This window comes from Roseomonas genomospecies 6, assembly GCF_008365375.1.
In the GTDB taxonomy this organism is placed as follows: Bacteria; Pseudomonadota; Alphaproteobacteria; order Azospirillales; family Azospirillaceae; genus Azospirillum.
This window is the reverse complement of sequence record NZ_QOKW01000013.1, coordinates 1-55904: the sequence shown is the minus strand read 5'-3', so window position 1 is coordinate 55904 and position 55904 is coordinate 1. Positions and strand designations below refer to the sequence as shown.

Annotated in this window: 50 protein-coding genes, 5 tRNA genes and 1 pseudogene (1 of these 56 running past the window's edge); 30 read left to right on the top strand and 26 right to left on the bottom strand. The window is 69.5% G+C overall.

All coding sequences use genetic code 11. The annotated features are described in order from the left end of the window. The 4 genes from lysA to rodA form a co-directional block, all read left to right on the top strand. A protein-coding gene (gene lysA / locus DS843_RS17090) for a diaminopimelate decarboxylase (protein ID WP_149470071.1) crosses the window boundary here: on the top strand, positions 1 to 549 show its 3' portion. 717 nt of this gene lie to the left of the window's left edge; 549 of the gene's 1266 nt are visible here — the last part of the coding sequence; its start codon lies beyond the left edge, outside the window; it ends in the stop codon at positions 547 to 549. 90 nt (positions 550 to 639) lie between these two features. Then, positions 640 to 1059 carry a bacteriohemerythrin gene (locus DS843_RS17085; protein ID WP_149470070.1) on the top strand — a complete coding sequence of 140 codons (420 nt, stop codon included), beginning with the start codon at positions 640 to 642 and terminating at the stop codon, positions 1057 to 1059. Between the two features lie 90 nt (positions 1060 to 1149). Beyond that, on the top strand, positions 1150 to 3744 hold the full coding sequence (locus DS843_RS17080; protein ID WP_149470069.1) for a TIGR02302 family protein: 2595 nt from the start codon (positions 1150 to 1152) through the stop codon (positions 3742 to 3744). Positions 3745 to 3907: 163 nt separating this feature from the next. Next, positions 3908 to 5080, top strand: coding sequence for a rod shape-determining protein RodA (rodA, locus tag DS843_RS17075; RefSeq protein ID WP_149470068.1), 1173 nt, complete (start codon positions 3908 to 3910; stop codon positions 5078 to 5080). 53 nt (positions 5081 to 5133) lie between these two features. Here the strand turns inward: rodA and DS843_RS17070 are convergent, their stop codons facing one another. From DS843_RS17070 to DS843_RS17045, 6 genes are all read right to left on the bottom strand, one after another. Beyond that, positions 5134 to 6438, bottom strand: coding sequence for a hemolysin family protein (locus DS843_RS17070; RefSeq protein ID WP_149470067.1), 1305 nt, complete (start codon positions 6436 to 6438; stop codon positions 5134 to 5136). A gap of 25 nt (positions 6439 to 6463) precedes the next feature. Continuing rightward, positions 6464 to 7156 (bottom strand): exopolysaccharide biosynthesis protein, encoded by a 693-nt coding sequence (locus DS843_RS17065; RefSeq protein WP_149470066.1) that lies wholly within the window; start codon positions 7154 to 7156, stop codon positions 6464 to 6466. A 133-nt stretch (positions 7157 to 7289) separates the two neighbouring features. Continuing rightward, positions 7290 to 8492 (bottom strand): sensor histidine kinase, encoded by a 1203-nt coding sequence (locus DS843_RS17060; RefSeq protein WP_149470065.1) that lies wholly within the window; start codon positions 8490 to 8492, stop codon positions 7290 to 7292. 13 nt (positions 8493 to 8505) lie between these two features. Further along, complete coding sequence (locus tag DS843_RS17055) at positions 8506 to 9618, bottom strand: cobalamin B12-binding domain-containing protein (protein WP_149470064.1); 1113 nt, start codon at positions 9616 to 9618, stop codon at positions 8506 to 8508. 114 nt (positions 9619 to 9732) lie between these two features. Continuing rightward, positions 9733 to 10167, bottom strand: a complete 435-nt coding sequence (locus DS843_RS17050; RefSeq protein WP_149470063.1) for a response regulator — start codon at positions 10165 to 10167, stop codon at positions 9733 to 9735. A 138-nt stretch (positions 10168 to 10305) separates the two neighbouring features. Next, positions 10306 to 10557 carry a hypothetical protein gene (locus DS843_RS17045; protein WP_149470062.1) on the bottom strand — a complete coding sequence of 84 codons (252 nt, stop codon included), beginning with the start codon at positions 10555 to 10557 and terminating at the stop codon, positions 10306 to 10308. 262 nt (positions 10558 to 10819) lie between these two features. On the opposite strand from DS843_RS17045, the gene DS843_RS17040 reads away from it, so the two are divergent. Next, entirely contained in the window at positions 10820 to 11425 is a 606-nt protein-coding gene (locus DS843_RS17040; protein ID WP_149470061.1) for a hydrolase, read from the top strand. Between the two features lie 12 nt (positions 11426 to 11437). Here DS843_RS17040 and dxs read toward each other — a convergent pair whose 3' ends face one another. After that, positions 11438 to 13384 (bottom strand): 1-deoxy-D-xylulose-5-phosphate synthase, encoded by a 1947-nt coding sequence (gene dxs / locus DS843_RS17035; RefSeq protein WP_149470060.1) that lies wholly within the window; start codon positions 13382 to 13384, stop codon positions 11438 to 11440. A gap of 260 nt (positions 13385 to 13644) precedes the next feature. On the opposite strand from dxs, the gene hpnH reads away from it, so the two are divergent. Then, positions 13645 to 14802 carry an adenosyl-hopene transferase HpnH gene (gene hpnH / locus DS843_RS17030; RefSeq protein WP_149470059.1) on the top strand — a complete coding sequence of 386 codons (1158 nt, stop codon included), beginning with the start codon at positions 13645 to 13647 and terminating at the stop codon, positions 14800 to 14802. Here the strand turns inward: hpnH and DS843_RS17025 are convergent. Genes DS843_RS17025 through shc form a run of 3 tightly spaced genes read right to left on the bottom strand, consistent with a single transcriptional unit; the run spans position 14713 to position 17780 of the window. Continuing rightward, the gene (locus DS843_RS17025) at positions 14713 to 15447 is read right to left on the bottom strand and encodes a phosphorylase family protein (protein ID WP_149470058.1); all 735 of its coding nucleotides are present in this window, start codon (positions 15445 to 15447) and stop codon (positions 14713 to 14715) included. The two genes, hpnH and DS843_RS17025, sit on opposite strands and share 90 nt — an antisense overlap. Before the next feature lie 9 nt (positions 15448 to 15456). Next, positions 15457 to 15840, bottom strand: coding sequence for a DUF2141 domain-containing protein (locus DS843_RS17020; protein WP_286192146.1), 384 nt, complete (start codon positions 15838 to 15840; stop codon positions 15457 to 15459). Between the two features lie 8 nt (positions 15841 to 15848). Next, positions 15849 to 17780: a squalene--hopene cyclase gene (shc, locus tag DS843_RS17015; RefSeq protein WP_208852263.1), complete on the bottom strand. Its 1932-nt coding sequence runs from the start codon at positions 17778 to 17780 to the stop codon at positions 15849 to 15851. A 186-nt stretch (positions 17781 to 17966) separates the two neighbouring features. On the opposite strand from shc, the gene DS843_RS17010 reads away from it, so the two are divergent. After that, positions 17967 to 20654, top strand: a complete 2688-nt coding sequence (locus DS843_RS17010; protein ID WP_149470056.1) for an MMPL family transporter — start codon at positions 17967 to 17969, stop codon at positions 20652 to 20654. On the opposite strand, the gene DS843_RS17005 is transcribed toward DS843_RS17010, so the two are convergent. Next, entirely contained in the window at positions 20566 to 21492 is a 927-nt protein-coding gene (locus DS843_RS17005) for an SMP-30/gluconolactonase/LRE family protein (protein ID WP_149470055.1), read from the bottom strand. The genes DS843_RS17010 and DS843_RS17005 overlap by 89 nt on opposite strands. 215 nt (positions 21493 to 21707) lie before the next feature. After that, on the bottom strand, positions 21708 to 22835 hold the full coding sequence (locus DS843_RS17000) for a sulfotransferase family protein (protein ID WP_149470054.1): 1128 nt from the start codon (positions 22833 to 22835) through the stop codon (positions 21708 to 21710). A gap of 156 nt (positions 22836 to 22991) precedes the next feature. Here DS843_RS17000 and DS843_RS16995 point away from each other — a divergent pair, with 156 nt between their 5' ends. Continuing rightward, positions 22992 to 23642 carry an ABC transporter substrate-binding protein gene (locus DS843_RS16995; RefSeq protein WP_286192145.1) on the top strand — a complete coding sequence of 217 codons (651 nt, stop codon included), beginning with the start codon at positions 22992 to 22994 and terminating at the stop codon, positions 23640 to 23642. A gap of 5 nt (positions 23643 to 23647) precedes the next feature. After that, entirely contained in the window at positions 23648 to 24613 is a 966-nt protein-coding gene (locus tag DS843_RS16990) for an NAD-dependent epimerase/dehydratase family protein (protein WP_149470053.1), read from the top strand. Positions 24614 to 24688: 75 nt separating this feature from the next. Here DS843_RS16990 and cueR read toward each other — a convergent pair whose 3' ends face one another. The 3 genes from cueR to DS843_RS16975 form a co-directional block, all read right to left on the bottom strand. Then, complete coding sequence (gene cueR, locus DS843_RS16985; RefSeq protein ID WP_475849217.1) at positions 24689 to 25117, bottom strand: Cu(I)-responsive transcriptional regulator; 429 nt, start codon at positions 25115 to 25117, stop codon at positions 24689 to 24691. Beyond that, entirely contained in the window at positions 25114 to 27510 is a 2397-nt protein-coding gene (locus DS843_RS16980; protein ID WP_149470052.1) for a heavy metal translocating P-type ATPase, read from the bottom strand. The genes cueR and DS843_RS16980 overlap by 4 nt, the downstream gene beginning before the upstream one ends. Before the next feature lie 79 nt (positions 27511 to 27589). Further along, positions 27590 to 27796 carry a heavy-metal-associated domain-containing protein gene (locus DS843_RS16975; protein ID WP_149470051.1) on the bottom strand — a complete coding sequence of 69 codons (207 nt, stop codon included), beginning with the start codon at positions 27794 to 27796 and terminating at the stop codon, positions 27590 to 27592. A gap of 138 nt (positions 27797 to 27934) precedes the next feature. Here DS843_RS16975 and DS843_RS16970 point away from each other — a divergent pair, with 138 nt between their 5' ends. From DS843_RS16970 to DS843_RS16960, 3 genes are read left to right on the top strand one after another with little or no spacing between them, the layout of a single operon-like run. Beyond that, on the top strand, positions 27935 to 28774 hold the full coding sequence (locus tag DS843_RS16970; RefSeq protein WP_149470050.1) for a TIGR02587 family membrane protein: 840 nt from the start codon (positions 27935 to 27937) through the stop codon (positions 28772 to 28774). A 12-nt stretch (positions 28775 to 28786) separates the two neighbouring features. Then, entirely contained in the window at positions 28787 to 29212 is a 426-nt protein-coding gene (locus DS843_RS16965; protein ID WP_149470049.1) for a hypothetical protein, read from the top strand. Positions 29213 to 29270: 58 nt separating this feature from the next. Further along, positions 29271 to 29831, top strand: a complete 561-nt coding sequence (locus tag DS843_RS16960) for a hypothetical protein (protein WP_149470048.1) — start codon at positions 29271 to 29273, stop codon at positions 29829 to 29831. A 39-nt stretch (positions 29832 to 29870) separates the two neighbouring features. Here the strand turns inward: DS843_RS16960 and DS843_RS16955 are convergent, their stop codons facing one another. Further along, a complete protein-coding gene (locus DS843_RS16955) occupies positions 29871 to 30569 on the bottom strand; it encodes a pirin family protein (protein WP_149470047.1) in 699 nt (232 codons plus the stop codon). Between the two features lie 169 nt (positions 30570 to 30738). Between DS843_RS16955 and DS843_RS16950 the strand changes: the two genes are divergently transcribed. Next, positions 30739 to 31371 carry a trimeric intracellular cation channel family protein gene (locus tag DS843_RS16950; RefSeq protein ID WP_286192144.1) on the top strand — a complete coding sequence of 211 codons (633 nt, stop codon included), beginning with the start codon at positions 30739 to 30741 and terminating at the stop codon, positions 31369 to 31371. A 44-nt stretch (positions 31372 to 31415) separates the two neighbouring features. Further along, positions 31416 to 31694: a GNAT family N-acetyltransferase gene (locus DS843_RS16945; RefSeq protein ID WP_149470046.1), complete on the top strand. Its 279-nt coding sequence runs from the start codon at positions 31416 to 31418 to the stop codon at positions 31692 to 31694. Positions 31695 to 31700: 6 nt separating this feature from the next. Here the strand turns inward: DS843_RS16945 and DS843_RS16940 are convergent, their stop codons facing one another. From DS843_RS16940 to DS843_RS16930, 3 genes are all read right to left on the bottom strand, one after another. Next, positions 31701 to 32405 (bottom strand): ABC transporter ATP-binding protein, encoded by a 705-nt coding sequence (locus DS843_RS16940; protein WP_149470045.1) that lies wholly within the window; start codon positions 32403 to 32405, stop codon positions 31701 to 31703. Between the two features lie 75 nt (positions 32406 to 32480). Next, positions 32481 to 33224, bottom strand: a complete 744-nt coding sequence (locus tag DS843_RS16935) for a sulfite exporter TauE/SafE family protein (protein WP_149470044.1) — start codon at positions 33222 to 33224, stop codon at positions 32481 to 32483. A 185-nt stretch (positions 33225 to 33409) separates the two neighbouring features. Next, positions 33410 to 35026 (bottom strand): acyl-CoA synthetase, encoded by a 1617-nt coding sequence (locus DS843_RS16930; RefSeq protein WP_149470043.1) that lies wholly within the window; start codon positions 35024 to 35026, stop codon positions 33410 to 33412. A gap of 148 nt (positions 35027 to 35174) precedes the next feature. Between DS843_RS16930 and DS843_RS16925 the strand changes: the two genes are divergently transcribed. From DS843_RS16925 to DS843_RS16915, 3 genes are all read left to right on the top strand, one after another. Next, on the top strand, positions 35175 to 35723 hold the full coding sequence (locus tag DS843_RS16925) for an RT0821/Lpp0805 family surface protein (protein ID WP_286192143.1): 549 nt from the start codon (positions 35175 to 35177) through the stop codon (positions 35721 to 35723). A gap of 57 nt (positions 35724 to 35780) precedes the next feature. Then, complete coding sequence (locus tag DS843_RS16920) at positions 35781 to 37943, top strand: O-linked N-acetylglucosamine transferase, SPINDLY family protein (protein WP_149470041.1); 2163 nt, start codon at positions 35781 to 35783, stop codon at positions 37941 to 37943. A gap of 112 nt (positions 37944 to 38055) precedes the next feature. Beyond that, the gene (locus DS843_RS16915) at positions 38056 to 38301 is read left to right on the top strand and encodes a hypothetical protein (protein ID WP_149470040.1); all 246 of its coding nucleotides are present in this window, start codon (positions 38056 to 38058) and stop codon (positions 38299 to 38301) included. Position 38302: 1 nt separating this feature from the next. On the opposite strand, the gene DS843_RS16910 is transcribed toward DS843_RS16915, so the two are convergent. Continuing rightward, positions 38303 to 39979 carry a tetratricopeptide repeat protein gene (locus DS843_RS16910; RefSeq protein WP_149470039.1) on the bottom strand — a complete coding sequence of 559 codons (1677 nt, stop codon included), beginning with the start codon at positions 39977 to 39979 and terminating at the stop codon, positions 38303 to 38305. An 83-nt stretch (positions 39980 to 40062) separates the two neighbouring features. Between DS843_RS16910 and DS843_RS16905 the strand changes: the two genes are divergently transcribed. Beyond that, entirely contained in the window at positions 40063 to 40827 is a 765-nt protein-coding gene (locus DS843_RS16905; protein ID WP_149470038.1) for a glycosyltransferase family 2 protein, read from the top strand. Here the strand turns inward: DS843_RS16905 and DS843_RS16900 are convergent. Next, the gene (locus DS843_RS16900; protein WP_149470037.1) at positions 40818 to 41054 is read right to left on the bottom strand and encodes a hypothetical protein; all 237 of its coding nucleotides are present in this window, start codon (positions 41052 to 41054) and stop codon (positions 40818 to 40820) included. The genes DS843_RS16905 and DS843_RS16900 overlap by 10 nt on opposite strands. Before the next feature lie 273 nt (positions 41055 to 41327). Continuing rightward, the gene (locus DS843_RS16895; RefSeq protein ID WP_149470036.1) at positions 41328 to 44114 is read right to left on the bottom strand and encodes a carbohydrate-binding domain-containing protein; all 2787 of its coding nucleotides are present in this window, start codon (positions 44112 to 44114) and stop codon (positions 41328 to 41330) included. Positions 44115 to 44350: 236 nt separating this feature from the next. On the opposite strand from DS843_RS16895, the gene DS843_RS16890 reads away from it, so the two are divergent. After that, a complete protein-coding gene (locus tag DS843_RS16890; RefSeq protein ID WP_149470035.1) occupies positions 44351 to 44824 on the top strand; it encodes an RT0821/Lpp0805 family surface protein in 474 nt (157 codons plus the stop codon). Positions 44825 to 44895: 71 nt separating this feature from the next. On the opposite strand, the gene DS843_RS16885 is transcribed toward DS843_RS16890, so the two are convergent. Next, positions 44896 to 46224 (bottom strand): class I SAM-dependent methyltransferase, encoded by a 1329-nt coding sequence (locus tag DS843_RS16885; RefSeq protein ID WP_149470034.1) that lies wholly within the window; start codon positions 46222 to 46224, stop codon positions 44896 to 44898. 189 nt (positions 46225 to 46413) lie between these two features. Here DS843_RS16885 and DS843_RS16880 point away from each other — a divergent pair. The 7 genes from DS843_RS16880 to DS843_RS16850 all read left to right on the top strand — a co-directional run bounded on the left by DS843_RS16880 (position 46414) and on the right by DS843_RS16850 (position 51172). Continuing rightward, a tRNA-Thr gene (locus DS843_RS16880) sits at positions 46414 to 46488 on the top strand. 1 nt (position 46489) lies between these two features. Continuing rightward, a tRNA-Ala gene (locus DS843_RS16875) sits at positions 46490 to 46565 on the top strand. A gap of 100 nt (positions 46566 to 46665) precedes the next feature. Further along, positions 46666 to 46742, top strand: a tRNA-Asp gene (locus DS843_RS16870). A gap of 30 nt (positions 46743 to 46772) precedes the next feature. Continuing rightward, positions 46773 to 46847, top strand: a tRNA-Val gene (locus DS843_RS16865). Between the two features lies 1 nt (position 46848). After that, positions 46849 to 46922: transfer RNA gene (locus tag DS843_RS16860), tRNA-Gln, on the top strand. A gap of 76 nt (positions 46923 to 46998) precedes the next feature. Continuing rightward, a complete protein-coding gene (locus tag DS843_RS16855) occupies positions 46999 to 48576 on the top strand; it encodes a site-specific integrase (RefSeq protein ID WP_353618360.1) in 1578 nt (525 codons plus the stop codon). 310 nt (positions 48577 to 48886) lie between these two features. Continuing rightward, complete coding sequence (locus DS843_RS16850; protein WP_167525351.1) at positions 48887 to 51172, top strand: replication endonuclease; 2286 nt, start codon at positions 48887 to 48889, stop codon at positions 51170 to 51172. Positions 51173 to 51217: 45 nt separating this feature from the next. Here DS843_RS16850 and DS843_RS16845 read toward each other — a convergent pair whose 3' ends face one another. Both DS843_RS16845 and DS843_RS16840 read right to left on the bottom strand, forming a co-directional pair. Continuing rightward, positions 51218 to 52267, bottom strand: coding sequence for a sensor histidine kinase (locus DS843_RS16845; protein ID WP_149470031.1), 1050 nt, complete (start codon positions 52265 to 52267; stop codon positions 51218 to 51220). Positions 52268 to 52378: 111 nt separating this feature from the next. Then, entirely contained in the window at positions 52379 to 52663 is a 285-nt protein-coding gene (locus tag DS843_RS16840; RefSeq protein WP_149470030.1) for a mobilization protein C, read from the bottom strand. Between the two features lie 171 nt (positions 52664 to 52834). Here DS843_RS16840 and DS843_RS16835 point away from each other — a divergent pair, with 171 nt between their 5' ends. The 4 genes from DS843_RS16835 to DS843_RS16820 are packed head-to-tail and all read left to right on the top strand — an operon-like array spanning position 52835 to position 55514. Then, positions 52835 to 53482 (top strand): hypothetical protein, encoded by a 648-nt coding sequence (locus tag DS843_RS16835; protein ID WP_149470029.1) that lies wholly within the window; start codon positions 52835 to 52837, stop codon positions 53480 to 53482. Positions 53483 to 53485: 3 nt separating this feature from the next. After that, positions 53486 to 54889 (top strand): MobA/MobL family protein, encoded by a 1404-nt coding sequence (locus tag DS843_RS16830; protein ID WP_149470028.1) that lies wholly within the window; start codon positions 53486 to 53488, stop codon positions 54887 to 54889. Then, on the top strand, positions 54886 to 55089 hold the full coding sequence (locus tag DS843_RS16825) for a hypothetical protein (RefSeq protein ID WP_149470027.1): 204 nt from the start codon (positions 54886 to 54888) through the stop codon (positions 55087 to 55089). Before DS843_RS16830 ends, DS843_RS16825 begins: the two co-directional genes overlap by 4 nt. Beyond that, positions 55086 to 55514, top strand: a complete 429-nt coding sequence (locus DS843_RS16820; RefSeq protein WP_149470026.1) for a hypothetical protein — start codon at positions 55086 to 55088, stop codon at positions 55512 to 55514. The genes DS843_RS16825 and DS843_RS16820 overlap by 4 nt, the downstream gene beginning before the upstream one ends. Before the next feature lie 260 nt (positions 55515 to 55774). Here the strand turns inward: DS843_RS16820 and DS843_RS31795 are convergent. After that, positions 55775 to 55904 (bottom strand): annotated as a pseudogene (locus tag DS843_RS31795) (FAD-dependent oxidoreductase); the annotation flags it as partial.

Here is a 55904-nt window from a genome sequence, read left to right as displayed (position 1 = left end):
CTGGGCATCGTCTACAAGCACGAGGCGCCGCCGGACATCGCCGACTACGCCGCCATGGTGAAGTCGATCACCGGCAATCTCGGCTGCCGCATCTCGCTGGAGCCGGGCCGGTCGCTGGTCGGCAACGCGGGCATCCTGGTGTCGCGGGTGATCTATGTGAAGCAGGGGCTGCACCGCCGCTTCGTCATCATCGACGCGGCGATGAACGACCTGATCCGCCCCACCCTCTACGAGGCCTATCACGGCATCGTCCCGGTGACGGAGCCCGCCCGGGGCGCCGCCACGGAGCCCTACGACGTCGTCGGGCCGGTCTGCGAGAGCGGCGACACCTTCGCGCTCCAGCGCGCGCTGCCGGCCATGGCGCCGGACGAGCTGGTGGCGATCCTGTCGGCGGGGGCCTACGGCGCGGTCATGTCCTCCACCTACAACACCCGCCCCCTGATTCCGGAGGTGCTGGTGAACGGCGACCGCTTCTCGGTCATCCGTCCCCGCGTGTCGGTCGAGGAGCTTCTGGCGCTGGACCGCGTGCCGGACTGGCTGAAGGACTGACCGGCGACCGTCACCGGGCTGCAATAAGCGCTGCCCTTCATCATCCATTAGGCGTATGATTCCCCGTTCGCACAACGGACGGGGAACATCATGGAATGGGACGCGACCTACGCCATCGGCCAGAGCGCCGTGGATGGCGACCACCAACGCCTGTTTCAGTTGTTCAACCAATTCAGCGCGGCCATCGCCGCCGGTGAGCGGCGGGAGTCGGCGAACCGCTTCCTGCGCGAGCTGGCCGACTATTCCGCCCATCACTTCCGCCGGGAGGAAGGGCTGATGCGCGCCGTCGGCTACCCGGACTACGCCAAGCACAAGGCGATGCATGACAGCTTCGCTGACTTCGTGCGCCGTCAGTCCGAGGCCGACAACCACGATTTGGAGGAGGTCCAGTTCCTCCAGAGCTATGTCGAGATGTGGCTGTGCGGCCATATTCTGGTCATGGACAAGTGGTTTGGTGAATGGCTCGACGGCCGAACCGGGAAATCCGGCGCGGCGGAACCTATATCCTGACGACACCCGGCTTCCGCCTTTCGCCCCCACCAGGCCGGGATCAGGGTTTCGTGATCAGGCTTTCGGCAACCGGCTGGACGGGAGTGCGGGATGAGCGACAGCAACGACGGGTTCCGGTTCCCCCTGCGCAAGGAAGCCGACCCCGCCCCCACCCCGCGTGAACCCCGTTTCCGCATGGGGCAGGCCCACGCCGCCCTGCTGTGGGAACGGCTGTGGCCGGCGCTCTGGGCGCCCGTCGCCATCGCCGGGGCCTTCCTCGCCCTGGCCCTGCTGAACGTCTTCCTGCTTCTGCCGGGCTGGCTGCACGCCCTGGTCCTGCTGCTGTTCGTCGCCGCCATCGGCTGGACGGGGTGGCGCGGGCTGCGCGCCTTCCGCCTGCCGGACGAGGGCGCCGCCCGCCGCCGGCTGGAGCGGGACAGCGGCCTGCCTCACCGCCCCCTTCACACACTGCGCGACCGGCCCGCCGGCAACGACCCCGTCGCCACGGAACTGTGGCGCCTGCACCAGGAGCGGGTGCGGGCGGCCATGCGGCGGCTGCGCGTGGCCTGGCCGCAGTCCGACGGCCTCGCCGCCCACGACCGCTACGCCCTGCGCGCGCTGGTGGTTCTGGTGCTGATCGCCGCGGGCGGGGCCAGTTGGGGCGACTGGAAGCCGCGCCTGTCCGCCGCCGTCAGCCCGCATTTCGGCGGGACGGCGGCGGCCTCCGTCGCGGCCCTCGACCTGTGGGTGACGCCACCGGAATACACCGGCCTGCCGCCGGTCTTCCTGAAGTCCGCCAACCCGGCCCACACGCCGAACCTCGCCGATCCCGTGCCGGTCCCCAAGGGCAGCCTCGTGCTGGCCCGCGTCACCGGCGGCAGCGGCACGCCGTCGCTGGAGGCCGGCGGCAAGCCCGCCGCCTTCGAGGCGGTGGACTCCTCCACCTTCCAGATCCAGCAGCCCATCGACTCCGGCACCCGCGTCGCCGTGACCCAGGGGTCCAACGTGCTGGGAAGCTGGAACGTCCGCGTCATCCCGGACAACCCGCCCGCCATCGCCTACGCCAGCCCCCCGGCGAAGGGGGAGCGCGGCGCGCTGCGGCTGGACTACACGGCCCAGGACGATTACGGGCTGGCCGAGGCCAAGGCCGTCGTCCGTCTGGCCCTGCCGGAGGATGAGGCCCCGGCGCTGGACCGCAGCCCCATCGAACTGCCGCTGGCCCTGCCCGGCGTCCGCCCGCGCGAGGCGCGCAACGCCGCCTTCCACGACCTGACCGGCCATCCCTGGGCCGGGCTGAACGTCACCGTACGCCTGACCGCGCTCGACGGCGCCGGCCAGACCGGCAGCACCGAGGATGTGGCGATGGTCCTGCCGGAGCGGGTCTTCAACCATCCCGTCGCCCGCGCCATCGTGGAGGAGCGCAAGAAGCTGACGCTGCGGCCCAAGCAGCTCCGCATAGAGGTGGCGCGCGCGCTGGCCGACATCTCCTCCCGGCCCAGCCAGTTCGGCGGCGATCTGGTGGCCTTCCTGGCGCTCCGCACCGCCGTGAACCGCCTACTGCTGGACGAGGAGGCGGCCGCCGTCCCCGCCGTTCAGCAATTGCTGTGGGAAACCGCGCTCCGCATCGAGGACGGTGGGCTGTCCCTGGCCGAACGCGACCTGCGCGACGCCGAGCGCCGTCTGGCCGAGGCGCTGGAGCGTGGGGCGGACGACCAGGAACTCAAGAAGCTGATGGACGAGCTTCAGGCGGCGCTCGACAAGTTCCTCGACGCCATGGAGCAGCAGATGCGCGAAGCGCTGGAGCGCGGCGAGCAAATCCCCATGGTGCCGCCGGAAATGGCCGACCGGATGATGGACCGCCAGGATCTCCAGGAGATGATGGACCGGATGCGGCAAATGGCCGAGACCGGTGCCCGCGACGCCGCCCGGCAGATGCTGTCCCAGTTGCAGCAGATGATGGAGAACATGCGCAACGGCGCCATGGCCCAGATGCAGCAGCAGGGCCAGAACGAGGCGGCGCAGATGATGCGCGAGCTTCAGGAGCTGGCGCAGCGGCAGCAGAACCTTCTGGACCAGACCTTCCGCCAGTCGCAGGAGCAGATGGGCCAGCAGGACGGCCAGCAACAGGGCCAGGGTCCGCGCAACCGCCAGGGCCGCCAGCAGCAGGGGCAGCAGGGCCAGTCCGGAAGCCCGCTGATGCAGAAGCAGGCCGAGCAGCAGGAGGCGCTGCGCCGCCAGCTCGGCGAGCTGATGCGCCGCATGGGCGAGCAGCAGGGCGGCGAAATCCCCCGCCCGCTGGGCCGCGCCGAACGGGCCATGCGCGACGCCGGACAGGCGCTCCAGCAGGGGCAGCCGGGCTCCGCCGTGCCCCCGCAGACCCAGGCGATGGACGAGCTTCAGCAGGGCATGCAGGCCATGGCCGAGCAGATGATGCAACAGATGATGGGCCAGCAGGGACCGGCCATGATGGGCCAGCAACCCGGGCAGGCCCAGCAGCAGCGTCAGGGCCAGGGCCGCAACCGCGACCCGCTGGGCCGCCGCCCCTCCGGCTTCGGCAACTACGACAGCGACGACGTGAAGATCCCGGAGGAAGCCGAACTCCAGCGCGCCCGCGAAATCCTGGACGAGCTGCGCCGCCGCTCCGGCCAGTATGGCCGTCCGCAAATGGAGCGCGAGTACATCGACCGGCTGCTGAAGCAGTTCTGAGGCTGGCTTGCCCCCCGTGCCTTTTGCGGGGCGGGGGGCCGGGCGGCTTTACCGCGGGGCGGCGCTGGTGCAGTATCCGCCACGCAAAGGCGCCCGGCCCCCGGCCCCGCGGCAAAGCCGCCCTTCCGGCACGGACGCCCCCGGACACAACGAACGTTTCCACATGGTCGCGGTCCTTTCGAACCACGGGTCCGGCGGGCTGGCCCCGCAACGCCCGGAACTGACGCTCGGCAGCAAGTTCCGCATGATCAATTGGGGGCTGGTGCTCCTGGTCTGCATCATCACGGCGATCGGGGTGGCCCTGCTCTACTCCGCCGCCGGCGGCAACTGGCGGCCTTGGGCGCAGCCGCAGCTCGTGCGCGCCGTCCCCGGCCTGTTCCTGATGCTGGTGATTGCGCTGGTCGACGTGCGGCATCTGATGAAGTCGGCCTACGTCATCTTCCTGATCGTGCTCTGTCTGCTGGTGGCGGTGGAGCTGATGGGCCGCATCGGCATGGGGGCCCAGCGCTGGATCGACCTGGGCTTCTTCCAGCTTCAGCCATCGGAACTGATGAAACCGGCGCTGACCCTGGCGCTGGCCCGCTATTTCCACGGCATCTCGCTGGATCAGATCGGTCGCCCGCTGCTGCTGATTCCACCCCTGCTGCTGGTCTTCATCCCGGTGGCGCTGGTGCTGATGCAGCCGAACCTGGGCACCTCGCTGCTGCTGATCATGGGCAGCGGCGCCGTCTTCTTCGCGGCGGGGGTGCGGATCTGGAAATTCCTTGTGGTCATCGGCGGCGGACTGGCGGCCATTCCCGTCGCTTGGGAATTCCTCCACGATTACCAGAAGCAGCGCGTCTACACCTTCCTCGACCCGGAGACCGATCCGCTGGGAGCCGGCTACAACATCCTCCAGTCGAAGATCGCGCTGGGGTCGGGCGGGATGTTCGGCAAGGGCTTCATGTCGGGATCGCAGAGCCAGCTCATGTTCCTTCCGGAAAAGCACACCGACTTCATCTTCGTGGTGCTGGCGGAGGAGTTCGGGATGGTGGGCGCGCTGATCCTGCTGGCGCTGTACCTGATGCTGTTCATCTACGGCGTGGTGATCGCGCTGAGCTGCCGCAGCCAGTTCGCCCGGCTGGTGGCCGTCGGCATGACCGCGCAGTTCTTCCTCTACGTGATGGTCAACGTGTCGATGGTGACCGGCCTGATCCCGGTGGTGGGCATTCCGCTGCCGCTGGTGTCCTACGGCGGGTCGGCGATGATGACGCTGATGATCGGTGTGGGCCTGCTGCTCAGCATGTCCGTCCACCGCGAGATCCGCATCCCCAAGAGCGGCATCACCGAGATGTGAGGCGTGGTTGGAAGACGACCGCGCCGCCGTCTTCCAACCGCAAGGCCCGGTCGTCAGCCCTCGGACACCTCACTGTTCTCCTGGATCAGCACCTTGTCGATGCGGCGCCCGTCCATGTCGACGACCTCGAACCGGATGCCGTTCCAGTGGAAATGCTCCGCGGCGACGGGCACATGTCCCAGCTTGTCCAGAACGAAGCCGGCGATGGTGTGGTAATCGCCCTCACCCTTCAGCCCCTTCACGCCGATCAGAGCCTCCACCTCCTCCACCGGCGTCATGCCGTCCACGAGCCATGACCCGTCCTCCCGCTGGACGGCGGAACCGTCGCCCCCCTGCCCCGGCTCGGGCATCTCGCCGGCGATGGCCTCCATGATGTCGGTGACGGTGGCGATGCCCTCCACGCTGCCGTATTCGTCCACGACGACGGCCATGTGGACGCTGGCCTGCTTGAACAGCTCCAGCAGCCGCAGCACCGGCGTGCCGTCATGGACGACCAGCGGCTTCACCATGGCGTCGCGCAGGTCGAAGGCGCGGCCCTGGAGCGCCTGATCGAGCAGAGCCTTGCTGGACACGATGCCCTGGACCTCGTCCACGTCCCCGCGGCAGACCAGGAAGCGGGAATAGCCGCTGGCCTGGATCTCCCGCGCGATCGCCTCCTGCGGGTCGTCCAGGTCGATCCAGACGAGGTCGGGGCGCGGCGTCATGATCGACCGGGCGGTGCGGTCGGACAGGCGGAACACGCCCTCGATCATCTGGCGCTCGGCGGGCTCGAAGACGCCGGACTGGGTGCCCTCCTTGATGAGGCTCTTGACCTCCTCCTCGGTGACGGTCTGCTCGCGCATGGTGGGCAGGCGCAGCAGCTTCATCACCCCCTCGGTCGAGACGCCGAGCAGCCAGACCAGCGGCATGGCGATGCGCGACAGGACGCTCATCGGGCCGGCCACGCCGGCGGCGATGCGTTCCGCGTTCACCAGCGCCATGCGCTTGGGCACCAGCTCGCCGATGATCAGCGACAGGTAGGTGATCGCCGCGACCACCAGCGCGAAGGCCACCTGCTGCCCATAGGGGGCGATCCAGGACACGTCCTCGTTCAGGACGGTGCCCAGCCGGTCGGCCAGCGTGGCGCCGCCGTAGGCACCGGCGATGATGCCGATCAGCGTGATGCCGACCTGCACGGTGGAGAGGAAGTTGCCGGGGTCCTCCGACAGTTGCAGCGCGGCGCGGGCGCCCTTGCTGCGCGTTTCCTCGGCCATCTGCTGAAGCCGCGCGCGCCGCGACGACACCAGCGCCATTTCCGACATCGCGAAAAAGGCGTTCAGCAGGATCAGCAGAATGATGACCAGCACTTCCCAGATCATGGCGTCGAGCCCGCGGGCGCTCCCTTTATGGAAACAGTTTGTGGAACAACAACATGCCGGCCTGCCCGAATCCGAACAGGACGGCGGAGACGATGACGGCGGCGGCCAGCCCGGCGACGAGGCCGGACACGACGAAGACGCCGTCCTTCTCGATCAGCCCCAGCGCGATCAGCGCGATGGCCAGCGCCGGGGGCTGGTTGCCGAAGACGATGGGCAGGGCCAGAATGCCCGCCAGGATCATCACGGCGACGCCCAGAAGCCGCTCCGCCGCCGGGGTGGTCAGCGCGGGCAGGCGGGGGCGCAGATGCCGCTCCAGCCGGTCGATGTGGGGCTTGGCCTTCGCGATCACGCGCAGGAAGGCGTCGCGCTCGAGGGTCAGCGCGGCCAGCCGGCGCGGCAGCCAGGGACGGTCGCGCCCGGCGGCGATCTGGGCGCCGATCAGCAGCATCGGCAGCCCGGTCGCCGTGGACAGGCCCGGCACCGGCAGAATGTTCGGGATGGACAGGATCAGAAGCAGGGCGCCGAAGGCGCGGTCGCCCAGGATGTCCACGAGATTGCCCAGCGCGATCCGCGCGCCGTGGTCGTGGCGGAGGAAATCATCCAGAACCGCCGAAGCGGGGTTCACCGACGCGAAGCCGGTGGACGCGGCATCGCCGCGGTCGACGTCCGCCAGAGCCATACGGTCCGGGGACGTGTCGGGAGGTCGGCCGTCGTTCACGGCGCTCCCCACGGAGGCCGCCCGCAACGGCGGAAGGGTAAACCCATGGACCTTTCGCGTCGCAACATCGTCGGCGGTCCTTTTACAGCATCGCGGGCCGGTGCGCCAGCCCGACCGCGGAAATCCTGGCATCTCAAGAGGATGATGCCACCAACGGCAGCTCCACGGTGAAGGTGGAGCCGCATCCCGGCACCGAATCGGCGGTGATCCGCCCGCCATGCCCCTCCGCGATGGACCGGCAGATGTAGAGGCCGAGGCCGACCGTCCCCTCCCCCTCGGTGCCCAGCCGGCCCGTGCGGGCGAAGGGCTGGAACAGATGCTCCAGCTCCGCCGGAGGAATCCCCCGCCCCCCGTCGGACACGCGGATGCGCGCCCAGCCGCCGCTCCCACCGCCGCTGAGAGCGACGCGGACCCGCCCGCCGCGGTCGGAGTATTTGATGGCGTTCGACAGCAGGTTGTTGAGAAGCTGATCCATCTTCGCCGGGTCGATGTCGGCCATGGGCAATGTGCTTTCGGGCACGGACAGTTCGATGGTGATGGCCTTGCCCTCGGCCAACACGCGATTCATGGAGACGTTCCGCCGGACCAGCGCCACCAGATCGGACGGACGCCGCGCCAGCCGCAACCGCCCCGCCTGAAGCGCCGCCAGGGACAGCGCGTCCTCCACCATGTGGCGCATGGTCAGGCTGGATTCCCGGATACGCTCCAGACAGGCGCGCTCCGTCTCCTCCAGCCGCCCGTCCAGCCGCCGGTCCAGCATCTCCGCGAAGCCGGTGACGACCTGGAGCGGTGTGCGCAGATCATGAGCCAGCATGCCCATCAGCCGGTTCTTCTGCTCGTTGCTGGCGGCCAGTTCGGCGTTGGCCTTGGCGAGCGCGCGCTGGGCGTTGGCAAGCTCGTTGTTGAGGAGGGTCATCTCGTCGAACAGAGCGTCCGCCGTGGGGGCTGGCGGCGCTGAATCCGCCGACCGCAGCGGGGCAAGCCGCGCCGCGAGCCGCGGGTTCAGCGCCGCCAGCCGCTCCATCAGAGCCGGCAGGCCGCCGGGGGTTCGTGCCACGGCCAGAACCAGCCCCTCCGCATCGTCCAGGCCGCTGACGTAGAACATGCCCACGGGATCAAGGCGACTTGGCAGCGGGTGGTCGAGCGTCCGGCCGGACCGCCGCAGACCGGTGAAAAGATCGAGCGCCCCCGCCACCGCGTCCGGACCGAACAGAACCGGAAAGGGGCTGCCCGGCTTCCCCGCCAGGCCGGGCAGGCCGGCGCCCAGCCGGTGCAAGGCGCGCAGCCTCCCATCATGGTCGCAGGTCAGGACCAGCCCGTCCGCATCCTCTTCCATCGCCCCGTCCCCCTCAGGCCACACCGGCGGCACGGTCCGGCGCCGCCGGTCCGACCAGCCGCTCCGCGATGGCGACCGCCTCCTCGGCGCCAGGGGCGAAGGCGTCGGCACCGACCGTCTTCCACAAATCAGGAACGAGGTTGAAGGGGTAGCCGCCGACCAGCACGGGCAGCGGACGGTCCCCCAACTCGGCGCGCACGGCGGCGATGAGCGCGGCGACCCGCCCGACATGGGCGGTGATGGTGGCCGACACCGCCAGAACGCGCGCATCCCGCTCCCGCACCGCCTGGATGATGCCGTCCACCGGCGTGTCGGCGCCGAGATAGTGGCTGTCCCAGCCGGCCATCTCGAAGAAATCGGCCACCATGCGGATGCCGATCTCGTGCCGCTCCCCGCCGACGCAGGTGGCGACCATGGACAGGCCGCGCCTCTCGGCGGCGAAGATCGCGGGGTAGAGCTGGCCCATGATCGCCTGGGTGGCGGCGGTGGCGAAATGCTCGTGCGCCACGGTGATCGCCCGCGTCTGCCAGAGCCGCCCGATCTCGCGCAAGGCCGGCTGGAAGACGTGCAGATAGAGGTCGGACACCTGCGTCCCGGCGGCGGCGCTCTCCATCACCAGAGCCGCCGCGCGGCGCCGGTCCCCGGCCAGAAGCGCGTCGATGTAGGACCGTGCCAGCGCGCCGTGCGGCGCGTCCGTCCGGACGAAGGGAGGCACATCCCGCGGCAGGCCGGGCAGAGCGGCCAGCGCCTCCCCCACGCAGGCGCGCACGCGCTCCGCCGTGGCGGGATCGGTCCGCGAGGCCACCACGTCGCGCAGGATCTCCAGGCTTTCGCCCAGCTCTTCGTCGGGGATGCCGATGCCGGCGAAGAGGATCTTGACCCAGGCCACATACTCGCGGAACAGGGCGGGGCTGCCCGTCGCCACCGCCTCCGCCAGATAGAGCAGGTGGAAGCCGACATCCTCGACGCAACGGGACCGCCCCGCCTCTCCGTAGCGGGCGTACAGCGCCGGCCAGCGTTCGAACTGGATCGCCACGATGGCGCCCGCCAACTCCTCGCGGCGGTCCGCGATGGGGTTCGAGGCGATCCGTATCGGGCCCGGTCCGGGCCGGACGGCCACCGGCATGGCGCGGCATCTCCAATCACATGGTGCGTTCGGAAGGAAGGTGCGCTCTCGCGACCGAACCTGCAACGCCCGACCGCGCCGGATGGATCAATTTCGGTGGACGCGGCTGTCCCGTCAGCGGCCTTTCTGAAGAATGAAGGTCAGCCGCTTCACCAGATCGACCTTCGACACAGGCTTCACCAGATAGCCGGAAATGCCGTAGGCGATTGCCCGCTTGACCGTGTCGGCCTCGCGATGGGCGGTCAGCACGATCACGGGTAGGTCGGCCAGCGGGTTGCCGGTGGCCGTCCGCAGGGCGTGCAGGAGGTCCAACCCGCTCATCCGCGGCATTTCCAAATCGCAGATGGCGAGGTCCACATCCTCCGCATGATCGCGCAGGATGCCCAGGGCGGCCATGCCGTCCGCCGCCTCCCACACATGGCGGACCTTCAGGTCATGGAGCAGGCGGCTCATCAGCCGGCGCGTGAAGTCGTCGTCCTCGATCAGCAGAACGCGCAGATCGTTGATGCTGCGGCCAAGTAGCCCGTCCTTCACATTTTCGGTCAGCATCGGCGCGGCCCACCCATATCCGTGTCGTTGCATCGATCGCACATCAATGCACGTTACATCGGCGGGAACGGTCGGAAAACCCCCGAAATGATGCCTGAATTGTAACTTTCACAACCTTCTATGGGGAGCCCGCGGCGTCTATTCCGCGGCGTCGGTCCGCCCGACGGCGGCGATGCGCTGCGGAATCAGGGCGTTGACCGTTTGCCTCTGCTCGTCCAGCCGGGCATGAATGACGCGGTTCTCCGTCTTCACCTCGGTCTCAAGACGGGCGAGGCCGGCGTTGACCTGGGCAATGTCGCCTTTCAGCTCGGCACGGACTCCCTCGATCTTCGCGTCGAGGTTCCGGCCCAACTGTTCGATGGCCGCGAGGATGAGATCGGATTTGTCCATGACCTGCCCTGTCCTTATCCTGCCATCGCACGGTTCCGGTCAGGAGGAAGGAAGCCTACCACGAATGCGCGCGGGAGTCGAACCGCAACCCACATCCATCCGTAGGCACCCCGCGTCGGCGATGGTTTCGCGCGGGGGTCCGTTGTCGGGAGCGCGCGCGATCTGCTAAACCGGATTTGGTCGAACGGCCTGTCGAATGGCCTGGGGTCGAACCTGGAAACGGCCCAGCACCCGGCCTGCGATTTTGGAAAAGCGACCACCGATGCAACTCGACCTTCTGAACAAGCCGGACGGGCGTACGGCCATCCTGATGCCGTCCGGCTTCGTCCTCGACCTGCTGACGCCGGACGCCACGGGCATGCCGATCGAGGACATCGCCCAGTGCCTGTCGTCGCAGCCGCGTTGGGGCGGTGCGGCCCGTCCCTGGTATTCCGTGGCCGAGCATTCGGTGATGGTCTCGCATCTGGTGCCGCCGTCCCTGGCTTATTCGGCCCTGATGCACGACTGCGAAGAGTTCCTCGGCGATTGGCCGTCGCCGGTCAAGGTGATGCTGGACCGCGATTACGTCAAACAACGGCTGCATCCGGTCAAGGACGCGCTGCGCCGCTGGTTCGGCTTCGATGACGAGGTGCCGGCCATCAAGCAGGCCGACCTCGTCTGCATGGCGACGGAGTTGCGCGATCTCCTGCCCCCGGCCTGGATGGATTGGGGGCATCTGCCGGAACCGAACCCGGACCGGATCGTGCCGGTCGGCCCCGACCGGGCCTACACGCTCTTCCTGGCCCGGTACGAGGAACTCAAGCACCTCGCCAAGCCCGTCAAACCGGCCAAGGCCCCCCGTGGCAAGCGCAACGCGGCGGCGCGCTGATCAGCCCGCCCATCACCCCGATGTCGCGATCCGCCCTTTGCGGCTGCCGAGCGCGCCCAGCGCCGTGGCGACGATGTGGCGGGCGGCCAGACCGGCCTCCTCGTACTGCTTGGCCGGGCTGTCGTGGTCGAGGAAGCGGTCGGGCAGGACCATCGGGCGGATCTTCAGCCCGCCCCCAAGAAGATTGCCATCCAGCAGCCCGGCCATCGCGAGATACTGAAGCACGAAGCTGCCGAAGCCGCCGACCGAGCCCTCCTCGATGGTGATCAGCACCTCGTGCTCCAGCGCCAGCCGGCGCACCAGCTCCTCGTCCAGCGGCTTGGCGAAGCGGGCGTCGGCCACCGTCGTCGACAGGCCCCGTGCCCCCAGCTCCGCCGCCGCCTTGCGCGCCTCGCCCAGACGCGTGCCGTAGCTGAGGATCGCCACCTTGGTGCCTTCCTGGACGATGCGCCCCTTGCCGATGGGCAGCACCGCGCCGCGCTCCGGCAATTCCAGCCCCACCCCCTCGCCGCGCGGGTAGCGCAGCGCCGAGGCGCGGTCGTCGATGGCGGCGCTGGTCGCCACCATGTGCATCAGCTCCAGCTCGTCCGCCGCGGCCATCAGCACGATGTCGGGCAGGCAGCCCAGATAGGCCACGTCGAAGGCCCCGGCGTGGGTCGCCCCGTCCGCCCCGACCAGACCGGCGCGGTCGAGCGCGAAGCGCACCGGCAGGCGCTGCAGCACCACGTCGTGGACGAGCTGGTCGTAGGCGCGCTGCAGGAAGGTCGAGTAGATCGCGCAGAAGGGCTTGAAGCCCTCCGTCGCCAGCCCGGCGGCGAAGGTCACGGCGTGCTGCTCGGCGATGCCGACGTCGAAGCAGCGGGACGGGAAGCGCTGGGCGAACAGGTCGAGCCCGGTGCCCGAGGGCATGGCGGCGGTGATGCCGAGGATGGCCGGGTCGCGCTCGGCCTCGGCGATCAGGGCGTTGGCGAAAACGCGGGTGTAGGTCGGGGCGTTGGACTTGGGCTTGGCCTGGGTGCCGGTGACCACGTCGAACTTGGCGACCGCGTGCAGCTTGTCGGCGGACGCCTCGGCGGGGCCGTAGCCCTTGCCTTTCTTGGTGACGACATGGATCAGCACCGGCTTGTCGTCGTCGGCGTCGCGCACGTTCTGGAGGACGGGCAGCAGATGGTCCAGATTGTGCCCGTCGATCGGGCCGATGTAGTAGAAGCCCAGCTCCTCGAACAGCGTGCCGCCGGTGACCATGCCGCGGGCGTACTCCTCCGCCCGGCGCGCCGCCGTGCGCAGCGGGCGCGGCATGTGCCCGGCCAGATCCTCCGCGAAATGCCGCAGGGTGAGGAAGGGCTTGGAGGAGATCAGCCGCGACAGATAGGCGGACAGGGCGCCCACGGGCGGCGCGATGGACATGTTGTTGTCGTTCAGCACCACGATCATGCGGCTGCCGCCGGAGCCGATGTTGTTCATCGCCTCATAGGCCATGCCGGCGCTCATGGCGCCGTCGCCGACCACCGCGACGACATGGTTGCGGCGGCCCAGCCGGTCGCGCGCCACCGCCATGCCCAGTCCCGCCGACATGGCGGTGGAGCTGTGCGCCGCGCCGAAGGGGTCGTACGCGCTCTCCGTACGTCTCGTGAACCCGCTCAATCCGCCACCGGTACGGAGCGTACGGATGCGGTCGCGGCGACCGGTCAGGATCTTGTGCGGATAGCACTGGTGCCCGACGTCCCAGATCAGCCGGTCCGTGGGCGTGTCGAAGACGTAGTGCAGGGCGACGGTCAGTTCGACCACCCCCAGCCCGGCGCCCAGATGCCCGCCGGTCACCGACACCGCGCTGATGGTCTCGGTGCGCAGCTCGTCCGCCAGTTGGCGCAATTGGCCCGGCTTCAGCCGACGCAGATCGACGGGGGTGCGCACCCGGTCGAGGAGAGGTGTCTTGCTGGCCGGGGGCTTGTTCTTCATGACCGGTGCCTCTCCCCTTCATGGGCCGTCATTCCCCACGGCGATCCTGGGCGCCGTTGTATTGGGCGCCGTTGTATTGGGCGCCGTGGTTTTGCGGCTTTTGAAGGATGAAAGGCGGAGCCGGTCCATACCAGAGTCGGGCAAGTATCATACGGTAACCTACCTGCCAAACATCTCCCGACGCTCCAAACTGGGGCGTGACGCAATTTCAGGGATAAGCGCATGGCGGCGATCCACTATGGGGAGGTAAAGGCGTAACCATGGCCGTTCCTCCGATCCAGGCGGCGCTGGTCGGCGCCTACGTGCTGCGCCAGCGCCTCGGCGGCAACCGGCGCTTCCCGCTGGTGCTGATGCTGGAGCCGTTGTTCCGCTGCAACCTCGCCTGCGCGGGCTGCGGCAAGATCGACTATCCCGACCCCATCCTGCGCCGCCGCCTGTCGGTCGAGGAGTCCTTGGGTGCTGTGGACGAATGCGGCGCCCCGGTGGTTTCCATCGCCGGGGGTGAGCCGCTGCTGCACCCGGAGATTCACACGATCGCCGCCGGGATCGTGGCGCGGCGCAAGTTCGTCTACCTCTGCACCAACGCCCTGCTGATGGAGAAGCGGCTGGACCGCTTCACCCCCAGCCCCTTCTTCACATGGTCGGTCCATCTGGACGGCGGGCGGGAGGAGCATGACAGGGCGGTCTGCCAGCCGGGCGTCTACGACCGTGCCGTCGCCGCGATCCGGGCGGCCAAGGCGCGCGGATTCCGAGTCAACATCAATTGCACCCTGTTCGACGGCGCGGAGCCGGAGACGGTCGCCGCCTTCTTCGACGAGGCCATGGCCGCCGGGATCGACGCCATCACCGTATCCCCCGGCTACGCCTACGAGCGCGCGCCGGACCAGGAGCATTTCCTGAACCGCCGCAAGACGAAGGATCTGTTCCGCGACGTCTTCCGGCGGGGCCGCGGCCGGAAATGGCGCTTCTCGCAGTCGTCCCTGTTCCTGGATTTCCTGGCCGGCAACCGGACCTACCGCTGCGCGCCCTGGGGCAACCCGACGCGCAACGTCTTCGGCTGGCAGCGCCCCTGCTACCTGCTGGGGGAGGGCTACGCCCCGACCTTCAAGGCGCTGATGGAGGAGACGGACTGGGACGCCTACGGAACCGGCAACTACGAGAAATGCGCCGACTGCATGGTCCACAGCGGTTATGAGCCGACCGCGGTGGAGGACACGCTGCGCAACCCGCTGTCCGCCCTGGCGGTCAGCCTGCGCGGGCCACGCACGGAGGGGCCGATGGCGCCGGAGATCCCGCTGGACCGCCAGCGCCCGGCGGAGGAGGTCTTCTCACGCCACGTCGCGGACACGCTGCGCCGGATCGAGGCCGAGCGGACCACCGCCAATCGGACCGCCGCCAATCGGACCGCCGCCGAGTAGCTCCCCCGGAAAGGCATCGGCGGCCTTGCGGAGCGCGGCCAGCGCGCAGCCGAGGTCCCAGGCCAGCCGGCCCAGCGCCACGACTTGGCGGGGGTCGGCGGCAAGCCGTGCCAGCACCGCGCCGGGGGACATGCGCCCGTCCCCGTCCAGCCCGGCCAGCGCCGCCGCCGGCAGCGCCCGCCATTCCGGATCGGCGACGGCGCGCAGCACGGCGAAGGGCCGCCCCCAGGCGCGGCAGACCCGCGCCACCGCGAGACTCTCCAGATCGACCGCCACGGCACCCGTGCATGCGCGCAGACGCGCCTTGTCGTCCCGGCTTGCCGCGGGCACGAGCGCGCCGGCCACCACGGCGGGGCGGGCCTGCGGAAGGGCGTGGCGCAGGTGGCGGTGCCAGCGGCGGCATGCCCCGTAGACGGTTCCCTCTTCGTCGATGACGGCGGTCGCCACGATCAGCGATCCAGGCTTCAGATCGGGCGCGAGACCGCCCGCGACCCCGAAGCTGACGATCCCGCCGGCCCCGCCCTCCAGAAGGCGCCGCGCCGCCTCCGCGGCGGCGGCGTGCCCCGTGGCGCAGGCGACGGGCCGTCCGGTGCGGCGGGCCAGACGCGCTTCCAGCGCCATGCCGGTGAGGATCGCCGCGGCCATCGCGTCTCCCTACCGTGATATCCAGTAACGCAGCGTCAACACGGTCTCCAAACCGGTCCTCCCCACCGTCACGGCGGCGTCGCGGAATCCGGGCGGCCCCATGAGCACCGGGGCGTCGTTGCCGAAGCCGAACCCCTCCTCCGGGATGCCCAGCGCGTTGCGGTCCAACTGGCCGTTGCCGTTCTCGTCATGGTAGGCGCGCAGCGCGTAGGTGCCCGGCGGCACGTCCGGGACGGCGATGCGCACCGCCCCTTGCGCCGCCGGGACCGTGACACGAAACGCGCATTGCCCCGCCGGGTAGGCGGACTCCTCGCAGACGGCGAGGGCGACCCGGCCCTCGCCGTTGCGAACCCCCTGGACGGTCACGACCAGCGCCGCGGCGAGAACCGCCACGCCGGCCCTCATGCCCGCAGCGCCCGGTAGCGGGCCAGCGCCCACAGCGGAAAGCTCGCCGCGTAGCCATGGTACTTGAGGTAGAAGACGCGCGGGAAGCCCACAGCGGTGAAGGGCTCCTCGGTCCACAGCCCCTCGGCATCGCGGGCGGCCAGCAGATACTCGACGCCGCGGGCGACCGCCGGGTGGTTGCCCTTGCCCGCCGCCATCAGCCCGAGCAGCGCCCAGGCGGTCTGCGAGGGGGTGGAGACCGGCCCCTCCCCCCGCGGATTTTCCGCCCAATAGGTGGCGCCGTCCTCGCCCCAACCGCCGTCCGGACGCTGGTGCGCCAGAAGCCATTGCGCGGCGCGCTGGACGCTCGACGCGGCGTGCGGCACCCCGGCGGCGTTCAGCGCCTCCAGCGCCGACCAGGTGCCGTAGACGTAGTTGGTGCCCCAGCGCCCGAACCAGGAGCCGTCGCTCTCCTGCTCCCGCTCCAGGAAGGTCAGGCCGCGGCGGGTCGGCACGGTGTCGCGCCCCTCTCCCAGCCGGGCCAGCATCATGACGCAGCGCGCCGTCACGTCGGACGTCGGCGGGTCGAGCAGGGCGCCATGGTCGGCGAAGGGAATGTGGTTCAGGAAGTCGTGCTGATTCTCCGCGTCGAAGGCGCCCCAGCCGCCGTTGCGGCTCTGCATGCCGACGATCCAGTCCCGCGCGCGGCGGATCGGCTCGCCGTAGCGGTCGGTGTCCAGCCTTTGCAGGGCCATCACCACCATGGCGGTGTCGTCGGTGTCCGGATAATGGGCGTTGTTGTACTGGAAGGCCCAGCCGCCCGGCGCCAGACCGGGACGCTGCCACGCCCAGTCGCCGTCCACATCGAGAATCTGGCGCGCGACCAGCCAGTCCGCGCCCCGCCGCGCCGCCGCGCGGGCCAGCGGGCTGCCGGTTTCCAGCAACGCGTTGCAGATGATCGCCGTGTCCCAGACCGGCGACAGGCAGGGCTGGCAATAGACCCGCCCCGGCTGCCGCACCATCAGCCCGCGCAACGCGCGGCGCGCGGTGGCCGCGTCGGGATGGTCCGGCGGGTGGCCCAGACAGTGGAACATCAGGACCGCGTTGACCATCGCCGGGAAGATGGCGCCCAGACCGTCCTCCCCGTTCAGCCGCTCGGTCACGAAGCGCACGGCGCGGTCGATGGCCGATTGCCGCCCGTTGGCGGGCAGGCGCGGCTCCACCGCGTGCAGGGCGGCGTCCAGCGCCCGGAACAGTGTGGCCCAGCCGCCGCGGCTGTTGTTGCTGTGCCAGTTGCGCACCCGCTCCGGCGGCTCGGTGAACAGCTCGGCGATGCCGATGCCGCGCGGGTTGCGGGCCTGGAGCCGGTGCGCCATGACGACCAGAAGCGGCACCACCACCGTCCGCGACCAGTAGGAGATGCGGGAGATGTGGAAGGGCGACCAGGGCGGAAGATTCATGATCTCCACCGGCATGGCCGGCACCGCCCGCCAGGGGATCTGGCCGAACTGCGCCAGCAGGATGCGGGTGAAGACGTTGCAGCGGGCCGCCCCGCCGCGCGCCAGGATCGCCTCGCGGGCGCGGCGCATGTGCGGCGCGTCCGGACTGTCGCCCGCCGCCTTGAGCGCGAAGTAGGCCTTCACGCTGCAACTGATGTCCATGGCGCCGCCGAAGAACAGCGGCCATCCACCGTCCCTGCCCTGCCGCCCGCGGATGAAGGCCGCCAGCCCGGCTTCAAGTTCCGGGTCGATCTCGTCCAGGATGTGGTGCAGCAGCAGATATTCGGACGGGATGGTGGCGTCGGCCTCCAGTTCGAAAACCCAGTGGCCGTCGGCCTGCTGGCGGCGGATCAGGGCGTCCGTGGCATCGGTCACGGCGTCGTCCACCGTCCTTGCCGAAGGCCCCGTCTTCCGGACCCGCAAGGTCGTGCTTGCGTTGTGGTCGTGCATCGGCGCTCCCGCTTTGCCCTTCCTCCTCCGGGACGGAGGTATCGGGGTCCATCCTCCGGAACGGAGGTATCAGGGTATCGTGGTGCCGTGCTTCGCCCACTGGTTGGAAGTAACATACAGTAGAGTACGTTGGGTGCCACAGGTTGTCCTGGCAGACTGCGCCTGCTGAAAAGGGAGACGTACGGCGTGAAGCATGGGGAAGGCGTCCTGGACCGGATGGCGGACGTCGGTCGCGCCATGATCGGGGGCCTGGGCGCCCTGTCCTGCCGTTGGCCGGGGATGACGCTCGCCATCGGCGTTCTGCTGTCCGTGCTGGCCGGCTGGTATTCCGCCGAGAATCTGACGATGAGCACCAGCACGGCGGACATGATTTCGCCGCAGACCGCCTTCCGCCAGCACACGGAGGAGTACCGGCAGGCTTTTCCTTTCGCCGACGACCAGATCGTCGTGGTGGTCGACAGCCCCTCCCCCGACCAGTCGGACGCCGCCGCCGTACGTCTGGCGGAGCGTATGTCCGCCCGTACCGACGTGCTGACGTCGGTGGAGGTGCCGTCCGCCGACCCGTACTTTCACCGGTACGGCCTGCTGTTTCTCGACACGGAAAAATTGCAGGACCTCGCCACCCGGCTGGCCGGGGCGCAGGCGGCGCTTGGCGCGCTGAACGCCGCGCCGAACCTTCAGGGATTGGCCGATCTGCTGGATCTGATTCTGACCCACGCGGACGAGGGGGCGCCGGCCTCTCCCGTCGAGCTGTTCGACCGGCTGGCGGTCAGCACCGCGACGGTTGCCGATGGCCGTCCGGTGCCGCTGTCCTGGACCGGCATGGTCCAGACCACGGAGGAGGAGGACCGGGCGGCGAATCGCCGCTTCGTGCTCGCCCGGCCCGTGCTGGACAACACGTCCTTCGGGCGGGGACGGCCCGCCGTGACCGCCGTGCGGGAGGCCATCGCCGCCGTCCAGGCGGAGCCGGTAGGGCGGGGGGTGGAGATGCGCGTTACCGGCGCCGTGCCGCTGCGCCAGACGGAGCTGGACACGGTCGCCAACAGCGCCGGCCTCGCCACCATCCTGTCCTTCGTGCTGGTGTCGGCGGTGCTGATCGCCGGGATGCGGTCGGGGCGGCTGATCGCCTGCATCATGCTGGTCCTGCTGCTCGGCCTGACGCTGAGCGCCGGAGCGGCGGCGCTGACGGTGGGGCGGCTGAACCTGATCTCCGTCACCTGCGCGGTGATGTTCTTCGGGTTGGGCGACGATTACGGCGGGCATCTCGGTCTGCGCTATCAAGAGGAGCTGCGCCGCGGCCTGCCGCCGCTGGCCGCCGCCATCGAAGCGGTGAAGGCGGTGGGGCCGGCTCTGGTGCTCAGCACCCTGTGCGCCATCATCGGCTTCCTGTCCTTCGTGCCGACCGCCTATCTGGGGCTGGCCGAGTTCGGCATCATCTCCGCCGTCGGCATGGTGGTGGCCCTGCTCATCAGCCTGACGCTCCTCCCCGCCCTGATCGTCCTGCTGCGCCCCGGTCCCGGCGTCGCCCCGCCGGAGCGGGAGGACCGCGGTTTCGCCGGCTGGGTCACCCGCCGACACCGCTCCATCCTGGCCCTGGCCGGGGCCAGCGCCATCCTGTCCGTGGCGGCGCTGCCCCTGGTGCGGTTGGACGTCAACCCGCTGAACCTCCAGGACGAGCGGACGGAGGCCGTCGCCACCTACCGCGATCTGGCCGCCACCCCGCGCACCTCCCCCTATTCCGTCAACATCCTGACGCCCGGTCTGGAGGAGGCGCAGGCTTTGGCCGATCGGCTGCGCCCCCTTCCCGAGTCGGGCGGCGTGCGCACCTTCGCCAGCTTCATCCCGAAGGACCAGGAGGCCAAGCTTCCGATCCTGGCGGACATGGAGCTGTTGCTCGGCCCCAGCCTGACCGCGCCCGCGACACCGGCGGCGCTGGACCGGGATGGGCGGGAGCGGGCCTTCGCCATGCTGAAGACGGTGCTGGGAGGCTATCTCTCGGAGAAGGGAGACGGCCCGCCCGACCTCCGCGCCGCGGTGGAGCGCTTCGCCGGGGCGCTGGCCCGCATCCAGCCGGCGCAGCTCGCCACGCTCGACGGGGCGCTGACCGGGGGTGTCCCGCCGCTGCTCGACCGGCTGCGGGAGGGCATGGCGGTGGAGCAGCCGGTGACCGCCGCCGACGTGCCGGACGGCCTGAAGGCCCGCTGGATCGCCGCGGACGGGCGCGCCCGCGTCGAGGTCCTGCCGACGCACGACATTTCCGACAGCCGCGCGATGGCCGATTTCGCCGACGCCGTGCTGGCCGTGGCCCTCAACGCCACCGGCGCGCCGGTGACCGTGACGGAGGCCGCGCGCGTCGTCGGCTCCTCCTTCCTGGAAGCGACGGCGCTGACGCTCGTGCTGATGGTGCTGTTGCTGGTCGCCGTGCAGCGGTCGGTGACTGGGATGGTGCTGATCCTGGCGCCGCTGATCCTGGCCGCCCTGTGGACCATGGCGACCGCCGGGCTTCTGAACATCCCCTTCAACTTCGCCAACGTGATCGTCATTCCGCTGCTGTTCGCGCTTGGCGTGTCGAGCAGCATCCACATGGTCGCGCGCGGGCAGGATCTGGTGCGGCAGGGGGCGTCGGACAGCGCCTTCGGCATCGAGCTTCTGGTGACCAGCACGCCGCGCGCCGTCCTGGTCAGCACGCTGACCACCAGCACCGCCTTCGCCACGCTGGCGCTTTCCAGCCATCGCGGCCTGTCCAGCATGGGGGTGCTGCTGGCCGTCTCCATCACCTACACGGTCATCTCGTCGCTGGTGGTTCTGCCCGCACTGATGATCCTGTGGCACCGGCTGAGGCTTCGCCGCAGACCAGCAGTCCCGGCGCGGTGACCGATCCGGCGACCAGCCGCCCGTCCCAGGACAGGGCGACCGTCGCGGCGGGAAAGCGCCGTCCGTCCTCGTCCACCAGGATCTCGATGCCGCCGGGGCCGAGCGCCGCGACGCGGCTGGGTGCCACCGCCCCGCCGGGCCAGCCGTAACGGTGCAGCGCCAGCCGGAAGGGCGCGGGATGCAGCGCCATCAGCAGGCGCCCGTCCGGCGCCATCGTCAGGTTGTCCGGTCCGCCGGGTACGGGGATTCGCCGCGGCGGCGCCTGCGGGTCGGACAGGCGGTGGACGAGCAGCGCCTCCTCCCGCGTGGCGGCAACGGTCAGCCGGTCCTGCGCCGGGTCGGGCAGCAGGCCGTTGGCGAAGCCGATCCCGCCGATCAGCACGCGCGCGCCGTTCTCCTCCACCAGCCCGACGAAGCCGTTCCGCCCGCCGAAGACGTTGTCACCGATCACGGCACCCCAGCCGCAACCGCCGTGGCTGCTGGTGAAGAGGAAACGGTTTCCGTCCAGGAACGCCACATCATTGGCCCGGCAGAGCAAGGGGCTGGCGGTGGTGCCTTGGTGCGTCAGGGCGGTGCCATCCAGGCGGTAGCGCTCCACGGTGGCCGACCCGTCCTCATGGCGGCTGATGGCGAGCAGGGACCGCGACCCGTCCGGCTCCACCCGCAGGTCGATGCCCGCCGGGCGCAGGCCGGTGACGAGCGGGATGGCCGCGACCGTCGGGGCGTCGAGGGAGTCCACGAGGGAGTCCAGGTCCAGCAGATACAGCCCGCCCGTGGTTCCGGCCCGGCGGTCGTAGGCGGACAGCACCGCCCGGCCGCGTTCGGCGTCCAGCGCCATGTCTTCGATGCCGGTGACGGGGGCGCCGGCGGCGGTGACGGAGACGGTGCGGCAGGTGGATTGGGCGGGGTGGGTGAGGAGGGTGAGGAGGAGAAAGGCGGTTGCCCCCTCCCTAACCCTCCCCCGCTTTCGCGGGAGAGGGGACTGCCGCCGCTCCGCGAAAAATCCCCTCCCTCGCCGCAGGCGGGGGAGGGTTAGGGAGGGGGCAAAGGCCCTCACGCCACACCGGCCCCCCAGCGCGCGACGAAGGGCGCCCATTCGCGGTCCACCCGCTCCCGCCCCTCCTCCGACAAACGATGGCGGTTCTTCGCGTAATCGCTCACCGCCCCCAGATACGCCTCGAACTTCGGGCGCGCGGCCTCGTACCCCGGCAGGCCCAGCGTATGGTAGAGCCGCTCCACCTCCTCCAGAGGCGCCTGCTCGAACCGTTCGAAGGGCACTTCGGCGAAGCGGTGCGGCGGCAGGTCCGCCGTGTCGTCGATCAGCGCCTGCATGATGCGCGGGTAATGGTCCAGCACCACCCGCTCCACGTCGATGTGCTCGTGGGGCTGGAGCGCCAGACGGGCCAGCAGCGTCCGGTAGAACCCCACCGTGGACACGAACACCGCCCGCGGGTCGCGGTGGATGTGGATGAAGCGCGCGTCGGGCCAGATCTCCCGCATCATGGCGACCCGCGCGCTGTAGACCGGATTCTTCAGAAGGATGCAGCGTCCGCCCTGGGCGATGGACACCTTTTCCAGAAAATAGAGGAACCGCCGCTTCCAGCCCTCCCGCTCGGCCTCCGTGCAGCCGTCGAAGTAGAGGCCGCGCCGCAGGTTCTCGTCGAACCGCTCCGGGAAATAGAGCCCATGATAGAAGGAGATCGGCGACATGTTCGCCAGCGCGATCTCGTCCTCCTGCGGGCTGTCGGCCTTCACCGGCACATTGTCGATGTAGCGCCGCTCCGGCAGGGCGCGGGCCAGCAGGGGCCGCAGGACGGAGCCCAGCCCCAGCATGTCCCAGGGAAGCCCGACCGCGAAGGGGTCGATGATGCCGAATTGCGGGTCGCGGCTCAGCACGTTGTAGAGATGGGTGGTGCCGCTGCGCCAATGGCCCAGGATGAAGAGCGGCGGCGGCAGGCCGGCGCGCTTGCGTCGCCGCGCCGCAACCCACCCGGCCTCCGCCAGCGAGAAGGGCGCCCGCCCGATGGCCGAGGCCAGCGCCACCAGCGCCGTGGGCCAGCCGCGCCCCCGCGGCCCGCCGTTGCGCGCCAGAACGGTCAGCAGGGTCACGGCGTCGCAGCCGTAGAGCGGATGGTCCGGAACCGGCGCCCATCCGCGTTGCCCCTTCGCCTGTCCACCCATCCGGACACCTCCCTTCGACGCCGCCGCGCAGGAGGATAGACCGGGCCGGGCGCTGTTACATCCCACACGGACGGTTGAATCCGCTTGCCCCGAACGGGCAGATTTTACAGGCAGATTTTCTAAGCCGCTTGCCGGAACAGGACAGGACGCACCGCGATGACTGGTTCCTCCTCTCGCCGAAGCTGGATGCGCGCCGCGCTCGCGCTGGCCGTGCTCATGGCGGGCCTGCTGCCGGTCCCCGCCGTGGCGCAGGAAGCCGGCAACACGCCGGGCGCGCGCGCCACGGTGGCCCGGCTGAACGACGCGATCCTGTCCCTGATGCGGAGTGCGGCGGGGCACGAACCGGCCCAGGCGCGGCTGCAACGCTTCCTGCCGGTGATGCTGGACACCTTCGATCTGGAAGCGGCGCTCCGCGTCGCCGCGGCCCCCCATTTCGACCGGGCGTCGGAACCGGAGAAGCGGCAAGCGCTGGACGCCTTCGCCCGGCGCAGCGCCGCGCAGTATGTGGACCGCTTCGACAGCTACAACGGCCAGCGGATCGAGATCGTCGGCGAACGGCCCGCCCCGCGCGGGATGCTGCTGGTCGACACCGACCTGCAACGCGCCGGCAAGGCCCCGGTGCGGCTCAGCTACCTGCTGCGTCAGGAGGGGGACCGCTGGCGCATTCTGGACGTGCTGGCGAAGGGCACGGTCAGCCAGCTCGCCACCCAGCGGTCGGAGTTCCAGAACACGCTGCGCGGCGGCGGGCTGACCGCCCTGACGCGCGACCTGAACAGCAACGCCGACCGCATCCTGGGCGGGGCGTGAAAGGCATGGGGATCGCCCTCGTCACCGGGGGCAGCGGCTTCATCGGCGGGCATCTGGTGGCGGCGCTGGCGGCGCGGGGCGAGCGGGTGCGCATCTTCGACCGGCAGGACCCGCCCGGCACGCTTCCGCCGGGCGTGGAGTTCCGGCGCGGGTCGATCCTCGACGAAGCGGCGGTGGCCGGGGCGCTGGAGGGGGTGGAACGGGTCTATCACCTCGCCGCCGTGGCCACCCTGTGGGACCGCGACCCGACCGTCTTCGACCGGGTGAACCGGCAGGGCACGCGGGTGCTGCTGGACGCGGCGGCGCGGGCGCCGGGGTTGCGGCGCGTCGTCCATTGCTCGACGGAAGCCGTGATGATCGGCCACCCGCCGCCCCGACGGCTCGACGAGCGCGCCGATCCAGGGCTGGAGGAGTTGGCCGGCCCCTATTGCCGGTCCAAGTATCTGGCGGAGAAGGACGCGCTGGCCGCCGCCGCGCAGGGCTTGCCGGTGGTGGTGGTGAACCCCACCGCTCCCATCGGCCCCGGCGACCGGCTGCCCACACCGCCGAACGCCATGCTCCGCCTGTTCCAGCGCGGCGGACCGCGGCTGATCCTCGATTGCGTGCTGAACCTCGTGGATGTGCGCGACGTGGCCCAGGGGATGATCCTGGCCGCCGAGCGGGGGCGGATCGGGGAGCGCTACATCCTGGGGGGCACGGACATCGGGCTGGGCGATCTGACGCAGCGGATCGACCGGCTGTGCGGACGCCCGCCGATCCGCCGCCATCCCGTGCCACCCGCCCTGGCGTTGGCTGCGGCGCGGGTGGAGGAATGGCTGTCCGACCATGTGACCCGCCGCCCGCCCACCGCGTCGGTCACCGGCGTCCGGCTGGCGTTGGGGGGTGGCGGCTTCGACAGCGGCAAGGCGATGCGGGAGCTGGGCTACACGGTCAGGCCGCTGGAGGCGAGTTTGCGGGCAGCGTTGGGGTAGGTGTCGGTTGCGGTTGTCCCCACCCTTCCCATGCTTCGCATGGGCCCCTTCCCTCCCCTGCGAAGCGGGGGAGGGTTAGGGAGGGGGCTCGTGGCAGCACCCACCCTCCTCCAAATCCCGCAGGATCGGGCAGTCCGGCCGCTCGTCGCCGTGGCAGGCGTGCGCCAGATGCTTCAGCGTGTCGCTCATGGCGCGCAGTTCGGCGATCTTGGCCTCCAGTTCCGCCACATGGTCGAGCGCCACGCGCTTCACCTCGGCGCTGGAGCGGCTGCGGTCCTGCCAAAGACCGACCAGGATCTGGATGCGCTCGATGCTGAAGCCCAGCGTCCGCGCCCGCTTGACGAAGCGCAGGACGTTCACGTCGCTGGACGAATAGACGCGGTAGCCCGAAGCCGTCCGCCCGGCCTCCGGGATCAGGCCGATGGACTCGTAATAGCGGATCAGCTTGGCGTTGACGCCGGACGCCTTCGCCGCATCCCCGATGGTCATGCCGCCCGCGCTCATGGCTTCCACCCCCGCAGCGACAGGGCGTTCAGGACGACGCTGACCGAACTCAGCGCCATCGCCGCCCCTGCCAGCACCGGGCTGAGCAGGCCCGACGCCGCCAGCGGGATGCCCACCAGATTGTAGATGAAGGCCCAGAACAGCCCCTGCCGGATCTTGGAGTAGGTGCGCCGCGACACGTCGATGGAGCCGGCGACCAGGGCCGGATCGCCGCGCATCAGCGTGACCCCCGCGGTGTGCATCGCCACGTCGGTCCCGGTCGCCATGGCGATTCCGACGTCGGCGGCGGCCAGGGCGGGCGCGTCGTTGATGCCGTCGCCGACCATGCCGACCACCTTGCCCTCCGCCTTCAGGGTCGCCACCACGCCGGCCTTGCCGTCCGGCAGCACCTCCGCGAACACGCGGTCGATGCCCAGCTCGGCGGCGACCGCGCGGGCGGCCCCGGCACCGTCGCCGGTGACCATCACCGTCTCCACCCCCTGCGCCTTCAGGGAGCGGACGGCGGCGCGGGCGGTTTCCTTCACGGTGTCGCCGAAGGCGACGAGGCCCAGCACACGCCGCACCGGCGCCGTTTCTGCCAGCCAGGACACGGTCCGCCCAGTGGATTCCAGCGCCGCCGCCCGCGCCTCCAGCGCCGCGTCGGTCAGGCCGCTCTCCGCCATCAGCCGTCTGCTGCCCAGCAGCAGGGCGCGGCCCTCCACACTCGCCGCCACGCCGCGCCCGGCCAGCGCCTTGAAGCCCTCCGGCGCGGTGGTCGGAACCCCGCGTTCCGCCGCGCGGTCGCGGACGGCACGGGCCAGCGGGTGTTCGCTGCCGCTCTGGAGCGCCGCGGCCAGCCGCAGCAATTCCGCTTCATCGAAGCCATCCATTGGCACCAGATCGGTGACGCGGGGCTTGCCCTCGGTCAGCGTGCCGGTCTTGTCGAAGGCGACGGCGGTGATGGCGTGGGCGCGCTCCAGCGCCTCCGCGTCCTTGATGAGGATGCCGTGGCGCGCCGCCGCCCCGGTGCCGACCATGATCGCGGTCGGCGTGGCGAGGCCCAGCGCGCAGGGGCAGGCGATGACCAGGACCGACACCGCCGTGATGATCGCCGTCTCCACGTTCCCCGTCCCGATCCACCAGCCGGCCAGAGTCACCGCGGCGATGACCAGCACCACCGGCACGAAGACCGCGGCCACCTTGTCCACCAGCCGCTGGATCGGCGCCTTGGACGCCTGGGCGCCCTCCACCATGCGGACGATCTTGGCGAGCATCGTTTCCGCGCCCACCGCCGTCGTCTCGACCAGCAGAAGCCCGTCCAGGTTGATGGAGCCGCCGGTGACGCGGGCGCCCGACGCCTTCTCCACCGGCAGGCTCTCGCCGGTCAGCATGGATTCATCCACGCCGCCCGTCCCCTCCGCCACGCGCCCGTCCACCGGAACGCGCTCGCCGGGGCGGACCGCCACGAGGTCGCCGACGCGCACCTGGGCGATGGGAAGTTCCACCTCCACGCCGTCGCGGCGGACGCGGGCGGTGTCGGGACGCAGAGTCATCAGCGCGCGGATCGCCGCCGCCGTCCGGCCCTTGGCGCGGGCCTCCAGCCACTTGCCCAGCAACACGAAGGTGATGAGCACCGCCGACGCCTCGAAATAGAGGTGCGGCGTATGGCCGGGATGCGCCGTCAGCATCATGTAGACGCTGAGACCCCAGGCCGCCGAGGTGCCGAGCGCCACCAGCAGGTCCATGTTCCCGGACCCGGCCCGCGCCGCCATCCAGCCGGCCCGGTAGAAACGCCAGCCCAGCCAGAACTGCACCGGCGTCGCCAGAAGGAACTGCGCCCAGGCCGGCAGCATCAGGTTCAGCCCCAGCAGATCCCCCGCCATGCCGGCGACCAGCGGCGCCGACAGCGCGGCCCCGATCAGAACATGGTGAAGGTCCCGCCGGTCGCGGCCCTGCGCCGGCTCCTCGTCCGAAGGGGTGGCCGCATCCGTCACGGGAGCGGCGGTGAAGCCGGTCATCTCCACGGCCTCGGCCAGCCGGGCGGCGTCCACCGTCCCGGCATAGGCGGTGACGTGCGCCCGCTCCGTCGCGAGGTTCACGGCGGCGGACTCCACCCCCGGAACGCGCAGCAGCGCCTTTTCGACGCGCGCGACGCAGGAGGCGCAGGTCATCCCGCCGACCGTCAGGTCGAACTCCTGCTTCTGCGGTTCGAAGCCGGCGTTCTCGATGGCCTCCGCCACGGCCCGCGGATCGGGATCGCCCGCGAAGGCGACCCGCGCCCGTTCGGTGGCGAGGTTGACCGAAACGCCGGTGACGCCCGGCAGGCGGGACAGAGCCTTCTCCACGCGCCCCACGCAGGACGCGCAGGTCATGCCGGAAATGCCGATGTCGAGATCGGTGGTGGTGGCGGACATGATCGTCCTTTCTTCGTCTTCAAACGGCACCCTCAGATAGGGCTTCCAATGATTGGAAGGTCAAGGGCGCCGATTCCAGTTACGCGACCGGAAGCCCTTCGGCCTCGAAGCCGGCCTTTTCCAAAGCCGCCCGCAAGGCGTCGGCCCCGGCGGCACCGCCGACGCGGACGTCCTTCGACGCCAGATCGATCTGCACATCCTCGACCCCGGCGACGGCACCGAGCGCGCGGCGGACCGACGCGGCGCAGCCGCCGCAGGTCATGCCGGGAACCTTGAACGCAACCATGACGAACTCCTGTCCAAAGGGGTGGTCTCGCATCAGCCTCCGCCTTCCAACGATTGGAAGGTCAAGCGGAAAATCGTCCTTTGGATGACTGCCGTGGTACCGCCGGAACCAACCGCTCCGCTCGCGCATTCATGCGCCATGGACATCACCCGCCAACGCACCCTTCTGCACGACGAGACGCATTTCGCCCGCGCGCTGGCCCGCGCGGCGGCGGGGGCGGTCATCTTCGCCCTGCCCCTGCTGATGACCATGGAGATGTGGGAACTCGGCTTCTACATGGACCGGTTCCGGCTGGCCCTGTTCATGCTGGTGACCCTGCCGGTCCTGTTCGGCCTGTCCTATTTCGCGGGATTCGAGGAGACCTTCTGCTGGCAGGACGACCTGATCGACGCGCTGTCGGCCTTCGCCGTCGGCTTCCTGATGTCGGCGGCGCTGCTGACCGTCTTCGCCATCGTGCGTCTGGACCAGCCGCTGCCGGAGATCGTCGGCAAGATCGCGCTCCAGTCCGTGCCGGCCAGCATCGGCGCCATGCTGGCGCGCAAGCAGCTCGGCCAGCAGGACGACGCCGACAAGGAACGGCGCATCCGCACCAGCTACCCCGGGGAGCTGTTCCTGATGGGGGTGGGGGCGCTGTTCGTCGGCTTCAACGTCGCCCCGACGGAGGAGATGATCCTGATCTCCTACAAGATGTCGCCCTGGCACGCGGTGGCGCTGGCGGTGCTGTCGCTGGGGTTGCTGCACGTCTTCGTCTACACGGTCGGGTTCGCCGGGCAGGAGAGCGCCGGGGACGACGGGTTCCTGGCCGTCTTTCTGCGTTTTTCCGTGGCCGGCTACGGCATCGCCCTGCTGATCAGCCTTTATCTTCTGTGGACCTTCGAGCGGACCGCCGGCCTGTCGATGATGGAGTTGGTGACCGCCACGGTGGTGCTGGGCTTCCCCAGCGCGCTGGGCGCCGCCACCGCCCGACTGATCGTGTGACGGGAGAGTCCGATGGCCGAGACCCAGGAGAATTACACCGCATCCAGGGACGAGGACGGCAGCGCGTCGGTGTCGCGGCTGGCCTGGATCTCGTCGGGATTGGGGCTGCTGCTGTTCCTGGGGTCGGTGGGTGTGCTGGGTTATGAAGGGATCACCCGCGGCGACGGCGCCCCGGCGATCACCGCTGTGGTGGAGGAGGTGATTCCCGCCGGCCCGCGCTGGCTCGCCCACATCCGCGTCGGCAACGACGGCGGGACGACCGGAGCGAAGGTGCAGGTGGAGGGGGCGCTGATGGCCGGGGCGGAGACGCTGGAAACCTCGGTGGCGGAGTTCGACTATGTGCCCGCCGGTTCGCACCAGAAGGGCGGCCTGTTCTTCGACCGCGATCCGCGGGCGCATGAACTGCGCCTGCGCGTGCTCGGCTACATCGAGCCCTGAACAAAGCGGTTCCCGGGCTGTTGTCCTGACATCGGGAACAGAGGACACCGACCACGCGATGACCCGCCTGACCATCGACGAGGCGCAGCAGCGCATCCGCCTTTTCCTGACCGGCGACATGGTGGAGGCCCTGCGCGCCGTGGATTACGAATCCCCGCCGCTCGCCGACGGCCCGTCCGGCCTGACGCTGGAGGCCGCAAGGCGGGCCGCGGTGCGCTTCAGCCATGTGGAGGGGGCGTCCGACTGCCTCTACCGCGTGGACGCCTTCGACGAATCGCTGGTGATGCGGCTGCAACTGAACGTCCGCCGCTTCGTGGCGATCTATCAGGTGCCGGTGGCCGATCCGGTCGCCAGTTCCACCATTTCCCCCCATTTCGAACGCTGGGCCATCGGCGCCGGCCACGCCGGATGGACCATCGGCTGGCGCGACGGCGCCGACCCCTGGCAGCCCGACCGGCGCACGGTGGAGACCTATTGCTACGCCATGCTGCCGGAGGACTTCCTGGACAACCCGCTGGAGCAGCTCTACTGGCGCACGGACCTCGTGCAGATGACCCGCGCCTTCATGCTGGAAGCCCGCCGCATGGGCATCCGTCTCGCGGCACCGCAGGGGATGTAAGGCCCCCGCCCCGCGACGGGGCAAGGGCCTTCCGCAACGTCAGGCCAGATCGAACAGCAGCACCTCGGCGCCGACCACGCCATCGAGCGTCAGCGCGTCCACGCCGCTGACCGCGGCGCCGTCGCCTTCCTTCAGGACCGTGCCGTTCAGCCGGACCTGACCACGGGCGACCTGCACCCAGGCGTGGCGCCCCGGACGCAGCCTGTGGGTCACGCTGTCGCCCTCGTCCAGGAGCGTGGCGTAGAGGTCCACGTCCTGGTGGATGGTCACGCTGCCGTCGCGCCCGTCCCGGGAACCGACGAGACGCAGGCGCCCCTGCTTCTCCTCCCGGTCGAAGGCCTTCTGCTCATAGCCGGGGACCATCCCCTCCTCGTTCGGGAGAATCCAGATCTGGAGGAAGTGCACCGGGTCCGCCTTGGAGGCGTTGTACTCGCTGTGCCGGATGCCCGACCCGGCGCTCATCCGCTGCACGTCGCCGGGGCGGATGACGGAGCTGGTGCCCAGCGTGTCCTTGTGCTCCAGCGCGCCGTCCAGCACATAGGACACGATTTCCATGTCGGCGTGCCCGTGGGTGGGGAAGCCGGCGCCGGGGATCACGCGGTCGTCGTTGATGACGCGCAGCGCACGGAAGCCCATGTGGGCCGGGTCGTGGTAATGCCCGAACGAGAAGCTGTGCCTGCTGTTCAGCCAGCCCATGTTGACGGCGCCCCGTTCGTCGCGGTGACGGATCGTGATCATCGCTCTTCCTCCTGTTCCGGTGCGGGACCGTCCGGCCCCTCGTCTGGTGAGGAATGTGACCCCGATTTGCGCAAACAACAATTGCTGGCGTTGCGGCTTATCTGTTCCCTGACGCGCAACAAACGGCTATGATGACGGTTTCCGTCAACCAGCTTCGCCGACCGCCATCATGACCGCCATTACGACCGACGTATCGCCCCTCCTGCTCGCCATGGACCTGACCGGGATCTTCATCTTCGGGCTGACGGGAGGGACGCTGGCCGTGCGGCACCGTCTGGACATCTTCGGCGTGCTGGTGCTGGCGCTGGTCACGGCGCTGGCGGGCGGCGTGCTGCGCGACCTGCTGATCGGAGCGATCCCACCGGCCACCATGCAGGACGAGCGCTATCTGATCGCGGCGCTGGCCTCGGGCCTGTTCGCCTTCTTCTTCCACCCCTTCATCAACCGGCTGGTCAAGCCGGTGATGGTTCTGGACGCGGCGGGGCTGGGCATCTTCGCGGTGGCCGGCTGCGGCAAGGCGCTGGCCTACGGGCTGGGTCCGGTGCCCGCCGTGCTTCTGGGCGTGCTGACCGCCTGCGGCGGTGGAGTGATCCGCGACGTGCTGGTGGCCGAGGTGCCGCGCGTGCTGCGCGAGGAGATCTACGCGGTGGCCGCCCTGCTGGGCGCGTTGGTCGTCATCGCCGGGGCCATGCTGGACCTGCCGAAGGCGCCCATCGCCATCGCCGGGGCGGCGGCGGCCTTTCTGCTGCGGGTGATCAGCGTGCTGCGCGGCTGGAGCGCGCCGCGCGCGCCGGGATCATGACCGTGCGCCGTGAACAACCGGAGGATTCGGCTGTTGGAACGGGTATGAGCCACACCGTGACCGACAACCCGGCCGAGAGCCGGTTCGAACTGGACGTGAACGGGCAGACCGTTTACGCGACCTACCGCCGCCGCGGCAACGTCCTGCACATCCCCTATGTGGAGGCCCCGCCGTCCCTGCGCGGCACCGGGGCCGCCGGGCGGCTGATGGAAGGGGTGATGGCCATCGCCCGCGCCGAGGGGCTGACCATCGTCCCGATCTGCGGCTACGCCGCGAACTGGATTCACCGCCACCGCGAGCATCACGACCTGCTGGCGCGGTAGATTCCGTCAGAGACCGAGATAGGCCTGCTTCACCGCCGGATCGGCGAGCAGTTCCTCGCCCGTGCCGGCCAGAACGACGCGCCCGTTCTCCAGCACGTAGGCGCGCTGGGCCAGCTTCAGGGAGGCGGCGACGTTCTGCTCCACCAGGATGATCGTCATGCCTTCGGCGGCCAGCGCGCGGATGGTGCGGAACAGCTCCTGCACCATGGTGGGGGAGAGGCCGAGCGACGGTTCGTCGAACATGATGAGGTCGGGCTTGCCCATCAGGCAGCGCCCGATGGCCAGCATCTGCTGCTCGCCGCCCGACAGGGTGCCGGCGGCCTGCTCCAGCCGTTCGTTCAGGCGGGGGAAGAGGGCCAGCACGCGCTCGAACGTGTCCTTCGCCCCGGCGCGGGCGCGCGGGATGACGGCGCCCATCTCCAGATTCTCGCGGATGCTGAGCGAGGGGAAGATCTGCCGCCCCTCCGCCACCTGCCCGATGCCGAGGTCGCAGACGACGTGGCTGGGCAGTCCGGCGATGTCCTTGCCGCGGAAGCGGATGGTGCCGCGGGCGGGCTTCAGGATGCCGGAGATGGTGCGGATCAGCGAGGTCTTCCCGGCCCCGTTGGCCCCGACGATGGCGGTCGTCGTGCCCTCCCCCACCGCGATGGACACGCCGTCGAGCGCCTGGGCGTCGCCGTAGAAGAGGTCGAGGTCGGATACGGTCAGCATGCGGGGTCTTGCGTCGTGGCGGCCTTGGGGAAGGGCCGCCACCTTAGCGCAGGCGCCGCCGGAACCGAACGGCTTTCATTTCAGGAAAAACAGAACGCTCATCGCCAGGCCCACGGCGATGATCCCCGCCCGCAGGATGCGCGAGGGAATCTTCCGCCCCACCCGCGCCCCGGCATAGCCGCCGGCCACCGCGGCCACCGTCATCAGCGCGGCGTGGGACCACTCCACCGCCCCGCCGACCGCGTAGGCGGCCACGGCAATGGCCGTCAGAACCGCGGAGAACAGGTTCTTCAGCGCGTTCATGGCGTTCAGGTTGGTCATCCCGAACAGGCTCAACTGCGCGAGCAGAAGGATGCCGAGGCCGCCGTTGAAGTAGCCGCCATAGACCGACACCGCGAACAGCGTGGCGAGCATCGCCCCCGTCCCGTGCAGCCCCACCGCCCGCAGCCGCGCGGCGAGCATGCCGCCGAAGGCGAACAGCGCCGTCGCGACCAGCAGCAGCCAGGGCACGATGCTGCGGAACACCGTGTCCGGCGTGACCAGCAGCAACGCCGCCCCGATCAGCCCGCCGGTCAGGCTGATCACCGACAGCGTGACCAGCCCGACCCCGCCCACCGGCTCCAGGTCGTTGCGGTAGCCGTAGACGCCGCTGGCGTAGCCCGGCAGCAGCGCCACCGTGCCCGTGGCGTTTGCGGCCACGGGAGGAACCCCGGCGTAGATGAGCGCGGGAAGGGTAAGGAAGCTGCCGCCACCGGCAACCGCGTTCATCGCCCCGGCCAGGAAGGCCGCGGCGAGCAGAAGAAGGGATGTCGTCACCATCGTTCGGATCGTTTTCGTTTCTTGTTGTTTTGCTTCCCTCTCCCGCCCCGGGAGAGGGTGGCGCCGAAGGCGCCGGGTGAGGGTCGCACGAGGATCAATGCTGCATTCTTGGCCATACCCTCACCCTCCCGCCGCAGGGCGGCGGGCCCCTCCCTCTCCCGGGGCGGGAGAGGGGTTTGGGAAACCTACCCCCGCCCCCGCAACTCCCGCCGGATGATCTTTCCGGTCGTCGTCATCGGCAGACTGTCCACGAACTCCACCGCGCGCGGGTATTCGTGGGCGGCGAGGCGGGTCTTCACATGGGCCTGGATGTCCGCGGCCAGTTCGTCGCTGGGGCGCACGCCGTCCTGGAGGACGATGAAGGCCTTCACGATCTCCGTGCGCAGGGGGTCCGGCACGCCGACCACGGCGGCCATGCGGACGGCGGGATGGCCGATCAGGCAATCCTCGATCTCGCCGGGGCCGATGCGGTAGCCCGCGGACGTGATGACGTCGTCGTCCCGCCCGACGAAGCGGATGTAGCCGTCCGCGTCCAATTCGCCCTGGTCGCCGGTGACCAGCCAATCCCCGATGAACTTCGCCGCCGTGGCCTCCGGGTTGTTCCAGTATTGCAGGAACATCACCGGGTCCGGGCGGTGCACGGCGATCAGGCCGATCTCACCGGGAGGAAGACGGTTGCCCTGCCCGTCGATCACCGCCACGTCGTGGCCGGGCACCGGGCGGCCCATGACGCCGGGCTTGGGCGGCATGACCCGGGCGCAGGAGGACACGATCATGTTGCACTCGGTCTGGCCGTAGAACTCGTTGATGGTCAGCCCGAAGGTCTGGCGGCCCCAGTCGAGAAGCTCGGCCCCCAGCGTCTCGCCGCCGCTGGCGACGGAGCGCATCTTGTAGGCCCAGCGTGTCTGCGGGTCCTTCACCGCGCGCATCATCTTCAGCGCGGTCGGCGGCAGGAAGGCGTTGCGCACCTGGAATTCGGCGATCAGGCGGAAGGCTTCCTCCGCGTCGAACTTCTCGAAACGGTGGGAAACCACGGTCACGCCATGGTGCCAGGCGGGCATCAGCACGTCGAGCAGGCCGCCGATCCACGCCCAGTCCGCCGGAGTCCAGATGCGGTCGCCCGGCTGCGGGAACAGATCGTGCGAAATCTCCACGCCCGGCAGATGGCCGAGCAGCACCCGGTGCGCGTGCAGCGCGCCCTTCGGCTGGCCGGTGGTGCCGGAGGTGTAGATGATGACCGCCGGGTCGTCCGCCGCCGTGTCCACGGGCGTGAAATCCTCGGACGCCGCATCGACCAGCGCGTGCCAGTCCAACTCGCCCTCCCCGGCCTCGTCGATGCGCAGGACGAGTTTCAGCTCGGGCAGGCGGTCGCGGATTTGGGAGATCTTGGCGGCGCCCACGGCGTCGGTCACCACCGCCCGCGCCCCGCAGTTGCCCAGCCGGTATTCCAGAGCCTCCACCCCGAACAGGGAGAAGAGGGGCACGGCGACGCCGCCCATCTTGTAGACGGCGACGTGGCTGACCGCGGTTTCCGGCGCCTGGGGCAGCAGGATGCCCACCCGGTCGCCGCGCGCCACCCCATGGGCGGCCAGCGCGTTGGCGAGGCGGTTCGACAGGCGGCGGATGTCGGCGAAGCTGTAGGTCTCCACCGCGCCGTCGCGGCGCTTGTGGATCAGGGCGGTGCGGTCCGGATCGCGCTCCGCCCACTTGTCGCAGACGTCCACGCCGATGTTGTAACGCTCCGGCACCGACCACGCGAAACGGTCGCGCAGGCCCTCGTAGCTGTCCGCTTCCGGCAGCATGCTTTCCTCCCGATGGGTTCTTGCCGGCCGCTTGTCCGCGGCCATTTGGTTTCATCATAGGGGTAAAGGCCCCGGCCCGCCACGCGGACGGAATAGTTTGCGGGGCAGCCATGTTCATCACGGCAGACTCCGTTCCGTGGGGATTGACATGAAGGCCAAGGGGATCGTTGCGGTTGTGTTGTCCGTGGGCCTGCTGGCCGGTTGCGCAAGCCCCTATGGCTATGGCCCCGGTTACGGGTATGGGGGCGGCTACGGAACCGGTTACGGGGCCAATTACGGCTCTGCACCCGGCTATGGGAACAAGACGGCGGCGGGCACGCTGCTGGGCGGCGTGGTCGGCGGCCTCGCCGGGTCGCGCTTCGGCGGCGGAACGGGCAAACTGGTGGCGGTCGGCGTCGGCACGCTTCTGGGCGCCGCGCTGGGCAACGCCGCCGGCCAGTCGATGGACCGCGCCGACATGGTCTACGCGCAGCAGGCGGCGGGGCAGGCCTACATGGCCCCGACCGGCGCCACCGTGCAGTGGAACAACCCGCAGACCGGCAACTGGGGCAGCTACACCCCCACCCGCGACGGCACCGGCCCCTATGGCGAACTGTGCCGGGAGTTCCAGACGACCATCGCGGTCGGCGGGCAGCTTCAGCAGGGCTACGGCACCGCCTGCCGCCAGTCGGACGGAAGCTGGCGCATGATGGGCTGAGGCACGCCCTCAACCGTCCTCTTCAACCATGCGGCGGAATGCTCTAGACAGTCGGGCATGGCGACGATCGAGGACGTGCTGGCCGCGGCGCTGGCCCACCATCAGGCCGGGCGGCTGGGGCAGGCCGCCGCCGGCTATCAGGCCGTGCTGGACACGCGGCCCGACCATGCCGACGCGCTGCACCTGCTGGGCGTCGCCTATCTCCAGGCCGGCCACCCGGCGGAGGCCGAACCGCGCATCCGCGCCGCCATCCGCGCCGACGGCACCGTAGCCGACTACCACGACAATCTGGGGAGCGCGCTTCGCGCCCTGAACCGGGCGGAGGACGCCGCCGCCGCGCACCGGGAGGCGATCCGCCTGCGCCCGGCCTTCGCGCAGGCCCATTACAACCTCGGCAACGCGCTGGACGCGCTGGGCCGGCTGGAGGCGGCGGCGGACGCCTACCGGCAGGCCGCCACGCTGCGCCCCGGCTACGCGCGGGCGCGCTTCAACCTGGGCAACGCGCTGACGGCGCTGGGACGGCTTGCGGAGGCGGACGAGGCCTACCGCGCCGCGCTGGCCGACGATCCGGGATTCGTGGAGGCGCACGCCAACCGCGCCTCGCTGATGTTGCAACGCGGGCGGGCGGCGGAGGCACGGCGGGCGCTGCACGGCGCGCTGGCGCTGCGCCCCGACCACGCGACCGCTCTGGCCAACCTGTCCGCCGCCCTGCTGGCCCTGAGCGCCCCCGCCGACGCGGAACGGGCCGCCCGCCGCGCCCAATCCGTGCGTCCGGACTTCGCGGAGGCCGCGCTGCGCCGGGGCGACGTGCTGCAACGGCAGAACCGTCTGGCCGAGGCCGCCCGCGCCTACGCCGGGGCCGCCGCCCTGCGCCCCGATCTGGCGGAGGCCCACGCGAACCTCGCGCTGGTGCGCCAGACGCAGGGTGACCTGGACGGGGCGGAGGCCGGTTACCGCCGCACGCTGGCGCTGCGGCCCGATCTGGCGGAGGTGCGCTCCAACCTCGCCTATCTGGAGCTGTTCCGCCCCGGCGTGACTCTGGCCCGCGTGCTGGAGGCGCATCGGGCCTGGGACGCCGTGCATGGCACGCCGCTGCGCGCCGGCTGGGCGGCCTTCGCTCCCCTGCCGGCGGAGCCGCGACGCCCGCTTCGTGTCGGCATTCTGTCCGGCGATTTCCGCCGCCATCCGGCGGGCCAGTTCGCGGTGCGGGCGGTGGAGGCCCTGCCCGGCTTCGGCGTCGACCTGACCCTCTACGCCAACCAGATGGAGGCGGACGACCTGACCGACCGCTTCCGCGCCGCGGCGGGGCGCTGGGTGCCGGTCGCCGACCGGACCGACGCCGAACTTGCAACGCTGATCCGGAACGACCGGCTGGACGCCCTGATCGACCTCGCCGGGCACAACGCCCGCGGGCGGCTGGGCGTCTTCGCGCGCAAGCCGGCGCCGGTGCAGGTGGCGTGGTCCGGCTACATGGCGACCACCGGGCTCGCCGCCATGGACGCGCTGGTCGCGGACGCCCACCATGTGCCGGAGGGAGCGGAGCGTTTCTACACGGAGCGCATCCTGCGCATGCCCGGCGCCTTCATCGCCTACGACCCGCCGCCGGACGCGCCGGACCCCGGTCCGCCGCCCTGCCTGACCGGCCAGCCCGTCACCTTCGGCGTCTTCAACATCCTGACCAAGCTGACGGACGAGGTTCTGTCCGGCTGGGCCGCCCTGCTCGCCCGCCTGCCCGAGTCGCGCCTATTGCTGAAGACAAAGGCCCTGTCCTGCCCGGAAACCGCCGCCCGCTGGCGCGAAAGGCTGGCCGCGGCGGGCATCGCGCCGGAACGGCTGATCCTGGCCGGCGCGACCGACAGCCGCACCCACATGGGCTGGTGCGCCCGCGTGGACGTGGCGCTGGACCCCTTCCCCTTCGCCGGCAGCACGACGACGCTGGAGACGTTGTGGATGGGCGTTCCGGTCATCACCCTGCCGGGAGAAACCTTCTCCAGCCGCCATTCGCTGGCTTTTCTGAGCGTGGCGGGGGTGGAGGGCTGCGTCGCCCGCGACGTGGCCCATTATGTCGATCTCGCCGCCGGCTGGGCCGCCGACCCGGCCCGTCTGGCGGCCCTGCGCCGCAGCTTGCGCCCGCGCATGGCCGCCGGGCCGCTCTGCGACGGGCGTGCGCTGGCCGGAGCGCTTGCACAGTCCTTGGGCGATCTGGCCCGCGACACCTAGACAATCCGGATAGAACGCCGTCCGGTGGAAAATTTGGGGTTGTTAGAACACTAATTTTTCGTCACATCATATATATCAGATTGTTCGTGGGCAGGACGCCCAGGGGGTCCGAATGCTGAACCTGTCGGCTGTCCGCATGGCGATCGAGGATGTGGAGCAGGCCATCGGTGCGATGCTGGTGCCCGAAGCGGTGGCTCCCAAGGCGGTGGCCGCCAACCGGCGGGCGCTGGCCCGGCTCTACACGGCCTACGCCCAGGGCGTTCTGAAGCGGCACGGCATCGCCGTGGACCTGGACGAGGTCTGCGCCCAATGCTGCCGCGACTGCCCCGAGGGGCACTGCGCCCGGCGTCCCTGCTGAGTTATTTGGCCCCGACGAAGCGGACCCAGGGGAAGTCCAGAACGTCGAACCAGCGCACCGCCGGCCCTTCCCCCCGCCGTTCCAGCGCGTCGAGCACGGCGAAGGGCGCCGCCTGATCCAGCATCCAGAACCCGCGTCCCTCGCGCAGGAACGCCCCGATGTAGGCCGCTGTCAGCGCCAGGAAGGCCCGCCCCCTCGGGGTCGGCTGGAAGGCCGCGAAGCAGACGGTGATCTCCCGCGTCGGGCCGCGCCAGCGGGAGTCGCGCAGCAGCCCGGCGTCGGCCCCCGCCAGCAGGGCCGTCAGCCCGCCGATATCGTCGACCAGAGCGCAGTCGGCGTCCAGATGCAGCAGGGGCCGCCCCCAGCGGGTCATGAGCTGGTGCCAGCGCAGGAAGCGGATGCAGGCGTAATAGGTGGTACGCCGGTGATCGTCCCAGCCCGTGAAGTCCACCTCCTCCCGGCTGATGCCCAGCGGCAGCCGCTCCCCCCGCCGGGCGAGATCGGCCAGCGTCTCCGGCGAGGGGTTCACGACATGGACATGAACCGCCACGCCGCCGCCCGCCCGCGCCTCCACCGAATCGAGCAGCCCCGTGGCGAAGCGCCGGTAATAGCCGTCGTCGCAGGACACCGCCAGCACCGGCCCCGTCCCCTCGGGCGGCTCGGCGAGCAGGTCCAGCGGGGGGAAGGCGTCCGGCAGGGCGTCGGCGTCCGGCACACCGTCCAGCGCCCGGCGCCCGGCCCGCACCATCGACCACAGGCGAAGCTCGAAATCCGCCGCGGTCTCCGCCGCCGTGAAGCGCCGGGAGAACCGCCGCATGAAGCGGCTGGCGAGATCGGTCCGCCCGCGCCGGTAGAAGCGGTAGGCGACCGCCGCCGCCGCCCGCGTGTCGCGCGGACTCCGGCGCAGGACCGCGACGGCGCTGCGGGCGGCTCGGTCCAGAAGCCAGTCCGGCGCCTGCCCCGCCTGGACGAGCGCCAGCGCCGCCCCGACCAGCGCGTCCGCTGCCGCCCCGTGATGCGGGTCGGCGGCCAGAGCGTGGGTCAGGGCGCGCAGCGCCCGCTCCACCAGCCGCAGGTCCAGCCGCCGGGCGTGCGACACCGGGCGGTCCAGCCCGGCCTCGGCGAGCGCGCTGACCGCGGCGTTGTGGAGGGCGTCGGGGTGGGCGGGGTCCAGCGCCACCGCCTGCCGGCGCAGCCGTGCCGCATCTTCCACCCGGCCCAAGGCCGCCAGCGCGTTGGCGCGGTTGATGCGAGCCTCCGCGAAGTCGGGCCGGTGGGCCAGCGCCTGGGCGAAGGCCGCCGCCGCACCCGCCGCCGCACCGCGCTCCAGCCGCAGGCAGCCCAGCGCGAAGGCGGCCTGGACGTCCGCAGGGTCGAGCGCCGCCGTGCGGGCGAAGGCGCGCTCCGCCTCGCCGCTCTCCCCCGCCGCCCGCAGGGCCCGCGCCAGATTGCCGAGGAAATCCGCGTCGCCGGGCAGCAGCGCGACGGCGCGGCGCAGCAGCGGCAGGGCCGCCCGCGGGCGCCCGCACTGGCTTTCCAGCACGCCCAGCAGATGAAGCGCGTCGGGGTGGCCCGGCTGGCTGCGCAGGATGCTATGATAGAGCGGCCGGGCCTCGATCAGCCGGCCCGCCTGATGGTGGCCGACCGCGGCGGCCAGGGCATCCCGAAGTGTCACCATCCCGCCTGTCTACACGCGCCGCGGGGCGAAAGTCCATGCGGCGCGGCGGACGCGGTGGCGCCGCCCGTTGCGAAGGAGAGACCATGGCTGACCGGCCGCTCGTCAGCGTCATCACGCCAAGCTGGGGACGGGAGGACTTCCTGCCGCTGTGCCACGCCCGCGTCCTGTCCCAGACCGTTCCCGACATCGAATGGCTGGTGTTCGACGACAGCCCGCGCCCGTCGGCCCATCTCCAGCCGCTGGCCGGGCCGCGGCTGAAGTATTTCTACGCCCCCCGCCGCTACACCATCGGGGAGAAGCGCAACATCCTGGCGGAGCACGCGCGCGGCGAGTTCATCGTCCATTTCGACGACGACGATTTCTACGCGCCCAACTATGTGGAACGGCTGCTCGGCTGGCTGGAGGGGGGCTGCGACGCGGTGACGCTGTCCGGCTGGTTCCTGCACAGCGCGGTGCACGGGACCTTCGGCTATTGGGACACGGCGCGCGGCGGCTCCCACCACCGCTGGGGGCGGACGGCCCGCGCCTATGTGGAGGCCCCGGACGCGCCGCCGTCCGACGACAATCTGCTGGGCTACGGCTTTTCCTACGCCTACCGCCGCTCGGTGTGGGAGGCGGTGCGCTTCCCGCCCGTCAACGCCTGCGAGGACGCCCCCTTCATGAAGGCCGCGCGCGAGCGTTTCCGCTTCGCCGCCTTTCCCGACGCGGAGGGGCTGTGCCTGCACACCCTGCACGCCCGCAGCACCAGCCTGTGCCTGCCGCAATACGAATTGCCGCCCCTTCTGCTGGAGCGCCTGTTCGGACCGGAAATCGCGCCCTACACGGGGGGTGGAGTCAGTCAGACCTGAACGTCGAGATACATGCCGCGGCGGTAGTTGCGCGGCAGCGTCAGGATGCCGTTCACGACGAGGCTGGCCAGTTCGCGGACGGTGGGGATGCGCTGGCGCCCGCCGCCGACCTGCTCCGCCCGGCTGCGGATGCCGGCCGCCGCGCCCGGCGACGCGACGCGCCCGCCCCCGGCGTCGGAGCGGATCGGTTCGTTGGAGCGGTCACCGGTGCGTCGCGTTTCAACCATGCCGGATATCTACCGCAAAAGCCGCTCCACCGGCAAGGCGTCGCCCCGCCGGTCTCACGGTTATCGCATTTGATTTCCCTCTCCCGCCCCGGGAGAGGGAAGGGACCCACGCGCCAGCGTGGGAAGGGTGAGGGTCGTTCGAGAATCCGTCGCTGATCCTTGCCGGTACCCTCACCCGGCCGCTGCGCGGCCCCCCTCTCCCGGGGCGGGAGAGGGATTCAACACCAAATGCGATAGCCCTGCCGCCGGTCTCACGGTTGTTATGGTTGCCGGTCAGCCGAGCAGACCGATCTGGTCGAAGGGCAGATGGTCGAACCCGTGCTGGTACACCGCGGAGCCTGCCACCGGCGCGAAGTTGTCGTGCGCGGCGTCGGTGAACTGCGGGTTGACGGTGAAGGACCCCTTGTCGTAGCCGGCGGCCTGCCATTGCGCCAGCGTGCCCGTGGCGCCGTTCGCCATCACCTGCGGCCAGGCCTGGAACAGCGCCTCGTTGGGGTCGAGGTCGGCGTAGAAGTTGCCGGTGAAGGTCCCCGCCGTCCGCGGCCCGTCGATGGCGACGGCGCGCCCGTCCCCGGCGTCCACGATGTTCTGGGTGATGAGATTGTTCGCCATCGGCGTCCCCTTCCAGCCGCCCCAGCCGACGCTCTGCTGCAGGCCGATCTGGGTGCCCAGATTGTCGGCCAGGATGTTGTCGGTGACCGTGTTGTTCCAGCCGCCGTGCAGGAAGATGCCGCCGACGTTGTCGTGGACGACGTTGCCCTTCACCGTGGTGCCGCTGGTCCAGTCGTCCAGATAGATGCCCCAGCTCACCAGCTTCGTCGGGTCGAGGAAGGTGGAGGAGACCTTGCCGTCCCAGGTCACGTTGCCGAAGGCCGTGGTGCCCGACACTTCGTTGTACGCAACCGTATGCCCGGCCAGATCCTGCTGGCGGTTGATCAGGTAGATGCCGCCGCCGTCGCTGGTCTCCTGGTTGGCACCGACGATCTCGTTGTGGGTGATCGTCGCCCGGTAGGTGGCGTCGCCCGACGACTGGACGGAGCCGACCGCGATGGCCTTGCCCGGCGTGTCCTCGATCCGGTTGTGGGTGATGGCGACGTCGTTGCTGCCGTTCACCCACAGCGCGTCGCCGCCATGGTCGATGGCGCTGGCGTGCTGGATCAGGTTGTCGGAGACCTTGGTGAAGTGCGACCCGGCCTTGACGTAGACGGCCTCGCGCCCGGTCTCGGCGAAATGGTTGCCGGTCACGCTGCTGTTCGCGCTGCCCTCCACCGTGACGCCGTAGCCGGTGTTGGTGACGGTGTTGTTCTTGAAGGTCAGCCCGGCGGCGTTGTTGGCGTAGACCGCGTGCCCGTCCGGCGTGCCGTCGGTCAGGGTCAGTCCCTCAATCGTCACGTTCTTGGCGCCGCCCAGCCCGATCAGCACGGGAAGCTGCGCCGCGACGACCTTGTGCCCGGCGACCGCTCCGCCCTCCGGCTTGAACAGCACCTGATTGGACGCCTTGTCGAAGAACCATTCCTGCGGGGCGTCGAGCTGGTCCTTGCCGTTGAACAGGTAGAAGCAGCTGCCGGCGCCGAGCGCGTCGTAGGTGCCCTGGGCCAGCGTGATGGTGTTGCTGGCGTAGTCGATGCTCTTCACCGGCACGGTCATGTTGTCGTAGCCGTGCTGGCTGAAGACGCTGACCATCAGCCCGTCGGTGTTCGAATAGGTCGGGATCGCCCCCGCCTTGAAGCCGAACTGGGTGTAGGCGTTGGCCCCGGCCTTGGTGGCGATCAGCCAGCCGCCGTCGATGGGGTGGCCGGGGTCGGCGTTGGGGGTGCGGGCGACGGTCTGCCGGTCGCCGTCCATCGACAGGTCCAGCACCGCCTTCGAACCGGCGGGAAGCTGCGCGCTGTAGAGCCCGTTGCCGCGCGACACCCAGTTTTCGACCAGCGAGCCGCCGTGGAAGACCGGCTTCTCGCTGCCGTAGGCGGCGAAGCGGACCCCGCTGTCCTGGCCGTCCAGCCAGAGCATGTCCTTCATGTAATAGTCGCCGCCCCGGACATAGGTCACGTCGATGTCCGGGTTGGCGCGCATGGCGTCGCGGGCGCCGGTCAGCGTGGCCTTCGGCCCGTCGGTCCCGTTCGCGTTCGGCGCGGCCAGCTTGCCGGACCAACTGTCCTTGCCGTTGGTCGCCACGAAGATCGCCGGCCCGGTCGGTGCGGGAGACGGTGTGGGGGTCGGATTCGGGGCCGGGGTCGGCGTGCCCGTCGGGAAGAAGCTCTTGTCGGCGTCCACCACCAGCGTGCCGTTCCACCACAGGCCGGACTGGCCCTTCACCACGTCCTTTCCGTCGAGGGCGCCCTTGTCGTAGGTGACGATGCCGTCCGTCGCGGACACCGCCTTGCCGTTGATGGTGACCTTGTTGACGATCAGCGAACGGTCCTGGCCGTTCACCACGGCGTCGTTGTCGTACTGGACCTGCACCTTGTGGGCCTGGTCCGGCGCGACGTTGGCGGTGAAAGCATAATCCTTGGCCGAGGTGCCGACCGTGTCCTCGCCGACCTTCTTGCCGTCCACCATCAGCGTGAAGTGCGCGTTGGTGCCGCCCGCCGCGATGCCCTGTGCGTTCACGACGAACGTCGACGTTCCGGCAACCGGTACCGCCGGGGCGGCGGGGAAATCGGCGGCCGGGGCATCGACCACCAGCGTGCCGTTCCACCACAGGCCGGGTTGGCCCTTGACCACGTCCTTCCCGTCGAGCGCGCCCTTGTCGTAGGTGACGTTGGCGTCGGTCGGCTTGTGGGTCTTGCCGTTGATGGAGACCCCGCTGACGATCAGCGAGCGGTCCTGGCCGTTCACCACCCCGTCATTGTCGTACTGGATCTGCACCTTGTGCGCTTGCGCCGCGGTGACCGGCACCGTGAAGCTGTAGGCGGTCGGGTTGGTGGCGTTCACGGTTGCCTGGCCCACCTCGACGCCGTCGATCAACAGGCGGAAATGCGGCCAGATGCCTCCGGCGGACTGCCCATAGGCGTTCACGACAATCTTGGCGTCGGTCTTGCCCGTGGTGGTCGATGCCATTGGATGGTTCCCTCGCTCTTATGCTCAACAGCCGCGAGCATGGCGAGGCCGGCCGGACATTTGTGCGCCATTTTGATAACAGGCGATGGCCCCCGGGTCCGTGCTTCTATCCGCCACCGCCTATATCGGGAGAGGCGGCTCGACGGGAGTGGTACGCACGAAAGCGCAGGCTCCCCCGGATTAATGCGAAGCCTTACGTGTTGATGGCTTATACGGAACCAAGAGGCAGAGACCCCATGAAGAAGATCGCTGTAACCGCCTTTGTCGCCCTGTCGCTCGCCGCCTGCCAGAGCGGCGGCAGCGGCCTGGGGACCAAGCAGACGGTCGGCGCGCTCGGCGGCGCCGCGGCCGGCGGTGTGATCGGTTCGCAGTTCGGCGGCGGCACCGGCAAGCTCATCACCACCGGTGTGGGCACGCTGCTCGGCGCCTATCTCGGCAGCGAGCTTGGCCAGTCGCTCGACCGCGCGGACGAGGGCTACGCCCAGCGCGCCGCCACCCAGGCCTACGCGGCGCCGATCGGTTCGACCATCCAGTGGAACAACCCGGAATCGGGCAACCGCGGCACCATCACCCCGGTCCGCGACGGGCGCGACAACACCGGCAACTACTGCCGCGAGTACCAGCAGACCGTCTATGTCGGCGGCAAGGCCGAGCGGGCCAACGGCACCGCCTGCCAGCAGCCGGACGGCACCTGGCGCATCGTCTCCTGATTTGGGAGCGCTTCCGCCCCGGCCATCCTTCCCGCGCACAAGCGGGAACGACGGCCGGGGCGGAAGCCCTGTTACGGCCTGGGAATGGCGGTCAGGCGGATCGCCACCTGCTTGGTGTGCGGGCTGACGGCGATGATCTCCCAGGCCGCGCCGGACTCCTCCGCGTATTCCATGAAGGCCCGGTACTCGTCCTCGCGCCACGTCCGGTTGCCGATGAACTCGTCGAAGACCAGAACCGTCCCCGGACGGAAGCGGGGCGCCAGAGCGGTAAGCACCGTCCGCGCCGACGAGTAGATGTCGCTGTCTACATTGACGAAGCGCACCGCGCCGCCGTGAGCCGCCAGGAAGGGCGGCAGCGTGTCCTCGAACCAGCCCGCGTGCAGCACCGCGTTGTCCCTCACCGGCGGCAGGCGCTTGCCCGTGCTCAGCACGCCGCGCGGCGCGTTCACCCAGCCCTCCGGCAACCCCTCGAACGAATCGAAGCCGTGGACCGTCTGCCCCGCCGCCTCGGCGATCTGGTTCAGCGAGGTGCCGCGCCGCACCCCGAACTCCAGCACCAGACCGGGCACCCCCGCCCTCTCCAGCGCGAATCGCAGAAGTTCCGCCCCGACGCCGAACAGCCGCACATCCGGGGCGAGGTGCGGACGGATCGCCGTCACCGCCTCCACCAGGGCCAGGCGCTTCGGCTGCCCGGCCAGCTTTTCGCGGTGCAACGCTTCCGCTTCCGCGTCGCGGCCCAGCAGAAGCAGATAGGCGCACAGGAAGCCCCAGTATTTGCCCGCCGCCCCCGGACAGTCCGCGGCACGGCGCAGGCGGCGCAGCGCGTCCTCGACCCCGTTCAGGCCCAACGCGGCGGCGTGGCTGCCGAACCACGCGGCGGCGTGTTCCGGATCGTCGGCCAGCCGCTCGTCGAAGACGGCCAGCGCGCCCGCGGCGTCGCCGAGATGGGCGAGGCTGACCGCCCGCTCATAGAGGATGTCCGCCGAGCGGTTCCCGGCGGCCAGCGCCTCCCCCGTCACCGCCAACGCCTCCTGATAGAGAGCGTCGCGGCGGTAGGCGCCGGCCAGCGCCTCGCGGAGGCCGGGGAAGACGGGGTCCGCCACGGCGACCCGCTCCAGCCAGCGCACCGCCTGCAAACGGTCCCCACCGGCCAGCACGGCCTGGGCCAGGTGATGAAGAGTCTCTGGATGCCCCGGCTCGCGCGCCAGGGCGCGGCGCAGGGCGGCGGTGGCCGCTGCGGCGTCGCGCCGACCCAGAGCGGCCATGCCGGTCAGCCGGTCGCGCTCCACGGACCCGCCGGACACGGCGGAGCCGGACGCCGTGTCCCGCAGCAGGCGAATCGCCTGCCGGTAATGCCGCGCCTCGATCAGGCGGCGCGCCTCGGTCAGAACCTCATCCACGGGAAAACCTGTCGGTCGGCCCTAACAGTCGGGCATGGTCGCGATGGCGGACAGATGCCCCGCGGACGCGGCGGGATGCAAGCGCCGCCTGCGGCCCGTCCGGGGGTGAAAAGAAAGAAATGCCCCCTTCGATATTTTTCCCTTTGACAGGGGGCCGCCTGGATTGCTATTCACCCGCTCCCGCCGGACGCTGCCGTAGCTCAGTGGTAGAGCACTCCCTTGGTAAGGGAGAGGTCGAGAGTTCAATCCTCTCTGGCAGCACCATGGGGCCGTAGCTCAGATGGGAGAGCGCCTCGTTCGCAATGAGGAGGTCAGGGGTTCGATCCCCCTCGGCTCCACCAACTTCTTCGGCGGTTGGTTGGTTGACTTGAGTAAGTTGGGTAAGGTTGAATTTAGTGCTTGCTTCGGCGGTCTTTGTTCTTTAGAAGGTCGCCTCACGACGCGGGTGTAGCTCAGTTGGTTAGAGCGCCGGCCTGTCACGCCGGAGGCCGCGGGTTCAAGTCCCGTCACTCGCGCCACTTTACTTGTGGTTTGGTATCTCGCGGTTTGGTCCTGTAGCTCAGCGGGAGAGCACTACGTTGACATCGTAGGGGTCACTGGTTCAATCCCAGTCGGGACCACCATTGGGGGATCGTCTAGCGGTAGGACAGCGGACTCTGACTCCGCCAGCCTAGGTTCGAATCCTAGTCCCCCAACCACCCTTTTCAAATCAAAGGGTTAGTTGGCATCCGAGCCTCATGTGGACCCCTCCCGTGGTCCCTGCGGAGGCTTCCGTTGCCACTCGTTTCACACACCACCCGGAAACCCAGCGGACGCTACCTTGTGCGCGTCCGCGTCCCTGTTGACCTCGTTCCCTTGTTCGGTAGGGTCGAGCTTCGCCGCTCGCTGGGAACCAGCAGCCCCGACGCGGCGAGGGCCGCCGCCGGAGCGGCGTCCTCGATCCTGTTTGCCGAGTTCAGGGAGATACGAGCGTTGTCCGAGAGTGATGAAGAGAAGGCCCGCCAGCGGGTCCATGAGCTCCTGTACCGCAAGGCCGATGTTGCCGTGGAACTGGCCGGGACCCAAACCCGCGTCGCTCGGCTGACGCAGGAGAAGGCCGACCTCGAAAGCATCCGTGACCGGCGCACCATTGCCGACTTGGCGGCGGTCAACGCGGCGCTGGTGACCGAGGCTCCGCGCAGCCGCCGCGCTCCTGCGCCGACGCCCAAAGCCAAGCACGATGTCGCCTCCGCGTTCCGGGACCGCTACATCACCGAGAAGACGCGGGGCGGCTGGACGGAGCAGACCAAGCGGCAGGACACCCGTTCCATCGAGCTTTTCCTTGAGATCGCGGGCGACAAGGTGCCGAGCGACTACAGCCGCGACGACATCACGCGATTCCGCTCGACGCTCGAACTGATCCCGACGAACCACGGCAAGCACGGCGGTGCGGTCAAGGGAGAGCGGCCCATCCTCGATGTCATTGAGGATGCCGACGACGAGCAACCCCGCCTTGCCCTCAAGACGTTGAAACGCCACTGGACCGCGGCGAAGGCTTTCCTGGAATGGGCATCCGTCCATTCCACCAAGGACGCCAAGTTGGACCCCGACATTCTGAAAAAGCACAAGTGGAGCACCGACGTCCGCAAGTCGCAGCACCGCAAGCCCTGGACGACGGACACCCTCAAGAAGCTGTTTGCGTCCCCGCTCTACGCCGGGTGCGCAGGAGCGGACCGTTCCCAGCGTTGGCGTGCCGGGGACACGATCATCCGCGACGCGTTCTTCTGGGTCCCGCTGCTTTGCCTCTACTCCGGCATGCGGGCCGAGGAGGCGTCACGCCTGCGGCCCGAGGACGTGAAGGAGGTGGACGGCACGTGGGTGATCGACATCACCACCGAGGGGCACAGCCGTCTGAAGAACGACGGCGCTGTGCGCCGTGTCCCCGTTCATGACACCTTGATCCGATGCGGCTTGACCGAGCATGCCCAGGAGATGGTCCGCCGCCGTGCCGACCAGTTGTTCCCCGAACTCAAGCCGGGTGGCGTGGACAGCAAGCTCTCCCACGAGGTGGGCCACTTCTTCACCGACTACCGGAAGGCGGTAGGTCTGTACGAATACCTTATGGATCTGCATTCCCTGCGGAAGACCTTCGCAACGCTGTTGATCCGCAACGGCAACCGCATCATCGACGTGGACGAACTCATCGGGCACGACAGCACCAGCCGCGTTGAACAGAAGGAACTTCTTCATTCGATGACCCTCGCCCACTACTACGGGGGCGAGGAACTGCTCCGGCTCAAGAACATCGTGAACGGCTTCGATCCGGGCCTGGATCTCTCGCACCTGCACCTGAACGCGCACCCACGGCGCTGAGCGCCGTCACTCGCAAGACATCGGGGCGGCCCAAGTGGCCGCCCCATTATGTATCTGGATAATCAGAATAGCCAAACTCAGATACGGTCTCACATGTAATGAAACGATCTGTTAGATATATGTTGGCAGCATTCTTCTCTTGACACAAACAAGAAGGCTCGGGAGGATTCCGGTTGCCACACCGATCCAAACCCGAGCCTTTTGCTTTCTCATGCCCATATCGTTATCTGCGATCAACGCAGACGTCAACGAATATTCAGGATTTGCTGACCGGGCTTCGAGCCGCCGGGCGAAGGCCGATTACCGGCCGATGGCCGCCGCGGCTGCGGACACGGATACCCTGGACATCCTCGACCGGCTTCCCGACACCTTCTGGCGGGCGTCCTTGTTGAAGGAAGCTGCCCGGATGGCGGGGGCTGACTACTCTGTGCTAGTCGCTCGCTTCAATGGCGTCGAGTGCGCCGCCGACATTCCCGGCGAACCGGAACTCCCGAGCGCCGCTGTTCTTCGCGGCACCTTCAACCCACCGCCGCGGCCCATCGTCGCGACCCGTCGCGGCAGTGCTGACGCGCTGGAAATCGTCGGGACGGCTCGGGCACGGCAATCCCGCGGCGCAGATTTCATGTTGGGCTGCGCCGCCGACGCGCTGCTGGACTGGCAGCGCCGCGTGGCCGAGTGGGGCCGCGACCAGGCATGGCGCTCGGTTGCCGAGCAGGCGTGCCGCATCACCGCAGCGATTGCCAAGCATGTCGGTGCTGACAGCCCCTATCTGGAGATGATCCACTACGGCGAAGACGAGGTGCGGGCACGGGCTGCCGAGGATGTCGAACTGGCCAAGCAGGTCGTGGGCTGGCGACAGGAGCAGCTTGCCCATGTGGCGACGTTGAAGCCGAAGCACCCGGAACGTGCCGCCGAGGTGTTGTCGATCCCGAACCCGCAGCATGCCAAGCCGGGCACACCCCGCCGGAAGGCCGCGGACGGCATTGCCTACGTGTTGTCGTGGGGGCTGGACATCGACCCGGAAGAAATCGAGGCAGCCGCAGCCGGGAGCGGCGACGATGTCGAAGACGAAGAAGCCTACGCATCCCGGTTGTTCGATGAAGCTTGGCACCGCCGCCGTATTCGGCGGCATGTCCGCCGGACCCGTGAGCACGTCGCGTTGATCCTACGTCTGGTTGGTGCTCACGGCCAGCGGTGCGTGTCCGATGTCGCTCTGCGGGACCGGCGGACGCAGCTTGACGCGCAGATGGCTTGGGGGGAGGGACACGCGGCCTACAGCCCTGACGGGCAGCATCAGGTGATGATGTCGGCGTTGATGCGGGCATCGCGGGATGGCCGCATCTCCCGCACCGCCGCCATCGTCATCGGCATGCAAGGGCACGCGAGAGAATGCGGGTGGGTGCCGCTGTGGATCACGCTGACCGCCCCGAGCGAATACCATCCCGCCCCGAGTGTCGGCGAGGATCGGTGGAACCCCGCCCTCACGCCCGACGAAGCCCGCGACTGGATACAATCACGCTGGGGCCGGGTCCGGGCACGGTTGGAGAAGCACGCCCTGGACCCTTTCGGGATTTGGGTTCGCGAACCCAACGAAGACGGCTGCGTTCATCTGCACATGCTCCTCTGGTGCCCGGAAGACAGCACGGCCCACGTTGAGCGCATTCTTCGTGGCTACGAGATCAAACCCGACGCGAAGGGGAACCTCGTGCCTCTGCCCGCCCGCGACGCGAGGGGCCGCGTGCTTCGCGACGACTTCGGAAACCCGGTGCCGATGCCTTGGCCGTGGCGGAGCGATGCGGGATGCCGGATCGAGCGGAAAGCCGATTCGGCGACCCATGCGGTGTCCCGTTACATCTGGGAGTATCTGGCTCCCGCCCTGCGTCGCAGCGGAGACGCAAAGGCGGATGAGCAGATCAAAGGGAAAGCCGGAGAAACGGCCGAGCGGTATGACGCTCACGCCGCGACGTGGGGATACCGCCGCTTTGGCTTCTTCGGCATCGAACGCGGTGTCATCACCGCTTGGCAGAAGCTCTACACGATGAACGATGCGCCCAAGAGCGGCCCGTTTGGCGCCGCCCGCGCGTGCATGGACATCGGACGCGCCGAACGGAAGGCGGCAAAGGCCGGGGACGGCTCGGCCGTGGAGATGATGCAGGGCGGCGATTGGACGGGCGCCCTGCGTGCGCTGGGCGCATTCAAAGAGGCGGCAGCCGTCCGCAAGGGCAAGAAGGACGCCGGGGTTCGGGTGGGTCCGAACTTCATCATCGAGGCCGAGGAAACCGTCAACCGCTACGGCGAGACCGTCCGCCGTCCTGTCGCGATCAGCGACGGCGTGACGACCATCGGCCTTGTTTCCGGGTGGGTCATCGACAAGGTGTCCGACACGGTTACAGTTGATGACAGCGACCCAAGGAGCGGGGTGCCGGAACACGGCGCTGAGGCCCTGCGGAACTGGCGGGAGGCCCGCCGGCGGGGCGAGGATGCCAACCACCCGGCCGGATGGCATCCATACTGGCGGGGTGAAGCTCCCCAACAGGGTGCCGAACTCCGCCTAAGCATTGCCGAGGTGTTCGCGGATTGGGCAGAGGCAGCCTGAGCCACGGCGCAGGCGCCATCCTTGACCCTGCGTCCTCGCCTTCGGCTAGGCGGGCGCCAACGCGCTGTGCGCCGCGAAGGTCAGGTTGAACACCGTTCCTCCGGTTGGCCCGTTCTCCAACGAGTACGAACCGAACACCTGCCTCGCCAACTGCGACATCAGGCGGACACCGAGCGATCCCTTCTTGGCCATGTCGGAAGGCAGGCCAACGCCATCGTCCACGACCGACAGCGACAGCATGCCCTGATCCGTCCTCCGCACGGTCACCCGCACCGTGCCGGAGCGACCATCCGGGTAGCCGTGCTTCAGGCTGTTGCAGACGGCTTCGTTGGCGATCATGCCCACCGGGGTCGCCTGATCCATCGTCAAGACCAAGCCCGGTTCGACATCCACCAACACCGGGTGCTCCCCCGATGCCAGCGGCTCACAGACGTTTCGGAGATAGTCACCCATATCGACGACGCCGGTTCCGTCGGAACGATAGAAGCTCTCATGCACGGACGCGATCACCTGCACACGCTTCATGACGTTCTCGGCAAACGCCTTGCATTCGGGGCCGTGCCGCGCCGCTTCCAGCATGACCATACCGGCGACGAGTTGAAGGTGGTTCTTGGTCCGGTGGTTCGACTCCAGATACAGCCGCTCCTTTTCCTCCAAGGCGGCCTGGAGCTTACGCTCAAGCTCCTTCTGGGTGCGCAGATCGGCCCATGCGATCACGCCGCCGATGACGGCGCCCTGTTCATCGCGGATGGGACCGGCATTGCAGAGGATGGGGATCTTCTCTCCTGCCTCATTGCCGACGAGCCATTCCTCATGCCGAACCACCTCGCCTTTCTGCACCGCCCGAGTGAGTGGAAGCTCGGCAGCCGTCGCCAACTCCCCCGAAGCCCGATAGACCTGATAAGCTTCGGGGTGCTTCTCGACGGCGATGCCTTCGAGTTTCTCGCGAGGCCGCTCCAGCAAGGCGGCTCCATAGGAACTGACACCGACGATGGAGACGTCAGGGGCTTTGGCAATCGTCAAGCCAGTGGGCACGTGCTCCATGATGGCTTCCAGGAATGGTGCCAGCTCTTTGTTTGCGAGCGTCTTCGACATTGCCCATTAACCTATGATAACAGCTCGTGTTGCGAACACTTGGAAGTCACCGCAGGGCAGTGTGACCATCAAAACCCGTTTGGACAAGGGGAGAACTACCGCCCAAACGGCCTAGTTTCCGCCCCCCATTTCGGGGGATGACTCGAAACCAAACCCGAACAGCGAACGATCCCGTTCACGCGATAGGCTCTGGTCCAGGAGGCGGCCCAGCCACGCCTTGACCGCCGCATCCTGCATTGCGGCCTGAAGCACCACCGCTCCGACAAGGATCTTGCGGCGGGCATCCCGCTTGCGGGCCGCCGTCGTCTGCTGATGTTGCAGACGGCGGATGCGGGCCTCAACGTCCTTCTTCTTCTGTCTCAACTTCTCTATCTGGTCGTCGGCACCGATGCGCATGGTTCCATCCTCAACGCGGGTTCCCTGTTGCTTGGAATTATCTTCCGGACTTTTGCAAGCAGCCAGGACAGTGTTGGAACCACAAGCCCCGAAGGGCGCGATTTAGCGCGTGCTTCGCACGCGCATCGCTTCCTTCGGGGCGGACGGGAACCGACACACAGGGGGACGACCATGATCCAGTTCGGCTTGTGCGCCATGTGCGGCGTTGCCGACACGCGTTCCGCGCTGGACGCACGGTCCGGGCTGTGCGGCCCCTGCTGGGTGGAGATGGACGCCGCCCGCCAATCCGGGGCGATGCACATGGTCTGGACATCCGCGGAGGACGGGGCAGCCTGGACGGCTTCCCCACTCGGACTGGAATGGGAACCGGCCGTCACCTTCCATGCCGTCACCGACGCAGCCGACGCGATGCTGGAGGCTCTGGCGGAGGGCCGCAACCGAATCGCACCCTTTGTCGCATTGGAAGTTGGCCCGCGACGCCGGGACGGTCGCCTTGGCGTGTGCCGGGACCGGCGGCACGTCGCCGTGTCCCTCGCCTTCGATCCGGTCGCAGTCCTGCACCATGAACTCGCCCACGCCCTTTGGACCAGACTGCGTGCCGACGAACGGGAGGCATGTGTCGAGTGGGGCGACGCGCTCCGCGCGTCGCAACCGCCGCCCGGCGTTGCGGCCCACCGCTGGGCCGCACCGGAGGAAGCCGAGGCGGATGGATTTGCCCGCTGGGCGTTACATCGCCCGCAGCACGGCACCCACGAACCGCCCGCCGAGGTCGCCGCCGTCTGGAGACGGATGGTCGCCGGGACGGTCGGCAGGCGGTGACCAATGGCAATTGCGTTCGGACAAGTTCAGAGCATCAACCGCCGCTCGGGCCGCTCGCCGCAGGCGGCGGCAGCCTACCGGGCCGGGACCCGGCTGGTCGATGGGCTGACCGGCCGCATTCACGACTACAGCCGCCGGCGGGGTGTCGTGCATTCCGAGATCACGGCGCCCGATGACGCGCCGTGGGCCACGGAACGGCAACGGCTGTGGGACGAAGCGGGCAAAGCGGACTCCGGCGCTACGCGCACAGTGGCCCGTGAATGGCTCGGCGCCCTGCCTCATGAACTGTCGCCCGAAGGTCGGGCCGCCGTCTGCCGCAGCTTTGCCGCATGGCTGGTCGAGCGACACGGCGTCGCGGTGGACTGGAGCATTCACGCTCCCGACCCGCGGGCCTCTCTCGCGGACGCCCCGCCCGAGCACCAGGGCCGCAATCACCACGTCCACATGCTCGCCACCTCCCGCACCGTGCTCCCAACCGGCATGGGAGCGAAGACGCGGGAACTGGACAACAAGGCTACGTCCGCTTCGCACATCGAGGCATGGCGGCAGCAATGGGAGGCGACCGTCAACGCCCGCTTGGAGCAGGAGCAGCACGCCGCACGCATCGACATGCGGTCCTATCAGCGGCAAGGCCGGCACCGTCAAGGCTTGCCGAAGCTTGGCCCGACTGCGGCAGCCATCGAGCGCCGTGGCGCACCATCCGACGCAGGGAACCGCATCCGCGCTGTGCGCCGACGAAACGGAGAAGCCGACCTATTGGGCCGGCGGCTTGTCCTCGAATGGAAGGCCCTGTCCGAACAGGAGGCAGCAATGCAGTTGGAGACGCAGAAGACGATACCGACAGGGAACCCTTGGAAGGGACAGCCGGTGCCGCTCGTGGGCGGCGTACGGCCAATCGGCGGAAGTGGGAAGAAACCAACCCGCGAGACGCGGAAGCTTCCCACAGCCGAAGAGCGGCAGGCGTGGAAGGCTGACAGGCTGTCATCACACTATGACGCCGACCTTCATCACCACGCCGACGCCATCCGACAGGTGCGGTTCGACTGCCCGCCGTACGGCATCCAGCTAACGGACTGGTCCTGGGTGCGTGACCATGGTGAAAAGGTCTGCCTGCATGGAGCGGTCTCGGACCAGAGCGTCAACGTGATGGCCGATGTCATGCAAGCGAAGGGTTGGCAACGCGTCGAGATCTGGGGCGACGACGAGTTTAAAGCCCGTATGTGGCTGGAATGCACCGTCCGCGGCATGGAAGTCACGAACTACGAGCCACCCGCTCCGATGAGGGATCAACTTCTAGAGGCGGCCGGTGTCCGCCCTGCGGAACCCGTGGCCGATAGCCATGCCGCGACCGCCGACCTGGACGGCGCCCATGCTCCGCGCCTGACACCCAAAGGCGTCGCGGCATGATGGACAGGCACTGCAAGGCCGCCGACATCATCTGGCGAGTCGAGGCGACGTGGAACGTCGCGTTCCAGACACTTGAACGGGTCGATGAGCTTCAGCGGCAGGTAGCCGACCTGTCGGCGCTGGTCGCCTCGCTCCGCGCCGGGACCATCCCCGAGGTGGAGGCCCGCCCCATCGCAGCAACCCGAGGGTTCGGCAAATGACGCAGCCGACCGAACTGCGGCTTGCCCTCGACGTGGCATCCCTCATGCGAAACGCCGGGCGCGGCCCATCGTCGGGATGCCAACGCCTCCGGCGCGATGGCGAGCTTCGGTGCTTTCTGAGCGCCTGCGGTTCTGCCGATAGCTCCGCATGGGATGCGCTCCGCTTGCATGTGCGCCGCCGCTCGCGGCAGGGCATCGGCCTCAGCGAGGTGGACACCATCCGTCAACTTCTCCCCGAATGGCGTGCCCAGGGACGCTTGCTCGGTTTAGTGAGGGCCGCTCGGGAGCGGAAGGCAACCACCGAGACGGAACCGGAACAACCGCCGTGCAGCACGCCCGCACCATTGGACGGCATCTCCGCCGCCGACATCATGGAAGCCGCCGAGGGGATGGGCGGCCTTCCTTCGGAATGGGGCAAGGGATGATCCTGGAACCAATCAACCCTTCGGTGCCTCTTTCAGTACAACCCGTCAGCCTCTCCCGGCGTAGCACGGGCCGGGGGCGGGTCAAGGCCAAGCCGCCGCACGCGGCGGTCGCTTCGCGAGCCTTGACCCGCCCCCTCATAGCCCGTGCTCCTCTGGTCATGGCTTTGGGGGTTGCACTGAAAGAGAGTGGCGGGGGGGGGGAACCCCGGGCCGGGCGGTGGCGGGGGGGGGGAACCCCGGGCCGGGCGCCGCGCCCCATGTCCGCCGCGGGCGAGGGCGCGGGCCATGACCCCCTCCCGGGCGCCGATCTCGCCCCACAGATGCCTTTCCCCCACCCCGCCGATGGCCGGGTTGCAGGACATCTCACCGATGGTGTCCAGCCTGTGGGTG

Excerpts from the sequence above, each read along its gene's own strand:
- DS843_RS16935 (WP_149470044.1), bottom strand. The coding sequence starts at position 33,224 with ATGGTGACGACATCCCTTCTTCTGCTCGCCGCGGCCTTCCTGGCCGGG.
- DS843_RS17025 (WP_149470058.1), bottom strand. The coding sequence starts at position 15,447 with ATGGCCGCGGCGATCCTCACCGGCATGGCGCTGGAAGCGCGTCTGGCC.
- DS843_RS16845 (WP_149470031.1), bottom strand. The coding sequence starts at position 52,267 with ATGTCGAAGACGCTCGCAAACAAAGAGCTGGCACCATTCCTGGAAGCC.
- hpnH (WP_149470059.1), top strand. The coding sequence starts at position 13,645 with ATGGCCGTTCCTCCGATCCAGGCGGCGCTGGTCGGCGCCTACGTGCTG.
- DS843_RS17060 (WP_149470065.1), bottom strand. The coding sequence starts at position 8,492 with ATGGAAGAGGATGCGGACGGGCTGGTCCTGACCTGCGACCATGATGGG.
- DS843_RS16895 (WP_149470036.1), bottom strand. The coding sequence starts at position 44,114 with ATGGCATCGACCACCACGGGCAAGACCGACGCCAAGATTGTCGTGAAC.
- DS843_RS16900 (WP_149470037.1), bottom strand. The coding sequence starts at position 41,054 with ATGGTTGAAACGCGACGCACCGGTGACCGCTCCAACGAACCGATCCGC.
- DS843_RS16850 (WP_167525351.1), top strand. The coding sequence starts at position 48,887 with ATGGCCGCCGCGGCTGCGGACACGGATACCCTGGACATCCTCGACCGG.
- DS843_RS16825 (WP_149470027.1), top strand. The coding sequence starts at position 54,886 with ATGATGGACAGGCACTGCAAGGCCGCCGACATCATCTGGCGAGTCGAG.
- rodA (WP_149470068.1), top strand. The coding sequence starts at position 3,908 with ATGGTCGCGGTCCTTTCGAACCACGGGTCCGGCGGGCTGGCCCCGCAA.
- DS843_RS17005 (WP_149470055.1), bottom strand. The coding sequence starts at position 21,492 with ATGGCGCTGGACGCCGAACGCGGCCGGGCGGTGCTGTCCGCCTACGAC.
- DS843_RS16975 (WP_149470051.1), bottom strand. The coding sequence starts at position 27,796 with ATGGTTGCGTTCAAGGTTCCCGGCATGACCTGCGGCGGCTGCGCCGCG.
- DS843_RS17040 (WP_149470061.1), top strand. The coding sequence starts at position 10,820 with ATGCAACTCGACCTTCTGAACAAGCCGGACGGGCGTACGGCCATCCTG.
- DS843_RS16840 (WP_149470030.1), bottom strand. The coding sequence starts at position 52,663 with ATGCGCATCGGTGCCGACGACCAGATAGAGAAGTTGAGACAGAAGAAG.
- DS843_RS17085 (WP_149470070.1), top strand. The coding sequence starts at position 640 with ATGGAATGGGACGCGACCTACGCCATCGGCCAGAGCGCCGTGGATGGC.
- DS843_RS16990 (WP_149470053.1), top strand. The coding sequence starts at position 23,648 with ATGGGGATCGCCCTCGTCACCGGGGGCAGCGGCTTCATCGGCGGGCAT.
- DS843_RS16995 (WP_286192145.1), top strand. The coding sequence starts at position 22,992 with ATGACTGGTTCCTCCTCTCGCCGAAGCTGGATGCGCGCCGCGCTCGCG.
- DS843_RS16965 (WP_149470049.1), top strand. The coding sequence starts at position 28,787 with ATGGCCGAGACCCAGGAGAATTACACCGCATCCAGGGACGAGGACGGC.
- DS843_RS17045 (WP_149470062.1), bottom strand. The coding sequence starts at position 10,557 with ATGGACAAATCCGATCTCATCCTCGCGGCCATCGAACAGTTGGGCCGG.
- DS843_RS16925 (WP_286192143.1), top strand. The coding sequence starts at position 35,175 with ATGAAGGCCAAGGGGATCGTTGCGGTTGTGTTGTCCGTGGGCCTGCTG.
- DS843_RS17070 (WP_149470067.1), bottom strand. The coding sequence starts at position 6,438 with ATGATCTGGGAAGTGCTGGTCATCATTCTGCTGATCCTGCTGAACGCC.
- DS843_RS17000 (WP_149470054.1), bottom strand. The coding sequence starts at position 22,835 with ATGGGTGGACAGGCGAAGGGGCAACGCGGATGGGCGCCGGTTCCGGAC.
- DS843_RS16940 (WP_149470045.1), bottom strand. The coding sequence starts at position 32,405 with ATGCTGACCGTATCCGACCTCGACCTCTTCTACGGCGACGCCCAGGCG.
- DS843_RS16835 (WP_149470029.1), top strand. The coding sequence starts at position 52,835 with ATGATCCAGTTCGGCTTGTGCGCCATGTGCGGCGTTGCCGACACGCGT.
- DS843_RS16960 (WP_149470048.1), top strand. The coding sequence starts at position 29,271 with ATGACCCGCCTGACCATCGACGAGGCGCAGCAGCGCATCCGCCTTTTC.
- DS843_RS16830 (WP_149470028.1), top strand. The coding sequence starts at position 53,486 with ATGGCAATTGCGTTCGGACAAGTTCAGAGCATCAACCGCCGCTCGGGC.
- DS843_RS16920 (WP_149470041.1), top strand. The coding sequence starts at position 35,781 with ATGGCGACGATCGAGGACGTGCTGGCCGCGGCGCTGGCCCACCATCAG.
- shc (WP_208852263.1), bottom strand. The coding sequence starts at position 17,780 with ATGCACGACCACAACGCAAGCACGACCTTGCGGGTCCGGAAGACGGGG.
- DS843_RS17080 (WP_149470069.1), top strand. The coding sequence starts at position 1,150 with ATGAGCGACAGCAACGACGGGTTCCGGTTCCCCCTGCGCAAGGAAGCC.
- DS843_RS16890 (WP_149470035.1), top strand. The coding sequence starts at position 44,351 with ATGAAGAAGATCGCTGTAACCGCCTTTGTCGCCCTGTCGCTCGCCGCC.
- DS843_RS16980 (WP_149470052.1), bottom strand. The coding sequence starts at position 27,510 with ATGTCCGCCACCACCACCGATCTCGACATCGGCATTTCCGGCATGACC.
- DS843_RS16955 (WP_149470047.1), bottom strand. The coding sequence starts at position 30,569 with ATGATCACGATCCGTCACCGCGACGAACGGGGCGCCGTCAACATGGGC.
- DS843_RS17055 (WP_149470064.1), bottom strand. The coding sequence starts at position 9,618 with ATGCCGGTGGCCGTCCGGCCCGGACCGGGCCCGATACGGATCGCCTCG.
- DS843_RS16910 (WP_149470039.1), bottom strand. The coding sequence starts at position 39,979 with ATGGTGACACTTCGGGATGCCCTGGCCGCCGCGGTCGGCCACCATCAG.
- DS843_RS16915 (WP_149470040.1), top strand. The coding sequence starts at position 38,056 with ATGCTGAACCTGTCGGCTGTCCGCATGGCGATCGAGGATGTGGAGCAG.
- DS843_RS16945 (WP_149470046.1), top strand. The coding sequence starts at position 31,416 with ATGAGCCACACCGTGACCGACAACCCGGCCGAGAGCCGGTTCGAACTG.
- DS843_RS16930 (WP_149470043.1), bottom strand. The coding sequence starts at position 35,026 with ATGCTGCCGGAAGCGGACAGCTACGAGGGCCTGCGCGACCGTTTCGCG.
- DS843_RS16950 (WP_286192144.1), top strand. The coding sequence starts at position 30,739 with ATGACCGCCATTACGACCGACGTATCGCCCCTCCTGCTCGCCATGGAC.
- DS843_RS16970 (WP_149470050.1), top strand. The coding sequence starts at position 27,935 with ATGGACATCACCCGCCAACGCACCCTTCTGCACGACGAGACGCATTTC.
- DS843_RS17050 (WP_149470063.1), bottom strand. The coding sequence starts at position 10,167 with ATGCTGACCGAAAATGTGAAGGACGGGCTACTTGGCCGCAGCATCAAC.
- dxs (WP_149470060.1), bottom strand. The coding sequence starts at position 13,384 with ATGAAGAACAAGCCCCCGGCCAGCAAGACACCTCTCCTCGACCGGGTG.
- DS843_RS16820 (WP_149470026.1), top strand. The coding sequence starts at position 55,086 with ATGACGCAGCCGACCGAACTGCGGCTTGCCCTCGACGTGGCATCCCTC.
- cueR (WP_475849217.1), bottom strand. The coding sequence starts at position 25,117 with ATGAGCGCGGGCGGCATGACCATCGGGGATGCGGCGAAGGCGTCCGGC.
- DS843_RS16905 (WP_149470038.1), top strand. The coding sequence starts at position 40,063 with ATGGCTGACCGGCCGCTCGTCAGCGTCATCACGCCAAGCTGGGGACGG.